Genomic DNA, 57,671 nt, shown 5'->3' on the forward strand with positions numbered 1-57,671 from the left:
GCCGCACACTGCGCACGGCTCACCCTCGCGCAGCTCGGCGGCAAGGTGCTGTGCGAGACGGCCCAGCTCCTCGGCGCGGAGCTCGTGGCGCAGTTGCTCCTCCTCGGCAGCCAGTGCCGACATATCGGCGGTGATCTCTGCCTCCAGCGTCAGCAATGCCTCAATGCCTTCAGCCGCCTGTGCAGCTAGGGCAGAACGCCGCGACTCCGTCTCCTGCGTCTCCTGCTCCGTTAACTTTAAACGTTCGTCAGCTTGCGCAAGCCGTTTCTCCTGAGCGGCGTACTCCTGTTCAGCTTCACGCAATTGCTCATTCGCGATCTCCAACTGTTGCAGTCGTTGCACAGCCTCTTGCAGCATACGCCGCTCATCTGCCCGCACTTCATTTTGCTTTAGCTCCTGTTGAAGCTCCTGCTGACGCTTCAAACCTCGCGTCTGTAGCTCTTGTTCCTTTGCGAGTCCTTCGGCATGTTCAGCAAGGGTTTGTTCGCTATGCACAAGCTCGGCCGCCAGACGTTCCCGTTCGGTACGCAACGCTTCCGTATCACGCTCCAGTTGAAGCGCCTGCTCTAGTTGGTCGATCCGAAGCAATAGCTTCGGTTCTTCGGCACTGAGTGCTTGCCGGGCCTGCTCATCTGCTTGCGCAGACACAAGCGCCGCCTCCTGCGCGGAGGCGGCCAGAACTGCCACTTCTTCGGCAGTCTTTTGCCGTTTTTCCGCTTCAGCAACGGCTTCCTTCCAATCCGTCAGTGCAGGCAGCAATGCCTCGGCTGCAGATGCTTGTCGCAGCTTACGCTCCAGCAAAGCAATACCTGGCTCTTGTGCTGCCATCTCCTCCAGCTCGTTCGCTCTTCGGCTAAGCTCGATGACCAGCTCACGTGTTTTGTTCAGAGCCTCCGATTCACGTGAAACACGCTCTAGCTCGCGGCGCGAAGCCTCTGCATTGGCAAACGCCTCTTTGAGACGCAGCTCTACAAGTTTAAGCGCTTCAGCACTCGCATCCCCCAGCCCTTGCTGCTCCGCTTCCAATGCTTTCAGTGCGATGTCATTGTCCTTCACACGGCGGCTCAGCTTCTGTGCAAGTTGATCTCCGTACTTCTCCAGATGGAATAAACGCTGTAGCATCTGTCTGCGTTCGCTGCCCTTTAAGGACAAAAATTCCGCAAACTTTCCTTGCGGCAATACAACAGCGCGTGTAAAATCGTCCATTTTCAGGCCGATATACTCCTCCACACAGCGCGTCACATCCTGCACCTTGTCGGCAAGCACTTCCTCGCCGTCCTCTGTATACGCAATAAAGCGGCTAAGCGTATTATTAACCGATACGCCTCCAGCGCGTTTAAAACGTCGTTCTACACGATAACGGCGAGGTCCTTGAGCTGACATTAATTCAAACGTAAATGCAACAGACAACGTATCCTCGGCATGATTCATAATGCCTTGAGTACCATTCACCGCCCGCTCCACTTTACCGTACATAGCCAACGTAATGGCATCCAGCAACGTTGATTTGCCACTACCGGTTGGGCCAAAAATTCCAAACAGTCCCGTTTCGGTCAAATCGTCAAAACGAATTTCCTGCGACTCCCGGTAGCTTTGCAACCCCGCCAGTTTCAGAAGGATCGGTTTCATACATCATCCTCCTCAGCGTGGTCCCTTGCATCATCCTGTTCCACCAGTTCCAGAAACAACTGCACTAATCCGTCATCCGGTTGTGCTCCGCCTGTCTGCCGCTGATAGAATGCCCGGAACAGCTCATGAACCGGCAGTTCTGATCGTTGGTGCTCCAACTGTGCGGCAGCCATTTCTGGATACATGGGGCGAATATGAATGATGCCTTCACGGCTTTTGCGCAGCCGCTGAATATCTCCCATCGACATCGCTTCATCCAGCGTAATTTCCAGATCAATAAAGGCATCGGCATCCAGTCCTTCGTCCAGCCAGCGATATACTTCCTCCAGACCTCCCCGTGCGCGCCACCTCACTAATGGGCGTCCACTGGTAATATACAATTCCTCGACCTGTGCAGGCTTGCCTGCAACCACGTCAATTAACGTAACCGATTTGGCTTGTCCGGCTTCAGAAAAGCTATAAGCCAGCGGAGAGCCACTATAACGCATCAGCCCGTCTCCCTTCACATATTGGGGACGATGCAAATGTCCCAGAGCCGTATACTGCGCCCCAATGCTCAGAGCAGACGGATCTACGGTATAAGCTCCCCCGACCTGAATCGGGCGTTCCGAGTCCGACTCCAGCCCGCCGAGCACATAAATATGGCTCATCGACAAATTAACGGTGTCGGGCCGAAACGCTGTACCCAGCTGTGACATCAGCATACCTACACGGCGGCTATAGGCCTCGCGTAATACTGTTTCATCTCCGTCTTCAGACAATAGCTCGTTCAGACGAGACTCGGAGGGATATGGCAAGGCTGCAATGCAAGCCATTTCGCCCGTTCGCGGTGTATGAACACGTACCGCTTCGCCACTGGGCAGTCCCAGCAATGTTATTCCACGCCCGCTCACCAGCGGCGTGACCGAGGATACCCTTTCCGGCTGATCATGATTGCCCGCAATGACGACCAACGGTCTTCCTCCAGCCGTAAGACGGGCAGATGTTTCATAAAACAATTGCTCGGCGGCGGCCGAAGGATTGACTGAGTCGTACACGTCTCCAGCCATCATAATCAAATCGGCCTGCTGATCGTCAGCCATTTTCGCCAATTCTTCCAAAAACGCCTCCTGTTCCTTCAAACGGCTGCGTCCTTCCAACGTGCGACCCAAATGCCAATCACCTGTATGCAAAATCCGCATGCTATTCCTCCTCTCCCTATCTATATAACTACAGCCGTACACTCTCTCCAGCCTCTAAAAAATACAGCCACTTCTCAGCAACCTTTTTGCCTGTAATCTCTTCGATCACACGGGCATACAGCTCCAATTGAAAACGATATTGGTCCGTTAAATGTGACAGCGTACGATATTCGGATATCTGATCTGTTTTATAATCCAGCAGCACGAGTCCTTCGGGAGTTTCAAACAGACAGTCAATAATCCCGTTCATCAGCACTTTATCGTCGTCCTGCACACCTTCCGTATCTGTCTCTTGTCCTGGCAGCACCGATGGTAAGCTGTGGTTCCAGTAATCGGTTGCCCGCATGGTATAAGTAAACGGAAGCTCACGTTGAACATGGGATGCCCCCAGCATTCTGCCACCCAGCTCACTAGTGAAAAAACGTAATATTTTATCCGTATCCAGCGCCTTTGCATGAACATCCAGTAACATGCGCTGATTCAGCAAACGAGCCTTTGTTTCCTCAATAACCTCAGCGCTCATCACCCCATCTAGCGGTAAATGCAGCAGCAACGTATGATAGACCGTTCCTCGTTCCGTTGGAGTCAGTCTCTGATTTCCCATAAACTTAGGTCTGCGCAAGTGTAATTGACTGCCCCCAGTATGAGAATCTTCCCTATCCTCCGGTAACTCTGCTAGTAAGGAGGTAGAGAGATTCAGCCAATCGTCCGATCCAATCTCCTGCATTTCCAGCCATCTTTTCATCTCGGTAACTGACGTATTGGCTGCCGTCTTGCCGGCCCGTTCATACGGGTAGGTCCAGGAAAGAGCAGCAGCAATATCCGTTTCACTCCCTACGGTCATGCCTTTAGGCTGATCCAATATAGACTCGGATTCCTCACCAAAAAATACATTCTCTACAGTAGCTCCACTAACGGTTTCCACATCTGACTTGTCTCCGGTCATTTCTTCAAATGAATTTGAACCAGACGAAGTCCATCTTCTGTTGATTGGCTCCGCATTTCTCAGTGCTTCTGTCTTCTGTTGGCGCTCTTCGCCCGACACCTCTTCCTCATGATCTGAGTTCACACGAGAGCCGGAAAGTGTTTCCGAAGCTACGATTTTAAATAACCAGTCTGTCCCCGGCATGTGTACCAGCCTGTGATAGTACCCATCCTGACTACCTGCCGCTTCCCTCAACGCAATAGCAGAAGGATGCCGAATCAAAGCGGGACCTATCCAGTCCAGATAGCTGCGGCCTGCCGCCAGCATATAGTCTGGTAAGACAGTTTCCGTATGTTCTTTGGCACGTGCCCAACCCGCTGCGCGCGAAGCGAGATCCTTCACCGTTCCGGTCATAATAAGCTTTTCACGCGGACGCGTAAGCGCCACATATAACACCCGCATTTCCTCAGCCAACAGCTCCAGCTGTGAGCGTCGGCGGATCGCTAAATTAGGCAGCGTAGGGTAGCTGACACGGTTTTGTTCCTCTACATATTTGGGGCCAAAACCCAACTCCTTGTGCATAAGAAACGGCGCGTTCAAATCCTGCTGATTGAACATTTTTGCCGTCCCAGCAATAAACACGACAGGGAATTCAAGTCCTTTACTTTTATGAATTGTCATAATGCGGACAGCCTGATCGGGTTCAGTCCCCCCGCTAATTGATCCTAAATCACCGCCTCGCTCCCGCAAACGGGAAATGAAGGTCAGAAATCGGAACAATCCTCGGTTTGACGTAGAAGTCTCATACTGTCTCGCTCGGTCATATAACGCCCGCAAATTGCTTTGACGCTGTGAGCCGCCAGGCAGTCCGCCCACCCAATCCAGATACCCCGTTTCCTCCAGCACATTCCAAATCAATGCACTTAAGCTACCTTGTCTGGCTTCCTGCCGCCATGCTTCCAAATTACGCAAAAATGAACGTAGTCGGGCAGACAACGTATTCCCGTCATTTCTATTGCCAAAGCCAGATGAAGATAACGAGTCCTCAGTGAAAAGGTCCAGCTCCATGATGTCAGCAGAGGTCCCTTTTTCGCTCTCCTCCAGCTGGTCAGCCTCTGCTGCCGCCAGCAAAGCGCCATAAAACAATCCATCCGGCTTCTCCAACCGGATTTGTGCCAGTTCATCTTCGGTCAAGCCTACAATCGGCGAACGAAGCACGGATGCAAGCGGGATGTCCTGCTGTGGATTATCAATAATGTGTAATAGAGACAACATCACCTCTACTTCCGTTGCTTTAAAAAAGCCTGTCGTCTGCTCCCCGGAGGCCGGAATACCCTCAAGACGCAGTTCTTCCACAATTAGGGGGGCCCACACGCTTGCCGAACGAAGCAAAATGACAATATCGCCGTAGACTGCCGGACGCATCGCTTTTAATCCTTTGTCGTAAATCAACAGTGGTTGTCCAGTATCTCCAGTCAGCTCCTTAATCCGTTGCGCGATCGCACGAGCCTCTAACTGTGCCGTTTCCAACTCCGCAAGCTCGGCCAGCTCACTTTCCTGCAAAGCAGATTCTTCTCCCGTTTCGGATAGCTCCGAAGCCTCGGAAAGACCACGCCCGCCTCTATCAACTAACAGCAGTTCAGGTGCGTATGCAGATGCAGCGTCTTTCTCCATCTGCTCGGGATAGGATGCGCCGTGTACCAACCACGCTCGTTCATCGTACTCAATTTCCGCCACATCCACACTCATAATCTGGCGGAACACCAAATTGACCGCATCGACAACTTCCTCCCGACTGCGGAAATTACGCGCCAGATCAATCAAAAACCCATCTTCCTGCTCCTGCATACCGTACCGTTGATACTTATTTAAAAACAGACCCGGCTCTGCCAGCCGAAACCGATAAATACTCTGCTTCACGTCTCCTACCATAAAACGGTTACCCGGTTCCTCGCGTGATACTAGCCTAACAATATCCTCCTGTACGGTATTCGTATCCTGATACTCATCCAGCAGCACCTCGTCGAATTGCGCCTTGTATTCGAGCGCAGCGTCGGAAGGTAGTAGCTTGTACGGCGTAGAGTCGGGATGTCGTAATATTTTCAGACAATAATGCTCCAAATCCCCGAAATCCACCAGCCCTTTTGACTGCTTATGCTGTTGAAATCGTTCCCCGAATACAATCACGGTTTCTACCAGTTCGTCCATCAAAGGAGCCGTCGCATGCAGTTCCTCCAAATAAGCTTCTGCTCTCCTACCGAACAGGGAAGCCTTCATATCTGTAATCATTTTTTTGGCTGCCTCGCGCAGCGTCTTAACCCGTTCCTGCAATGCAGGCTCGGTCTGATCTTTTTTGACCGGCTTGAGCTTACCGAAGGACGCTGCCTGAAAATGATCATACAGGGATGCCCACGGCTGTGTCTCCAACTCCTGCAGCAATCCCTTCACCATGGCCGCATCCTCTTGCAGCGTCACGGCATAAGGTGCGGGGCCGCTGGGCTGCATAGCTGTTTCATGTGCCTGTTCCAACAAGCTAGCTGCTCCACGTAGAGACAGTGCGGCATCCGCCAAAATGCTGCGAACCCAGGGAGTCTCTCCCAAAGCGGCTACATCCTGTACACGAAATGCTGCTGCCGTCTCCCGCAGCCAATGCTCGGGCCAAGGATGACTTTGAGAAAAATCATACAACCGCTGAACAAGCACGTACATTGCATCATCGGTGCGTTCTCCACTAAACCAGTCGACCAGTCTGCGGAATGTACTGCCTTCATCATGAGCCTCATATTTCTCCTCAAACAGTTCTTCCAGGAGCTCCTGGCGCAGCAATTCTGTCTCATGCTCATTCATAATCCGAAAACCGGGATCAAGGGGAATGTCCTGATAATGCCTGCGGATGACCTCCATACAAAATGAGTGAAGCGTCGTAATCGAGGCCCGATTCAGCAACGATAGCTGGCGGCGTACATGCTCACTTTCCGGTTCCTGTTCCAGCACACGTTCCAACGCTTCGCGTATCCGTTGACGCATTTCGGCGGCTGCAGCCTTCGTAAAGGTCGCTACCAGTAACCGATCCACACTGAAGCCGAGCTGGGGATCGACGATTTTACGAATAATACGCTCTACGAGCACCGCTGTTTTACCAGACCCTGCCGCTGCCGCGACCAGCATGTTGTTACCGGATTCCGAAATGGCACGCCACTGGTCATCACTCCACATACTGCCTTCCGGCTTCGGCATGCCTTTAGTGTTTGACGTGCCTATCATTGGTCCATTCCTCCTTTCCCTTCCTGTGTATGACCCAGCAGATTCCAGATCTGATCCTTACCCGGTTTACCCCATTGATTGTAGCCACTGCCCTCCAGACTGTCGTCAAATTGACAAACAGGCTTAAAAGAGCAGAAGGTACATGCCGTCTCTTGCTGGATACGATAAGGTTCAATGGCCACATCGCCCTCTGTCATCCGTGTTCCAATCGTTCGAATATTATCGCGCACCGAAGCTAGCAGACTATCCCACTGTTCCGGCGAAGCAACCGAAGCACTGCTATAAAAACTGCCGTCTGCTTTCACCGCAACAGGTAAAATAGAGGAGTATCCCTTGTCCAATGCTGTATCCATTTGTCCAACCACATCCCGATCCGCGAGCAATAACCCCTTCATCTTAAAACGTTTCAAAAGCTCCTGACGGGCCTGTTCTGCGCTAAGACCGTTAGGCGACTGCAACATCGGATTGTGGACGTGAAAATACAGTGTACCCGCTGGATAAGCAGTCTCGCCCAACCATTCCTCCGCCGCATTCAGCAGCACGTCCAGGTACGTGAGCATTTGCAGGGACAAGCCATAATACACCTCATGAAGTTTGAGATCCTTTTGGCTGGACTTGTAATCGATGACACGCAAAAGTAACCCCTTTTCTCCCTCTGCCACATCTACTCGGTCAATCCGTCCAACAATTTCCATTACAACGCCGTTATCTAACCGGAAGCTTAACGGAGGAAGCTGCTGACCCGGCCCAAAGTCCAACTCCAGCCCAATTGGCTCAAAGCTACCTCTCCGCGCATGTTCACCCAAAATCAACGAAGCACGGCTCACGATGTCTTTCAACTTGCGCAAAATGTAGCCATACCGCTTGGAGCTCATTAAAATCTCGCCTTGCAGACGAGGAGCCAGACGCTCCACTGTACTTTCCGCCTCTTGGCGGCATTCCTCGGTGCTGAGACTACCCCAGCTGACGTTGCGTTTACGCAAATTGATTGCCATCTCTCCAAGCGCTGCATGGAATAATTGTCCGATATCCGGCGCCTTCAGGCGATACATTTGACGTTCTTTCAAACGAAGACCGTGAGAGGCAAAGTGCGAAAACGGACATGCTACAAAACGCTCCATACGAGATACGCTGGTACGCAGCTTGCTGCCGTACAGACGGCGGCTCGTTTCCTTCTGCATTTCGGCATGGTTTTCGTAAAAAAGTGAGGTCAACAGCTGGCGAAGCTTGTCCTTCTCACGCCCTTGCTGGCTGGCATACCAGTTATATACCTCCCACCAGGGGGATAAAATGTCACCGCCACGCCGCCAATGCCGTAATTGCGCAATGAGCTGCGGCAAAGCCTCGGACGGATGGGAAGCATACTCCCATTGCGTCGTCCAAGCGTCCCCAGGCAAAGGGTATCCAGCCAGCGGACGTTCGTCCAGACCAGGAAACAGTTGCCGCACATGTCGTACTAACTCTGACGGCAGCAACGACTTCCCTTCTTCATCGGTCACTGCATAGCTCATCCACAGGCTTTTACCGGCTGAGGTAAGGGCCGTATAAGCGAGAAAACGTTCGTCCAACAGTCGTCTCGTCATGTCCGGCGCCAGCTCTACACCTCGCTCGTTTAATGCCGTACGCTCCTGCTCATTCAGAACACCGTCCTCGTGGAACACAGCCGGCATCACACCTTCGTTCATACCTAGCACAAAGGCATGTTGAATACCAGCTACACGCGTACGGTCCGTGTTTCCGACCAGAACCTGATCCAGAGCTGGTGGAACAAGTCCCATACGGAACTCAGCCAATCCCGTTTCCAGCACACCCGCAAACAAAGAAGTATCCAGTCTCTCGTCACCCATCATTTCGACGATTTGATCCAGTAGTTCAAGCACCGCATCCCATACCTGACGATGCTCCTTCGCCTGCTCAGGATTTCCTGCTCCCTCAGCCTGATGAATGAAGGCGTCCAGCTTGTGGCCGATTTCTGCATCCTCCAGCAACAGATACACCGCTTCACACTTCTCAAGCGCAGTTCGTGCCTTACCCATACGTTTCTCAAACGCACGTAAAGGCGTCACGATCACATCCCGGCACAGCTCCATCAAATCCAACGTTTCATCCCGTTGACGATTCCGTTCCTGCTCCCCCAGCTCCAGCGACAAGCTGGGCACAGCCTGCCAAGGCCGACCGTCTGTCCAACGGCTGCCTTGTATTCCGCACGCCAGTACATAGTTTTCCAGACGGTCCATCTCCTCGCGGCTCACCCGACCATCCAGCGGCAGTAGAAGGTCTGTTTTGACCGCACGAAATACATCCTCATATCGCCAACGCCGCTGCACGATATCCAGCGAAGCCCGAATCAATTCTACCAAGGGATGATGCAATACACTTCTCCGCTGATCCAAAAATACCGGAACATCATATTGCTTGAATATCGGTTCCACCCAAGGCTCATAATCTTCAATATGACGCACAAACAGGGCCATCTCCCGATAACGCGCGCCCTCATCTCGGGCCAGACGACGCATTTCGCGTACAGCCCCTTCCAACTCAGCGCGGCGATTCGCCGCAGCATACAGTTTTATGCCTTCCGGCTGTTCTTCTGTCCACTGCTCTCGTAGCTGCTGCAGCCGCATCCGTTGTTCCTGATTTCGCAGCCCTGTACGATATTCGAAGTTAGCCTCCAAATACGCCAACGCCGGACGTTCCTTAAATCTCGGCAGCGGATCAGGGCGCAGTAATTGTGTCTGCGTCTCTATCATCAGCTCGTCTGCCATTCCTTTGAGCTTTACATACGTAGCCGCTGAGGGATGAAACAAATCCAGCTCATGCGGAAGCTGTCCGCTCTCGTAGCTGCGGCTGCAAGTCAGCGCCACCGTCAACGAAGAAGCGTGCAGCATAAGCTGCTCCACCACCTTGTATTCATGCGGTGTAAACCTGCGGTAGCCATCCATCCAAATATCTGCTCCGCGCACAAGGGAAGACTCGGCAATCTGTTCTGCCAGCATGCGCAGCGTATCTTCACCGTCAATATATCTAAGCGTCAGCTCTCGTTCAAAATCTTCATAGATTAGACTGATATCTTTGAGCTTGCCGCGCAAAATCGGAGTTGACTCCCCCGCAGCATTCATTCGCTCCAGTTGCTCCGGTACTGACCGAGTATCATTTCCGTACTGCTTTAGCTCCGTAAACAACGTATTCAACCGATCTACAAAGCCGAGCTGGTCTCCCGAATCCTTAAACAAACTCAGTTCATCCTTGCGACGACGAATAATTTTATATAAAAGCATCTTCTTGCCTTCTTCCGTTACAGGCACCAGTGCTGAACCCCCGGTTTCTTGCATGACTAAATAGGCAAGACGATGAAATCCCATCACTTGGGCGCGCACCGACCCCTGAATACCGTTTCCGGCTTCTGTAAGCAACGCATGTTCAGAAGCAAATGACGATTGCTCCGGTACAAGTAACAGCATAGGCTTACCTAGCGGCTCCTCGCGTAACATAGACGTCATTTCATTGCGGATTAACGTACTTTTACCACTACCAGAGCGGCCAATCAACAAGCGGACCGACATGATGCGGCCTCCTTTCCAACGAACAACATTCTATTAAACAGTATAGCATATCAGGCAAGGGAGAAAAGAACGTACGTTTGCCATGTTGTAGCAATTGATCCCCCCTCTAAAAAACAAACAGTCCCGCAGGTTGGCTTGGTGCATGCCTTCTCTACAGGACTGATTTATACCTAAAACGAGTTTATTTTACCTATTTCACCTATTTAACCACCAAAAAGGTGGTTGACTTTGGCTTTGTTTGAAACCTACAGCTGTGTCCGGCTGCGCACCTCAAAGATGGCGAATTTCAAATAATGGCCTTCCTCCACACCCAAAATTTGAGGATGGTCCTTACCAGCCGCTCTCCAATCTACCAGGCGGAGGATTTTGCCAGCATCTGCCGCCGCTTCCTTAATCGTGTCCAAAAACAGCTCCGGCCGCATATGGAACGAGCAGCTTGCCGTCACCAAATAGCCGCCCTCATTGACGAGCTTCATCCCGTGCAGGTTGATATCTTTATATCCCCGTGTAGCTCCTTTGACAGCATTCTTCGTTTTAGCAAAAGCTGGCGGATCAAGAATGACCACATCAAAGGTGCGTCCGCCACCTGCTGTCAGTGGCTTGGATGTATCTCCTTTGCCCCCGGCTCGCGCGTTGCGTTCCTCTACACCTTTAACCTGATTGCGCAAATATTGAAAAGCATCGTCGACGACAAACTCGACGCGTTCCTCAAAACCGTTCAGCTTGACATTATCCCGCGCACTTTCAATCGCATGCTCAGAAATATCAAGACAAGTTACTTTTTTAGCACCGTATTTACAAGCATTGAGCGTAAAGCTTCCCGTATGTGAAAAACACTCCAGTACGGTTGCTCCGTCCCAGAACGGGAATTCAACAACCTTACCACTTTTATTCACAGGCTTCATGACCGTTGTGCCAGCATCCTCTGGGTCTGCCGCTACTTCTTGTAGCGTAATTCCGCTACGTGCTCCCCAACCTGTCATTAACGGCGCAATTGCTGCACGATTTTCACGCTGGTCAAAGAAATAACCAGTCTTCTGGCCCTCTACGATGTCGACCTTGATTTGCAAGCCATTTTCCGTCACCACCACATGCCGCGGGCAATCACCGTACAAAGGCCCCTTCGTCTGTTCCAATCCTTCCAGCTCGCGGATGGACACATCACTGCGTTCATATATACCAACAGGACCAACTACCTCAACGAGCGCATCCCTGATTTCTTCCCTGCGCCGATCCATGCCAAGCGTTAACAGCTGCACGACCAACACATCACCAAAACGGTCTACAATCAGTCCAGGCAAAAAATCAGCCTCGCCGTACACCAACCGATAAGCGTCTCCCCCGGTCACAAAACGTTCGCGGTGCTCCAGACAATTCCGGAAGCGTTTGGCAAAAAAGCTTTGGTCCATCGCTTCCAGCGGCTCATAGGACATCACACGCACTGTAATTTGTGAAGCCGGATTATAGTAACCTGTCGCCAAATAACGCCCCTGATGGTTAACGATGCTGACCAAATCGCCTGCCTCTGGATCACCCTCAATCTTGGCTATTTCGTTTTTAAACACCCAAGGGTGTGCGTGCTCCAGCCTTTTTTTACGGCTGCGTTCTAATATTACTGAAGGCAAATCCTTCACTCCCATTCTTGGATTACTCAAAGTCCTTAAAAGTGTGGTGTTCGATGGGGCGCAGCCCCGCGTTTCATTTGATCTTACGATCGCTGCTGCAACGGGATTTTTGAGATTAGGTAAAACATTTAAAGGTAAGAATCCCCCTAGGTTTATACTTCCGAAGCAGCTTTCCTTTGGAAAGCTTTCAGGCGAACGCTACCGCTTCTCCAGGTTCAAATGAACCACTGCGCTACTACCCGTCTTAATATCAACATCACACTTGTAAAACTTGTGAAGATACTACAACAATTATCGTTTCCATAAAAACGGCTCGGCCATGCTTGTCATGGCTGTCCTCTACAGATCATAGGCTGTTACATAAGCGTTTTAACGGTACTGTGGAGAAGCGATATGCTTCGGTCGTCGCTTAAAAGTCGCTGGTAAAGATATAGTGATTTCAAGGAAGTATCAAAGCACTCTAGGTTCACTACACTTACGTAGCATCTGAATTCAAACACTTTTCACCTAGAAAGGGGGATAAGCCCGTGTTTATACACGTTATTTTGCCGCTGTGCGGTGGGCTGCTTATTTTTTTGGGCGGGATGAAGCTGATGGAAGCAGCTCTCCGGCATTTGGCTGGCCCCTTCCTCACCCGCTGGCTGAACCGGGCCACCGTTTCCCCTTGGCGGGGTATGCTGTTCAGCTCAGGCATTACCGCTCTGCTGCAAAGCAGCACCGCCGTAACGGTGCTGACGATCGGACTGGTCAACGCCGGGCTGCTGACCTACGGCCGCACGCTCGGTATTATTCTTGGCACCAATATTGGCACCTGTCTAACCACTGAGCTGATGGGGCTCCAGCTCGGCAAGCTGGCTGTTCCGCTGCTATGCGGCTCACTGCTCTGCTGGAGCACCGCCGTCCTGTGGGGGGAAGCTGTCCCCGGCCGCCAGTATGCGTCTGACGGAGCTTCACCCGGCTCCAATGGGCTTAGCCGCCCACAGGCTGTACAATATATCAGCCTCGTCTTTGCCGGATTTTCGTTGATTCTGGCGGGTATCCGCGTGATGCAAACGGTCGGCCCCTGGATTGAACAGGCCGGACTATTCCGCTGGTTTCTTGATCACGCTGCGGCCAACATGTGGTGGGCCTTCGCTGCTGGAGCCTGCCTGACCGCACTGGTTCACAGTAGCGCAGCCGTCATTGGCATGGCGATCAGCCTTGCCGCTGCGGGCGCCTTGCCAGCTGATGTGGGGATCGCCATCGTCATCGGCTCCAATGTAGGCACCTGCGTAACCGCCCTGATTGCCGCTGTTGGCGGCAGCGTGTCCGGCAAATTTGTGGCCTGGTCCCACGTGCTGCTGAACGTAGGCGGAGCATTGCTCTTTATGCCGTTGATCCCTGGGCTGGAAATGGCGGCTGCCTGGATATCTACCGAGTCCGGAGCCAAGGTAGCCCATGCCCAAACCCTGTTTAACGTCATCAGCTCTCTGCTGGTCTTGCCCCTCTGCTATCTACCTGTATGGACACGTTTAGAGCATCGTATATCTCCCCACAGATTCAAACGTTAATTCCTAGCATGGACAGCGCCTTGCTCAAAATGACATCATTGTTGTCATATCCGCCCTGGCGCTGGAGACGCCATGCTTCCTCAGGCGTATGCCACGCAACTCCTTTAATTTCTTCGATCTGTGCCTGTAAATCCCCATCCAGTGCCTCTACGAGATAATAGTGGACTTCCTTATCCACTTCCCCAAATTCAGGATGCTGATACGTATAAGCAATCATATCTACATGCTGGATAATCCGCCCGTTCAACCCTGTTTCCTCGCGAATTTCACGTAAAGCCGTCTGTTCAATTGTTTCTCCCAACTCCATTTTTCCTTTAGCCAAGGATACCTTGCCATATCGGTCGGTAATGAGTTGAATTTCAAGCTGCTCCCCCTGTTTGCGAAACACAACGCCGCCTGCTGAAATTTCCTTTTTTGCTGCCATTCTGTAATCTCCTTTCCTTGCGCAACAAGGATTCCGTCCTCTCTGAAAGGAAAGGCGAAATCCTTGTTTGCCATCTCTATTGCCTGTTCAGGCTTTTTTTATTCTTACAGAGCTGTTTGCAGCCCGTTCTCCAGTACGCGGACCAATTGACCTTCACTTTCATTAACGCCCGCCTTCGTCAGTTTCACGCGGCACACCTTGCCCACCAGATCCTCAGTACCTTCAAACACCAGTTGAATGTAATTGTCACTGTAACCGTGAAGCATGCCGCTATCTTCGGTCCCTTTCGGCGCAACTTCCGGAATGACCTCCAGCACCTGACCGACAAACTTCTCAGCATACGCCAGTTGCATTTGCTCTGACAGTTCAATCAGCTCATGCACACGTGCATTTTTCACGTCTTCGTCCACCTGATCCTCCATACGCGCCGCAGGCGTTCCACTGCGCTTGGAGTACGGGAACACGTGCATTTCCGAAAAACCGATTTTTTTCATCAGCTCATAGCCATTGCGGAACATTTCATCCGTCTCCCCAGGGAAGCCGACAATCACGTCCGTTGTAATCGCTACATCTGGCATTGCTTTGCGAATCATAAGCATTTTGTTATAAAACTCTTCTGTGGTGTACTTGCGACGCATCCGTTTCAACACGGTGTCGTCTCCCGCCTGAAGCGGTATGTGAAAATGACGAACCAGCTTGGTGGAACGGTTCAGCACATCAAGCATTTTTTCATCAATCTGGCTGGCTTCAATCGAGCTGATACGAATACGCTCCAGCCCTTCCACCTTCTCCAAATCCCAAAGCAGATCAGACAGGTCATAGTTTTCCATGTCGTCACCATAACCGCCTGTATGGATACCTGTGAGCACAATTTCCTTGTAGCCCGCGTGCACCAATTGACGCGCCTGTGCAATAATGCTGGCGGCGTCACGACTGCGGGATAGACCCCGCGACCACGGAATGATGCAGAAGGTACAGAAGTTATTGCAACCATCCTGAATTTTCAAAAACGCCCGAGTATGATTAGCAAAATCAGGCACATCCATTTCCTCAAATACACGTGTTTTCATAATATTGCGCACGGCGTTAACCGGTTGACGTGTTTCTTGAATTTCCTGCACGAACGGAATGATTTTGTCCCGATCCTGAGTCCCGATAACGAGATCAACGCCAGGAATATCCATAATTTCGGCAGGAGAAGTTTGGGCGTAACAGCCCGTCACTGCCACTATGGCATCTGGATTCCGCCGAATCGCACGGCGAATGATCTGACGACTCTTTTTATCGCCGGTATTCGTAACGGTACATGTATTAATAAGGTAGACGTCAGCAGTCTGCTCATCAAAGTCCACCTGCTCATAACCTTCATTTTTAAACAGCTGCCAGATCGCTTCTGTATCATAAAAGTTTACCTTACAGCCCAATGTGTAAAATGCCACTGACGGCATACTAAACCCCTCCCATTTCTCCTGTCTCATATAAAATGCATGCCAATGCAGCCATACCTGCGGTCTCAGCACGTAAAATACGTCTTCCCAGTCCTGTAGACTGTGCCCCGGCCTGCTCGGCCTCCAGGCTTTCCGCTTCAGTAAAGCCGCCTTCCGGGCCTACCACCAGCAGAACACGCGGCTTGTTCGTCGACGCCCATTGTCCTGCCAAAGGCTGGATTACATCCCGTAGCTGCCGACCCTGCTCTTTTTCATAACAATAACATATCAAATCATACCCAGCAAAAGAAGCCAGAAGTTCTTTCCACGTCATGGGCGCGCTAATTTCCGGAATCCGGTTACGGTGGCTTTGCTCAGCCGCTTCCTTCACAATCTTGCGCCAACGCTCCAGTCGCTTGCCTTCTTTTTTGGCATCATACTGTACGACCGTACGCTCGGACAAAAACGGTACAAACCCGGTTGCTCCGATCTCTGTACATTTTTGCATCACCGTCTCCATCTTGTCTCCTTTAGGAAGACTCTGAGCGATGGTGACCTGCACATGTGGTTCAGAGGTCATCTCCAGCGGCTCAATGATCGTCGCCGTAACATGGTTCTGCTCAATCGTATCCAATGCAGCCAGCGCTTCCCTAGATACTCCGTCACTGACTATAATTTTGTCACCACTACGGCCCCGCATGACTTTGGCGATATGCCGCGCGTCCTCACCCGCAACAATCACGTGATCTTCCAGAAATTGCTCTGCTGGAATAAAATAACGCTGCATTCTCTCTCACACCTATTCCTGGATTTTGCAAAATTCGATTCCAGTCGCTCCAAAGTGCAATATCTAGACGAACTAGACCATTTCGATCTATATCTTGTTCATTGGAAGTCGCTTATTGGATTTTTGCAAAATCCTCATTCTAAAAATAACTGTTATCCACTGACGTTCCGTACAAAATCCGAATAAATCACCAAGCAACATCATATCATCTTTTGCGCCTGTATGACCAGTCTGTTCCCTCTTCCATTCAGGTTATACCTACCTATTCTCGTAAAAAAGGAGCCCTTAGGCTCCGAATAATCCAGTGATATAAAAAGAGAACTGCAAAAACTGTATATAAATCATCTGGGCCAGCGTGTAAAGAGGTTCAATCGTTACAGCTCGAACCTGCGGAATGACCAGTATAAGCAGAAAAATAAAGATCGACCACTGTTCAAATTGCTGAAGTTTACGGCGTACAGGAGTGGGGGCCACATCTTCCACAATCCGGTATCCATCCAGTGGAGGCAATGGGATCAAATTAAAGATAAACAAAAACAAATTTAAATTGATCAGTGCATTGATAAACAAATAGATTGCCTGAGCCACCCGCTGGTTCTCCATCCCCGGCAATACTTGAAAATGAAGGAGCACGGCATAGATCAGAGTAGTAACAAATGCAAGCAGCAGATTGCTCAGCGGACCAGCAGCCGATACGATAATGCCCATGAGGCGCGGACGGCTAAAATTGTCACGATTAACCGGAACCGGCTTGGCCCAGCCAAAGCCCCCGATCAACAGCAACAGCGTACCCAGCAGGTCAATATGCACTGCCGGATTTAAAGTCACGCGCCCAAGCAGCTTGGCTGTAGGATCGCCAAATTTATTGGCATAATACGCATGTGCAAACTCATGTACCGTAAACGATATGATCACAGCCAGCAAGTAAAATGGAAGAACATTTAAATTCACACGAAAAATATTTTGTAAAAAATCCATGCTTACCTCTTTCTCGCCACAAACGCCAGCCAATCTTCATCCCGGCTTATTTCAGCAATCTCAAAGCCAGCTGCTTTCAACGCGCTTTCGACAACCTCTTCTTTGTTCTTCCAAATCCCAGAAGCAATATAAATACCACCTGGTTCCAGGGCTTTATATACATCATCAATGAACAGCAAAATAATCTCGGCCAAAATATTAGCAACCACCAGCTTGACCGGCAACTGAATACCAAGCGTTGGATCGCTTGCATTGAGCACGGATAGCAAATCGCTTTCTTTAATGGTGATGCGTTCCTCCAGTCCGTTCAGACGCGTATTTTCCCGCGCACTGGATACCGCCACCGGGTCCAGATCCAAGGCAAGCACATGCTTCGCTCCCAGCTTTACTGCTCCAATGGCCAAGATACCGGAGCCCGTGCCGACATCAATGATTTCTTCTCCACCCTTAATCACAGATTCCAGCGTTCTCAGACAAAGTGATGTCGTAGGATGCGTTCCGGTGCCAAAAGCCATACCAGGGTCCAGCTCAATGATTTTTTCATCTTCACTCGCAGGCTCATAGTCTTCCCAAGTCGGTTTAATCGTTAGACGGTCCGACACACGCAAAGGCTTGAAATATTGCTTCCAGGCATTTGCCCAATCATCCTCATCAACTGTTTTCAGCTCATACTGAACCTCACCAGGGTCAATATCGAATGTTCTCAATTCTTCGACGCGCGGCTCAATTTGCGAACGGATACTGTCCATATCCACTTCTTCGGCAAAATAGCCTTTGATGATCGCTTGTCCTTCAGGAATGTCGTTCAAGGGGCGATCGTACCACTGTCCATAAGACGTATCCCGCGGTTTGTTGAGCGAACCGGATTCTTCAATGGAAACTCCTCCTGCACCTGCTTCATGCAGAAAATTCGAAATCATTTCGACGGCTTCCTCGCTTGTATGTATTGTAATTTCATTCCACAACATGGTTTACATTTCCTCCTCATTTCACATGCATACATTACATTGTACTATATACAAGCATATGAGTTCAAAAAAGGTAGTATCATCGGAGCAAACGATGTCTTTGCAGAACTTATGCATGTTGTCCACAGTTTTAGTCCAAGCACCCTTAACTCTACTACGTACCATATATTATATTCGAACAAAGGAGCGATTTAGTTATGGCAAAAACAGTTTTGGATTATAATGCTAGTGTTATCACACCTATTACCAATGGTATAAACCTTCCTGTTCCGATTTCACCAGCCGGACTTGGAATTGCTACGACGTCTGTATTTATTGATCCTGCTGTTCCTGGAGCCCTCAACAACCGGGTAGAGTTAAAAGCATCCATAGGCTTGCGTTTTGTTGGTGCGGGCAACATTAGAGTACTTGTACGGATATGGAGAGCTGGACAAGAAATTTATTACGGACTGGAGTCCAATATCTTTGACAACAACATTATTCTTAATGTCGAAACGGTAGATGTTGCGCCTCTGGGCGTGCAAAACTATCAACTGATTATTGAAAATCAAACGCCTGCGACTACTGCTTTCGTCTCCGGTCCTCTAGTTTTTAGCGCAACTGCATATAGCGGATAATTAATAGAAAGAGGAAAGAACACAAATAAGACGGGCTATCCCACAAATCAACCTTATTGATGGGGATACCCGTCTTATTGCATTCTACTCGCTGTCGTTTATAATACGCTGCTGACGACGGTCAGCTACTTCGCTACGCCGGATCGCTTCCAGATCCTCAGCATCTGCCTGCTCTGCCGAAAATTCAACATCCTCGTTTTTGACAGATTGCGCGCGTTTGATTTTCTCAGTTTTGGTCAGCACTTTATCAAACCGTTTGTTTTGAGACATCGGTCACTGCTCCTTCCAAACTTATCACAGCATTCCACCCGCTTGTTCCACGATGGACATCGCCTGATGATGAATGGATTCGTCCACCACAGCAGTCAACAAAATATCGCGGCCCGTCGGTCCGCCCTGTCCTCCATCACTCATGCCACTGGCAGCCGGATCAGCCGCAGCCAGTATTGCTGGAGTTGCATCTGTAAAGTCCACTCCCTGTGTTAGTGAGGACAAGCTGCTAATCTGTCCCGAAAATACAGGCAGTCCGGCGTTGCCGGTAGACTGTCGCGGATACCGGCTAAATCGGTCTATTGACACATCCGCTACCCGGAGAGCTTCCAGTTTTCTAGCGGCTCCCTGTGCTTCCTCAGGACTTTTGAAATACGCCAAAATATTTTTTTCGCCCATCCCAAAATCCCCCTGTGTAATATTGAGCGCAACTCCTGTTCAAGAACATATATCGTTACGCTTTGTTATATCCTGCTCATTGGCACGACTTTATATTCCCCACGAAGGTTAAACGGATGCAGGCGGTATCGAGAACAGCAGACCAAGACGGTGAACCATAGTTTGTGAAGAATATAACTTTTACGGGTGTAAAGTAGCAGCCGGAGCTTCACCCGACTTGGCTACCCCTGTCTCCCATGCAGCACGAATAACAGCATCCCGTACTTTTTGAACCACCTTCGAATTAAAAACATTCGGTATGATGTAAGTTTCACTTAGCTCCTCAGGACAAATCGCATCAGCGATGGCAAGTCCGGCAGCCAGTTTCATTTCCTCATTAATCGTCGTAGCATGGCAATCCAGAGCGCCCCGGAAAATTCCCGGGAAGCACAGCACATTGTTAATCTGATTTGGAAAATCGGAGCGGCCGGTAGCAAGTACACGTACATAAGGTGCGGCTACAGCCGGATCAATTTCCGGCTTCGGATTCGCCATAGCGAACACAATAGGATCAGTTGCCATGCTCTGTATATCCTCCACACTCAGTATATTCGGGCCTGACACACCGATGAACACATCAGCTCCCACAATCACATCGGATAAACTTCCGCTTAAATTATGCGGATTAGTCATGTTCGCATACTCTGTCCAATGCGGGTTACTGTATTCCACATCACGATGAATGGCTCCCTGCCGATCAACGCCAATCAGATTGCGTACGCCTGCCTTGAGCAGCATACGGGAGCAGGCCATACCCGCCGCACCGATACCTGCAAATACGACTTTGACATCCTCCATTTTTTTGCCGCATACCTTCAATGCATTGACCAGACCCGCTAATACAACGACTGCCGTACCATGCTGATCATCATGAAATACTGGAATGTCGAGTTCCTCTTTCAACCGTCTCTCGATCTCAAAACAGCGTGGCGAAGATATATCTTCCAAATTAATGCCGCCAAAGGCAGGAGCGATCATTTTGACAATTTGAACAATCTCATCAGCGTCCTTCGTATTGAGACAGATTGGGAATGCATCGACACCTGCAAATTGTTTGAACAACACCGCTTTACCCTCCATCACAGGCATAGCAGCCTCCGGTCCGATATCTCCTAATCCAAGTACCGCTGTTCCATCTGATACGACCGCTACTGTATTTTTTTTGATCGTTAATTGGTACGCTTTGGCTGGATCATTCGCAATTTCCATGCAAATTTCAGCCACACCCGGCGTATAAACTTTGGACAACCCCTCCATCGTTTCAATTCGCTTCTTCGGTAAGGTCTCCATTTTGCCACCCTCGTGTAATTCTCTGATTTCATCTATTAAACTGCTCATATTTTTCTCCGTCCTTTCATGTCTGTATTTAGCTATAAATTTCAGTCCTGTGTATAAAACTCATCAGCTCCATAATTGGAGTAACAATGTTGCTAAAATGACCGTGCCTGCCCCGCCAATACGTGTTGCAATTTGCGCAAAAGGCATCAGCTCCATCCGATTGGATGCAGACAGAATTGCTACATCTCCCGTGCCCCCTAGTCCGCCGCGACAACTGGTCACCAAAGCAGCTTCTACGGGATACATGTGAATCCATTTACCTGTGAAGTATCCGGTAACAATCAATGCAACCACAACAGATGCGCAGGTGATGGCATAAGGAACCGTCAAAATCCCAACGACACTATCTAAAGGTACATACAAAATACCCAATCCCACCATCAAGGGCCACGTCAGACTTGCCGTTATACATTTGTACAAATGAAAAGCTCCCTGCTCCAATTGGTTCGGCATGATCTGAATGCACTTAATTAAAGCCGCCGCCAGAATCATGAGGATCGGACCTGGAATATGGAGATACGGTTCCAGCAGCTTACCCACAATAAAGAAAGTACAGGCCAACAGCAGACCTCCCCCCATCAATGGAAAAGAAACCGATTGTTCCAAGTTTGCCGGAGCTAACTTGCCTTCATCTTTTTCCAGTTTCAATAACCTCCCGTTACCTGAAGTTATTGGTTTTTTCTCCGCTAATCTCTTCAGAACACCCGCACCTATGATTGCAACAATGTTACCGATAATTGCAGCCGGGATAAACTGGGATACGAATAGCGCGGAATCCTTGCCCAGCACCAATCCATACGAAATGGACAACGGTAAAATGCCTTCCCCAATTCCACCGGAGATAATCGGAATGATGATGAAAAAAAATGTATGATAGGCGCTATAGCCAAAAGCCATGCCCACCACCATCCCTACGGCAACAGCTGCAATAGATCCTATGATAATGGGAGCAAAAATTTTGACAATTCCGTTCATCAGCATTTTGCGATCCATACCAAGAATACTCCCAGTTACTAGACAAGCGATGTAGAAATAAAGAAAATTCGAGGTTTTCATAAGCGTGTGTACAGCCCCCATCGCCGATGGACTGAACATATTCCAAAATACCATTAACGATGGAACCATAAGTGACAGAATGGCCGGCCCGCCAATATGCTTGAGCAACGGAAGTTTGGCCCCTAGATCACTGAGCAGTATACCTAAAATCATGATGACGGCAAACCCGCCCAACAGATCGTTCGGAAGTCTTTCTGTAATTGCAGCTGCATAAACAATCAACGCAATCACGACATAGAGCGGAAGAGGAATAACTCCCACCTTTACCCTGCCCAGCATCCTAATGCCATCTACAGAATTTTTACTCCATCTCTGCCCTTTTTGAATAACAGGCTGGTTCGTAGCATTTTCCATAAATCTCCCTCCATAAAGTGAAGAATGATGATCATGTTTCCATTCTACACCTTCGAAAACGCTTTATTTGGTTTTAAAACTAATCATTCACTTTTGTAATTAAAGTAATCGGAAGGAGGGTTTAAATATAACTATTCATGATTCCTTCTGCCTGTGGCAATATTCGGTATTGGTAAACAGGACGCCCTATGGTACCGTATATGGTTTCCATGGAAAGCACCTCAATCTCAGTCATAAAAGCCAGGTACTTGCGCATAGACACCCTGGATATCCCTGCGCTCTCCGCAATATCCTCGGTGGAAAATAGCACCTTATTATGCCGCTGGATACAATTCCATATCATAGCCAGCGTGGATTTAGTTATGCCTTTGGGCAACCGTGCCAAGTCTTTAGTCAAGCTTTTATGATAAATCAGTCGGTCCAGCTCCTCCTGCGAAAGTAGGCTGCGCTCACGCACAATGCTAATGTGCTCTCGGTAACCCGTAAGGGCCTCTAGAAAACGGTTAAAGTGGAACGGTTTAATCAAATAATCCACCGCGCCGAAGTTCATCGCTTTTTTGACACTGTTCATGTCACTTGCAGCCGAGATGACAATGACATCCACATTTATTCCCGCTTCCCGTATGAATGACAGTAAATCGAGGCCATTACTTTCCTGCATATACACATCTAGCAATATCAGATCAATGGCTTGTTCAGCTATATATTTCTTAGCCTCTTCCACAGAAGAAGCCCAACCCCCACATTGAAAACCCTCTACCTGCTCCATATATTTGCGGTTAAATTCCGCAACCATCGGATCATCTTCTACAATCAGGACATTTATCATATTCATCATTCCCCGCTATAATGTATGGAAGCGTAATCTGAAAACAGCACCCTTGCTCGGCTGGAATCAGCTTTACACTTCCTTTTAATCTTTTCACGCTTTGCGTCACCAGATAAAGCCCCATCCCTCGTGACTCTCCCTTGGTCGAAAAACCTTTTTCAAATATCGCCTCTACAAGTCCTTCCGGTATACCCGGTCCATTGTCGCACATTATGCAGGTCAGACAGCCGTTCTTCTGGTTTTCCTCATAATAAAGTGAAAGGGTAATCCGCTTGTGCTCCAGAGATTCCATCGCCTCCACCGCATTATCAAACAGATTACCAAGAATAGTAATCAGTTCATGAGTCGTTTGAGTTTGACTGGATTCGGGCAGGTGACTACCCGGAGTCAGTTCGAAGCTCACTCCTACTTCTCTGGCCCGGCTTAATTTTCCCAACACAAACCCCGCCATAACCGGGTCCCTAATCTGCCGGGTAATGGAGCCAATCTCCACTTGATGATGCTCAACGGCATCCATAATGTAGTGTTCCAGTTTATCGTACATTCGTAAGTGTACCATCCCCATAATGACATGCAGCTTGTTCATAAATTCATGAGCCTGCGCGCGTAGTGCTTCCGTGTACAGGGACACTCCTGTCAAACGTTCCGCAAGCTGGTTCATCTCCGTTTTATCCCGAAAGGTTACAATCGCTCCCACAATTTCTCCTTTGACCCGTATCGGAACACTGGTGGTCAGCAAGGTTATCCCACCCAGCTCCATTTCCTCATCCATCTGTGGAGTACTTACTTCCAAGACCTCTTGCAATCGAAAAGCGGATAAATAAACGGTAATTTCCTGTCCGGAGAATGAGAAATCTTCAATCCCCGCTTGCCTAAGTAGACGAATCGCTTCTGCATTCATCAGCATGACACGACCGAATTCATCCACCGCAATGACTCCTTCCTTGATGGATTGCAACATAGCGCTGCGTTCCTCCAACAAGCGTGCGATTTCCGGCGGCTCCAGACCGACCAGCATATTTTTGATTTTACGAGCCAGCACAACAGCTCCTCCTGTGCCAATCAACATTCCGATCCCAATGGCGATAGCAATAAGACGGTAGTTGCCTTCCTGAGCCCTCTGTACATCTTGCATGGATATACCAACAACAATCGCCCCTACCTGCTTTCCCGTTAAACTGAACACGGGGGAAAAGGCGCGCATGGACAAACCCAATGTCCCCTTCGCAACGGACACGCTCTCATGACCATGAAGTGCAGTATACTCGTCTCCGCCGACAAAGGCTTTGCCGATCATCCTAGCATCCGGGTGCGTTTTACGAATTCCCTTCATATCCATAACCACGACAAACTGGATGTGATTCGCCGCTGAAACCCTCTTCACATACTCCTGCATGGAAGGAGACGAACCTGTCTGTTGCAATTGCTCGACAATAAGCGGCGTATGGGCGAGTGTACGCGCGATGGACATTGCCCTTTCCTCGAGCCCCTTCTCAGTTTCATGCTCAACTCTCTCCGCAAATAACAGGGTTACTGGCAGAAGCACAAGTGCCATAACTAGACATACTAGCAGCGTAATCAGACCTCTGAGCTTTAATAGCGGTTTACCCCGACGCAGCTTGGGCTGTACATTTTCGATGGAACTCACCCCTTTCTACTTGATATTAAGCCTCAATAGCTCAACATGCCTATACAAAAATGGTTATGTATGTGTTTACGTGAATATAAAAAAGAAACTATTCCGCAATTGCGGAATAGTTCCCTCTGATTCATGGTTGAAGCTCCGCGATTCCTACTTTGGCTTAGTCGCCTCGGAAGGCGCGCTTCACACGGTCAAAAAAGGACTGCTCATTCTCATGTGTCTGCTCTCCGCTAAGCGAAGAGAACTGACGCAGCAAATCCTTCTGTTCCTCACTCAGCTTGCTAGGCGTTACCACAACTACCTTAATATGCTGGTCACCCTGACCTACGCCGCGCAGTTTGGGTACACCTTTTCCTTTAAGACGGAAATAAGTACCTGTTTGCGTACCTGCTGGAACTTTCAGCTTCACTTTCTCGGTCAACGTCGGGATCTCGACTTCATCTCCCAATGCTGCCTGTGAGAACGTCAGCGGAATTTCACAGTAGATATCGTCTCCCTCACGCTCAAAGAAGTCGTGCGACTTCACACGGAACACGACATACAAGTCACCTGCCGGTCCTCCGTTGACACCGCCTTCGCCCTCACCGTTGATACGCATTTGAGCGCCGTCATCCACACCCGCCGGAATGCGGATATGAATTTTACGTTGCTTGCGTACACGACCCGAACCGCTACAAGTCGTACATTTTTCTTTGATAATTTTACCGGAACCGCCGCAATTGGAGCAGGCGCGTCGATTAACCATACGACCAAACGGTGTATTCTGCACCACTTCTTCCTGTCCGCTGCCGTGGCAGACGGAGCATGTTTGTGGTTTAGTACCCGCTTTGGCTCCCGTACCGTGACACGTATCACATGTTTCCGTACGTTCAATATTAATGTCGGTTTCTTTACCGAACACCGCTTCCTTGAATTCAATCGTCATCGTATATTGAAGATCGTTCCCACGCTGCGGTGCATTCGGATCACGTCGACCGTTGCCGCCGCCACCAAAGAACATATCAAAAATATCGCCAAACCCGCCACCGAAGTCGGCACCACCACCAAAGCCGCCTCCCATGCCTTGGTTCGGGTCTACATGACCGTACTGGTCGTATCTTGCCCGCTTCTGACCATCGCTGAGAACATCGTAAGCTTCTTTTACTTCTTTAAATTTAGCTTCCGCGTCCGCAGCCTTGTTCACGTCCGGATGATACTGACGCGCAAGCTTACGGTAAGCCTTTTTGACTTCTTCATCCGAAGCGCCCTTCGCGACGCCCAGCACCTCATAATAATCACGCTTATCAGCCAATGTTCCACCCCCATGCCTACAACGTGTCTGCACTACATATAAAAGGAAAGCCAAAGGCACGGGATGACCCGGCTTTGACCTTCCCACATTTCAAGGCAGTACAACCCGTAATATGCTAATTTATCTTGGAAACAACTGTCACCCTTCGGCTAATCGTTATTTATCAAGGCAGCTACGCTGCTAATTACTATTCAGTATATCATAACGCATCGGTGTACCATAAAGCTACCACTACCCGATCCGTAGCTTAGTCCTTCTTCTGGTCTTCGTCAACGACTTCATAGTCCGCGTCAACCACATTGTCACGGCCTTTGCTGTCTGCTGCGCCGTCTTGAGCTTGTTGAGCCTGTGCTTCTTGAGCAGCTTGCTCATACAACTTCACAGACAATTGCTGAACGATTTCAGTCAGTTCTTCAGTAGCTTTTTTGATGTCTTCCAGGTTGTCGGTTTCCAGCGTTTTTTGCAGATTTTCTTTAGCTGCATTTGCCTTTTCGACTTCACCTGCTTCAGCTTTTTCGCCCAGATCTTTAATCGTTTTGTCTACAGAGTAGATCAGTTGGTCCGCAGCGTTTTTCGCTTCTACCAAATCTTTGCGTTTTTTATCTTCTTCCGCATGCAACTCGGCATCCTTCATCATACGTTCTACTTCTTCGTCGCTCAAGCCGCTTGAAGATGTGATCGTAATTTTTTGGCTTTTGCCTGTACCTTTATCTGTAGCGGATACGTTCACGATACCGTTCGCATCCAGATCAAAGGTAACTTCGATTTGCGGTACACCACGTGGTGCTGGAGGGATATCTCCCAATTGGAAACGGCCCAGCGTTTTGTTGCCTGCTGCCATTTCGCGTTCACCTTGCAACACGTGAATTTCCACGCTAGGCTGATTGTCGGCATACGTCGAGAATACCTGCGATTTGCTCGTAGGGATCGTCGTGTTACGATCAATCATTTTAGTGAATACGCCACCTGCAGTTTCAATACCGAGGGACAGTGGAGTTACGTCGAGGAGAACGACGTCTTTCACATCACCTGTCAATACACCCGCTTGTACTGCCGCGCCCAGAGCTACCACTTCATCAGGGTTTACCCCTTTGTGAGGCTCTTTACCTGTCAGCTTTTTGATTGCTTCTTGTACAGCCGGAATACGTGTGGAACCACCGACCAGAACGATTTTGTCGATGTCGCTAGCGCTCATGCCTGCATCTTTCATCGCTTGACGAGTAGGTCCCAAAGTACGTTCTACCAGACCTTCAGACAATTCTTCAAATTTCGCACGAGTCAGGTTCAACTCCAAATGCTGTGGAACGCCGTCAGCTACCGTAATGAACGGCAGAGAAATCGTCGTTGTCAGTACGCCGGACAGCTCTTTTTTCGCTTTTTCTGCTGCATCTTTCAGACGTTGTACAGCTGCTTTATCTTTGCTCAGGTCGATGCCCTGATCTTTTTTGAACTCATTTACGAGGTAATCAATAATCACTTGGTCAAAGTCATCGCCACCCAGCTTGTTATCGCCGCTTGTTGCTTTAACTTCGAAGAAACCGTCGCCCAGTTCCAGAATGGATACGTCGAATGTACCGCCACCCAGGTCATACACGAGGATCGTTTGGTCTTCGGATTTTTCCATACCGTATGCCAATGCAGCTGCTGTTGGCTCATTGACAATCCGCAGAACTTCCAGACCGGCAATTTTACCTGCATCCTTGGTTGCTTGACGTTGACCATCATTGAAGTAAGCTGGAACAGTGATAACAGCTTGAGAAACCGTTTGGCCCAGGTAAGCTTCGGCATCGGATTTCAGCTTTTGCAAAATCATAGCGGAAATTTCCTGTGCGGAATATTCCTTGCCGTCAATGCTTTCTTTATGATTTGTACCCATGTGGCGCTTGATGGACATGATTGTACGATCCGGGTTCGTAATTGCTTGGCGTTTTGCCGTTTCCCCTACAGTACGTTCTCCATCTTTTTTGAAACCAACAACGGAAGGGGTTGTGCGCGCGCCTTCCGGATTTGGAATAACGACAGCTTCGCCGCCCTCCATAACAGCCACACAAGAGTTGGTTGTACCTAAGTCAATACCGATTACTTTGCTCATCGGACAATTCCTCCTTCTGTATATACGAGGCCCGCAGGCCAGAATGGTTGAATCAAAATGATGTATTTCTAATGTATATTGAAAAAGCTACATGCTCACTTTTACCATCGCTGGACGAAGCACCTTGTCCTTCAGCATGTATCCTTTTTGTACCTCTTCAACAACGATGCCTTCCTCATGCTCTTCGCTCTCCACCTGCATAATGGCTTGATGGAAATCAGGATTAAACGGTTGTCCCACCGAATTCATGGCCGTGACTCCTTCTGCCTGAAGCACACTCTCAAACTGGCGGAAAATCATCTCCACGCCTTTGGTGAATGACTCAGAGTCCGCTCCTTGCGGTGCTGTTGCCAGCGCACGCTCGAAGTTATCCAGAACAGGCACCAACTCGGTAACCAGCTTCATAGATGCATATTTGGCAAGGTCTTCTTTTTCTTTCAGCGTACGACGGCGAAAATTATCAAAATCCGCTTGAGCGCGTAAAAACCGTTGCTGATGCTCTTCCGCCTGAGCGCGAAGCTTAGTCAGCTCTATTTCGCTCTCTTGGTCTTCCAGTGCCGCCGCTTCATTAACCGACTCTTCCTGCTGGCTCGTTTCGGCGGCTTCCTCTGTGCTTACATTTTGTTGTTTTTCTTCTTGGAACGCTTGTTCTTCCTTCAAAATGTTTCACCTCCTTCAAGTCATAACTACCCTTACAAAAACACGCAACAATGCACCTGCGCAGGATACAAACCGTATCCCGACGCGGAACATGTAGAACCGCAACCTGTGCGGTATTGTTCTATTTAAACCGCTGCGTTAGCATTGCGGTCAAATCCTTAGACAGGATACCCAAAATATTAATAACTCTCGCATATTCCATCCGTGTCGGACCCAGTATGCCTATAGTCCCCAACGCTTCCCCGTCTACCGCATATGTAGCAGTAATCAGGCTGCAATTGGCAAACGCCTCATGATCATTTTCCGTGCCGATGCGGACTTGAATTTCAGGTGCTCCAGCAACAGGTGTCATTAGTTTAAGCAGCGTTGGTGTTTCCTCCAGCAGATCGAGAATATGTTTAACCTTTTCTACATCTTTAAATTCAGGTTGATTGAGCATGTTCGTCGCACCGCTCAAATACAAGCGTTGATCCGATTCATTATCCAGTGCTTTATCCAGCACTTTCATAGCGTCCTCAAAATGAGACACATGCTTCTCCATTTCCTGACCAAGTGCGGTGTAAAGGCGTGATTTAAGCTGATAAATCGGCACACCGACGAGCTTGCTGTTCAGTAAATTGACAACCTTCTCCATCTCGGAAATCGAAATTCCCGGTGGAATATCCACCGTTTTATTCTCCACCTGACCGGTATTGGTCACAATAATAGCCACAGCCGTCGTTTCGTTGAGCGGCAGCAGCTGAAAATGACGCAATGAAGTATGAAAAACCTCCGGCCCAAGCAGGATGGAAGTATAATTGGTCATATGCGACAAAATGCCTGACGCATGCTGGATCACTTGCTCCATTACATTCAGCTTTTCGGCGTAAAAGGCTTTCAGTTCCCGCATTTCCATAGGCTTCAGTGTATTCAGTGGCACCAGATGGTCCACATAATAGCGGTAGCCTTTATGAGACGGGATGCGTCCCGCAGAAGTATGGGGTTGCTCCAGATAGCCCTGTTCCTCCAAATCCGACATTTCATTACGGATCGTGGCCGGGCTGAATCCGACATCCTGCCTTTTGGATATGCTACGGGAACCCACTGGCTCAGCCGAACGAATGTAGTCATCAATAATCGCATTCAGAATGAGTCTCTGACGTTCGGTTAACAAGCGAATCCCCCCTTGTTGTTTATCCATAATAGCATGATTGTTAAATGGAATCATTAGCACTCGTTCGCGATGAGTGCTAACCGATAATACAAAAATACCAAACCGACCTGATCATTGTCAAGTCAGATCAGTATTTTCAATAAACGAGATTTATTACAACGGTTTAATTTACTGCAATGAATACACTTTTTCACGGAAAACCTCATTATTCAACGTATCAAAACCGTATTTATATATAGAGATTCAGAAAAACTAGAAAAATTTGAGACTTGTCTACATACTGTTATAACTCCATTGTCCTTGAGGAGGAATTGAATTTGAGAACCACTCGCCGCAACCATTTATACGCATTGATCGCACTTTTACCTACAATTTGTATGTTTCACATTTTAAACGAGTTGTTTCCGTATACAGGACTAGGAAGAATAGTTGCTTTGCCATTGGTTTTCATCCTGAATGCAGCCCTTATTATTTTAGTCATCCATTTAATTCGTAAATTAAGACCCCCTGTGTTATGCCTTGATCTTGTTTCCTACAATACTATTAAGCATATGGAATACCATTTTATTTTACCCGCAAGAATTCAGTCCAAGTATTCCCAAGCAAATAAAATACAGTGTTTCGGCTATAAAACATTACGATGATTTAACACTTGCCGATTGGGAAGGATACACGTTGCTCAAAACATTTGAGAAATGAACAGGATTAAACAATGTAGACTGTATAACATACGCACGATTACGTCCTGATAGAAAAAACGAACTGACCTCATTATTGACAGGTCAGTTCAGTACTTTCAACACTGCGATCTCATCACAATTGTTTTGTTTACTACAGTGAATGCAGTCGGTCCATACCTTTTCAGGGAAAATCTCTTTGCTTACTACATCAAAACCGTTTTTTATAAAAAAGGAGACCTCGTAGGTCAATGCCATAATTTTAGGAATACGTTGCCGCCGTGCTTCTATAATAAGACCCTCCACGAGCTTGGAGCCAATCCCCATTCCTTTATGTCCCTCAGAGATGCCAAGAGAGCGAATCTCTACCAAATCAGCGCCCAATTTGCATAAAGAACCACAACCAACGACTTCACCGTCCACCTCTGCAACAATAAATAGCTCCAGTTGGCGCGTAAGCACTTCCCTTGAACGTGGCAGCATAATCCCCCGCTCTGCATAGCCGCTAATCATTTGATATAAAGGCTCCACATCCTCAGGAACCGCACTTCTGCACAATACATCTTTACACACTGAAGCCATCTTGCTCTCCTCCTGCCGCTTGCCGCATATAATGAATAAATATACAACATTACGCATAGAATCGCAATACTCCATTTACCCTGCTGTGACAGAATGGTGTTATAAAATGATTGCCTAGCTTACGAAGTTGAAACGTGCTGTATCGAAGCCTACAACTTATGAATTTACCGAAATGGAACCGATGAACTCTGCAAATACATCATTTCCGAATAAAATGCCGCGTTCACTCAAACGATAACCGTCCTCGACCGATTCGATTAACCCCGCATTCAGCATTTTTCCGAGAGGGGCTGTAAACGTATCCTCCAACGCCTGACCGAATTGAGCTTCAAAGCGGGACTTGGAAACGCCCTCCAGCATTCTCAAACCGACCATGAGAAAATCCTCCATGGCTTCCGCCGCTGGCACCTCAAAGCTATCCAGACGCGGCAGACCGTTACGAGTAGCCTCCACATAAGGGTTAATGCCCTTAATGTTCATATGACGCTCTCTGCCAACATATCCATGTGCCCCAGCGCCGAGACCGTAATAGTCCTCATTACGCCAATAGGTCATATTGTGCTTACTCCCCAAACCTGGTTTGGCAAAATTGCTAATCTCATACTGCTCATAACCGGCTTCTTTCATGCGACGCATGAGAAGCAAGTACATTTCCAGTTCATCGTCCTCGTGTGGAAGCGGTAGCTGATTTTTCTGGTACAGCGTGTGGAAGAGTGTGTTTTCTTCAACCTTCAAGCTGTAGATAGAGTAATGAGGAAGCTCCAGCTCTAGCGCTCTACTGACGCTTTCATGCAGCATCTCCACCGTTTGATTCGGCAAACCGAACATCAGGTCAATCGACAGATTGTCCAATCCGACCTTACGTGCGTTTTCCAAACTACGATATACGTCATCTGTACTATGAATACGACCTATGTCTGTAAGTAGCTCATTCTGAAAAGCCTGCACACCAAAGCTGAGTCGGTTGACGCCGCCTTCTTTCATTACAGAGAGTTTTTCAAAATCAGTTGTGCCCGGATTGGCTTCCATGGAAAACTCAATATCTTCCGCCCAGTGTGGGAAATAGGTTCGGACGCTCTTCAGGAAATATTCCATTTCTTTCGGGTTTAGGGTAGTTGGTGTTCCGCCCCCGACAAAAATGGTTTTAATCTCTCCTGGCGGGCGAAGCTTGACCGTATGTTCCATCTCCCGTTCCAGTGCATACAAATATTCCATAACAGGTTGATCCTTGAGCACGTAAGAGTTGAAGTCACAGTAAAAGCATTTATTCGTGCAAAAAGGTATATGCAGATAAACCGCTTGAGGCGCGGATGAATGTTCATGTTTTTGTATGGATGCGGTCATACCGATCCTCCTTGTCAATTCAGGGTGTGGTGATTGAAAAAAATGGCGAAGAGGGGGGAGAACGCTCCGTGGATGGATCATTCTTCCGATCGCTGTTACCCCCGGATTTTTTCTTTGTAAATAAACTTAATAGGGTAAAATCCCGGGATAAAGGCGAACGCTAACGCTTCTTCAGAACGATTCCATCCACTCCGCTGCTGCCCACCACCATCGGTCATTTTTTTTGTGGTGTAGGTGTTGCAGTAAGAGTAAAGCATCTTTAGAAATACGCTAAAGATGCTGTTGTTATACTATTTTTGCAACTGAGATAACAAACACTCCATCTCTGGATAGCTTGCTCAAATAAATAACGTCCATTCTCCATGCACGGCAAATGCCCCATGAAAGAATGGACGAATACCGCTTGGAATCAAGCGGATCGTAATACCTTAGGGTACTCACAGAGTGTGTGGACCTAAGTTAATACGGAATCATGCTGTTATTACCTATTTGTAATCAATTCATACACATTTGTGATGTACCGAATTTAATACGATGCTGCTGATTCAAGCAGCTTTACTCATCAATTTTCAGTACCGCCATAAATGCTTCCTGTGGTACTTCTACGTTACCGACCTGCTTCATACGCTTCTTGCCCTCTTTTTGCTTTTCAAGCAGCTTCCGTTTACGAGAAATATCGCCGCCGTAGCATTTGGCCAAGACGTTTTTACGCATCGCCTTAACGGTTTCACGCGCCACAACCTTTGTTCCCACAGATGCCTGGATTGGCACCTCGAACATTTGACGCGGGATTAGCTCGCGCAGCTTCTCACAGATGATACGTCCGCGATGATAAGCCCGATCTCTATGCACGATGAACGACAGCGCATCGACCTGCTCGCCATTCAACAGAATATCCATTTTCACCAGGTTGGACTGGCGATAGCCTGAAATCTCATAATCAAAGGAGGCATAGCCTTTGGTGCTTGATTTAAGCTGATCGAAGAAATCATATACGATTTCAGACAGCGGAATCTGATACGTAATGGTTACCCGCGTCGTATCCAGGTATTCCATATTTACGTACTCCCCACGCTTGGTTTGACAAAGCTCCATCACCGTACCTACGTAATCATTAGGCACGATAATGCCCGCTTTTACATAAGGCTCTTCCACATGTTCAATCCGTCCGATTTCCGGATAATTCGATGGGTTGTCGATCTGGATCGTTTCCCCATTCGTCAACTTAATGCGATAAATAACGCTCGGTGCCGTCGTAATCAGCGGAATGTTAAATTCACGTTCAATCCGTTCCTGAATAACGTCCATATGAAGCAGACCAAGGAATCCGCAACGGAAGCCAAAACCCAACGCGCTTGATGTTTCCGGCTCAAAGCTGAGCGAAGCATCGTTCAGTTGCAGCTTTTCGAGCGCCTCACGCAAATCGTTATACTCGGATGTTTCGATCGGATACAGTCCGCAATATACCATCGGATTTATTTTCCGATAGCCTGGCATCGGTTCTAGTGTTGGATTTTTGGCATCCGTCACCGTATCCCCGACACGCGTATCACCTACATGCTTAATTCCGGCAACGATAAAGCCAACATCACCGATATTCAGCTCGTCCACGATGTTCATACGCGGCATGAAAGCACCAACTTCAATAACCTCAAACGTTTTGTCAGTCGCCATCATTTTAATTTTCGAACCCGCTCGGATACTACCATCCACAACGCGAACATATACGATAACGCCTTTATAAGGATCATAGTGCGAATCGAAAATGAGTGCCTTGAGCGGATTATCCGGATTTCCTTGAGGTGCAGGCACACTTCTGACTACCTGTTCCAAAATTTCCTTGATACCGATTCCAGCTTTGGCTGAAGCATGTACGGTCTCGCTCGTATCCAAGCCGATAACATCCTCGATTTCCTGCTTCACCCGTTCAGGATCAGCACTTGGCAAATCAATCTTGTTAAGCACCGGCAAAATCTCCAGATTGTTGTCCAACGCCAAATATACGTTAGCCAACGTCTGTGCCTCAATTCCCTGTGCCGCGTCTACAACTAGCAAGGCCCCTTCGCAGGCCGCCAAGCTTCGGGAAACCTCATACGTAAAATCGACGTGTCCCGGTGTATCAATCAGATTCAAAATGTACTCTTCGCCGTCATCGGCCTTATAAGTGAGTCGCACTGCCTGGAGCTTGATCGTAATCCCGCGCTCCCGTTCCAGATCCATCTGATCAAGCACTTGCTCCTGCATTTCACGGGATGTGAGTGCACCGGTGTATTCCAAAATCCGGTCAGCCAGCGTGGATTTACCGTGGTCTATATGTGCAATGATACTAAAGTTCCGAATTTTACGTTGTCTTGCCAAAATGTCAGTCATGCCTTACCCCCACACAATGCCTAGTGTCAATCAGCTTATTATAGCAGTTGTAAGGGGGGTCAGCAATATTTCTATTCTGTTACCCCGTCAAATACAGATACGACCCATCGAATGCCCTGTCTCGACAGGTTTTGAAGCAGCCCAGCCGTTTTGTCCGCCATGGTATCCACCGAAGGTTGCTGTTCCTTGGCGGCTAGCAGTTCACGAGGCGTCTCCAAGCCCTGAGAATTGACATGCTGCGCAGTCGTCGAATACCATTTGGATGTCCCGAGCTCGGGTCTCTCCTCATTTTCCTCCCTTCTATTAGCTTCCTTTGTACCCGCTCCCGTTCCCGGCCCAACCTCAACATTTCCACTTGTGCTATACGTACCGCTATATGCACGAGCATTGACTGCGGGTGTATCCTCAATAACCGTCTGCTCATACTCGACTTTCTGTTGATTTACCGATTGAATCGTATCCCCGCTCCATTCCGGTCCATAGACTGAACGCAAGCCAGAGCCAGCCAGTTGCATACCGAGTAGAATGCCGGCGCCCATGAGCAGTACAAATCCAAGTGCTTTCTTACGAAAATGTCCAGACATTACATTTCCCCCTTTGCGGCTACCTCATTTAATTGCCGCTGTTGCTCTTTTTTGTATCCGATACGTTAGTGCCCGCTTTCTGTGCCTTCTGATCCTCCCAATACACTTCACCGATCATGTCCGCCAAAACGTCCGAGGTGCGTTTTAACTCCTCCTCGGTATTATCAATCCCTCCGATTTCGATCAAAATGCTATGGGAAGACAAGCTTTGATTGTATTCGCCGTTGTTGCCTTTACCGCCATCTTTCCCCCATACACCACGCGATACGCCGTGATACGATCTTTCCAGCTTTTCATGAATACGAGCGGCAAAAGCTTCATTTTCCCGCCAATTTTTGTTGTCATGTCCGATAATAAAATACACCTTGGCATAAGAAAGTCCATTAATGGTTGCTGTTGTTTTTCCGTGACGTTGGGAATCTCGATGGATATCAAGCAGATAAGTTAAACCTTTATTTCCAGCCAAAGCTTCCTTGACTGTTTCGCGTGAATATTTATAGGAGTAGTTCCAATTGTAATTTTGGACTGTGGTGGCATAATCCTTGTTTACGTGCAGTGTGGATATCCCCTGCTTTTCTAGTCTCTTCTTTACAAAGTCCCCTACCCTTGACACATTGGCTGATTTAGAACCTGAATTAGGATTGGAGCTGGTTTTGCTGAGTAGTGGGTTATATGCTTCTCTGGGATGAGAATGGTAGATTAATATACGCTTGTCCCCTTTGGCCGCATCACTTGGATTATCCTCACGTGCAGGATCCGTTTCTGGTGTTGTCGGAAGATCTGGGGTAGTAGAACCATGAATCGGCGGGTTCTCAGATGCATCTGAGCCACCAGGGGCATCCGTCGTTCCCTGATCGGGCTGATAATCCGTAGGAGCCTCTACCTTGTTGTTCCCCGAGCCCTTGCGTAGCAAGACGGGCGCACCCGCAGACATACCAGGAATTTCACGAGAAATAAGACTTTTGGGATCTTGCGGATTAATACCTGTAAGCATTTGAAAAACAAAAGGCGACCATTGTTCACCCGACAACGAAGATTGTTGCTTCTTTTGTGCCAAATGAGGTACCTCCATTCCCAGCATATCCGCGAAAAAACCGCTGGACACCGAACCTGCCAATCCTTTCATGGAAGAAACAGGAGATGTTTGCAAACGATTTTCTGCCAATCCTCCTAACCCCAAAACGACAAATAAAAGCGCCGAGCCCATAATAAGCAGCACAAGCGTATGTCCCATCGCCAAAATTTCGATACCTTTTCTTCTCCATCTTCCGACGTTCCAGGTCTGAATTTTTTTCATGTGAGCCTTGTCCTCCTTCGTCCCGTCGAAACCCGCTTTACATTCGGAACATAGGGTTCCTATCTGTTGCGGAAATCTCTTATACTTCAACTCTATGAACGGAGAACAATTGCTAGAACACAAAAATCTCTACCCACAGGTAAATCTTATCCCTTTTTGAAAGAGATAAGATACCTGTTAAATAGAGACTTTTGTGTATAGAAATACGATTTTACCAACTCTTCATTAATGCGTATATGCGGCGACATTGCCAGGATCAACGGCTTCATGCAGAGCAGCGTTCAATCCAGTAGCAATGATATTCGCAATATCTTCAATAAATTCATCAATTTCTTTAGGAGTCACAATCAGATCATGCCCCAGCGGTTGAAGTACCTCTCTCACCAGCCCAAGTCTCTCAGGTTCTGAAATATCGTCCAACATCCCCAGAATCATTTTCGTAGAAGCCTTCTCTTTGGTAAAATGTGTTTTCATCAGTTCAATTACGTTATTGACGATGGTAGAAGCGTAGCATACCGTTGGAACACCGATAGCGATACACGGAACACCCATAATATCCTTGGTTATACCGCGCCGCTTGTTGCCAATACCTGAACCTGGATGGATCCCGATGTCGGCCACCTGAATGGTCGTATTGACACGCTCCAGTGAACGTGACGCCAGAGCGTCAATGGCAATAATCAGTTCTGGCTTTGTGCGATCCACGATGCCTTGAACAATTTCACTCGACTCGATCCCTGTAATGCCAAGCACTCCCGGTGCAATCGCGCTCACATCCCGATAACCCGGGTTGATTTGATCAGGTGTCAGTTCAAAAAAATGACGAGTCACCATCAAATTTTCAACAACAAGCGGACCCAGCGAATCAGGAGTGACGTTCCAGTTACCCAGACCTACAACCAGTACCCGTGCCGTATTAGAGATCCCTATTTTTTGTATAAATTGCTCCATCTCTTTTGCAAATGCAATAGCTACACGTTGCTGAAGCCCAGTGTCGCCTTCACGCAAGCCGGGTACTTCGAGCGTGACGTAATGCCCTTGTACCCGCCCAATACGGTTGGCGCCTTCTTCATTCAGTACATCTAGACGCGTAATTTTAATACCGTTATCTTCCTCCACGTTCTCACTTATGCCCGCCAGTGGTACAGGCTGATCCCGTTCGGCCAGCTCTCTTGCTTCTAATGCCAAATCCGTGCGTACCGCATACTTTTGCAAATCCAGATCCATCTTTTAAGCCTCCTTGTATACCATCTCTGGCTATAGTGTGCGAGACACCCAACAGGTTTATGCACATCCATTTTCATCCTGTAATTGCAGTGCCTCAGAATGTTTTCTTATTGCAATTTGAGGTGTGGCATGCTAAAATATTTTAAGTTGTGAAACGTTTGTGTTCATAAGTAATGCCTTTACAGGAGGTGAATGTAATGCCAAACATCAAATCCGCTATCAAACGCGTTAAAACTAGCGACAAACGCCGTGCGTTGAACGCTTCCCAAAAATCTGCGCTTCGTACAGCAGTAAAAGCTGCTGATACAGCGTTGGTAGGTAACGAAGCTGAAACTGCTGCTGCTGCTTTCAAAGTAGCTTCCCAAAAGCTGGACAAGGCTGTAACTAAAGGTCTGATCCACAAAAATGCAGCTGCTCGCAAGAAATCCCGCTTGGCGAAAAAACTTAACGCTCTTACAGCTCAAGCGTAAGCAAGAGCTACTTTCATACGTTAATGAAAAAATCCTGACCAGCCTTGGCTGATCAGGATTTTTTAGTTAATAACTTTTTAGTTTATAGCGTCAGAGTTCTACGCTACGTTAGCTGCCTCTTATAAAACTGATCGGCACACGGGTGGGATTAGACTGAAGCCCCCGCACCCATTTTCATCAAAAACAATTCCAGTCCCAGTACCTTGTCAACGACACCTGTTTTCATGTGATAATCCAGCTCTCCCAATTCGTAGAGAAGCTGCCGTAGCTGCTCAGGACGGAACCTCCGAGCCTGGTCCCCCGCAACTTTCACCCCATAAGGATGCAGACTAAGCTGACTCGCAATTTGTTGCTGGGAATAGCTTTGACCTGCCAGCTCTTTAACCTGCAACATAATACGGAACTGTCGCGTGATCAAAGCTGCAATCTTGATCGGTTCCTCTTTTTGCTTAAGCAACTCATAAAAAATACTAAGCGCCTTATCCAGCCGCAAATTAGCCAGATCCTCAACCATCGCAAATACGTTTTGTTCCGTATTACGCGGCACAAGGGATTCGATATCAGCGGATGAGATCGTTCCCTGTGCTCCTGCGTACAAGCACAGCTTATCTATCTCGGCAGCCAAGGATTGTAGCCCGGTACCTGTGAATTGAATGAGGCTTTCAGCAGCTCCTGCAGCCAATTGCACTTTTCTTTCTCCTGCACGCTTATGGATCCAATCCACAAGATCATCTCCACCCATTGGGGCGAAAGCAATAACCGAAGCATCACTTTTCAGTTTTTTGACGATCTTTTTCCGTTCATCTAGCTTTTCAGCCTGAACCGTAAAAACAATGACGCTATAGTCAGTCGGGTTATCCATATAAGTCAACAGTGTCTCAATACGGTGTTCTATCTTACCGCTATCTTTGCCTGCTGCAAATACACTCGTATCCCGTACAATAATCAGCTTCTTCGGCACCAGAAAAGGCGCTGTTTCCGCCTCCTCCACAACCACCTCAATTGGCGTCTCGGTTAAATCATAGGGAATGATGGCGAAGTCACGATGCTCCTCTTCCACCACTTTCTCTTTAAGCATCTCAACAAACTGCTTCATTTGATATTTTTCACTGCCGTATAGCAAGTACACTGGCGAAATGTCGCCTTTGCGAATAGCCTTAGAGGCTGTTTTTACATCCATATTCCGTTCCCCCCACCCACTGATCGTACCCGACATCCGACCGGAAGGCAAGTCATGATACAAACGAAGGGATTCTGCCTATAGGCAGAATCCCTTCACCACCATCTATATCAACACGGCAGCAGAAAGCTCTAGAAACTTTCGACCGTCGGGATACGACGTCGGTTCATATAGTTTATTCTCTGTTTTTAAATGTGTGTCAACTTATGGAAACTATTTTCCGGTGCTGCGCGGGACGGTGTACGTATATTTACTTGCGGTCCCATCCTGCTCCGTCTCATATATAAAGGTCTGGCTGTCTTCCGACCAGCTTCCTTTGACCCAGGCACCCTTCAAAGTACGGACTTCCAGTGTTGTTCGGTCTACACCGTTATCGGAAAGCTTATACACTTTTAGCTTTTTACCCTCAATAACCACCGCATAGCTACCATCAGGCGAATTGAGCTGATCTGTGGACGCAGACTGGGCACCATAGCTGGAAGCACTATTGCTGTCCGGAGAAACCAGTGAATTAGATGCAAAGCCTTCTTTGCGAACCGAATCTTGTGACACGGATGATTGCTGATCATTAAAAGCTTCATTGCTGCTATCCGCTCCCAAGGCATTCCCCGAATCATTGGTGTCACTTTTCGAAGTCGTGTCTGTCCACGTTTCATCTGATGCAATTCGATTCTGTAGCTTCAAATCCTGACTAAGCGACGAAGATGAATCATTCGTACTCGTGTTATCGCTATTATCGTCCTGAGCGGTACCCATGTTCGCTAGGGGTGATTTTTCCATTTTCGGCTCCAACTGTTCATCAGGAGTCATCGTGGGTTGATCCGATTTTTCCTGATTTAACTGTTTGTCATCGGATTTAGGAGCATCTGCAGACGGATTTTCCTTTGTCGCCTGACGATCCGCGTGTGGCTGTCCCTGCTTTTCATCCTGACGGGGAGGATGTCCAGCTGGTGCAGACTTCGTTGAATCTTCCTCCCCAGCTCGCTGATCATCACGCTTCCCGGCATCCTGTTTGGAAGGGTTCTTTTCATCATCTGCACTGTTTGCGCCTTGTTTGCTCAGGCCAGGTTCTTCATCCGCAGATGGCTGAGACACTTCCGTTCCTTGCCCTTGCTCTGACGGCTGCTTGGTTGAATCCGATCCAATGGCTGCATCACGTCCTCCACTCCCATTGGTCGTACCTGGAATTTCCGTCTGATTCTGCTGATGTGTCACTTCGGGCGACTGGGATGTAAGTACGCCTTCCGCATCCTGCACTGTTTTAGGCTCGAAGTTGAATACTACGATCCCCAGTACAACAGCAGCGGCAGCCACGCCCATGGCAGCGCGCCCACCCATTCGGTTCCACCAAGGCGTAGGCTGGGTACGTTGTCTAGGCCCGGGTCCAGGCTCAACAGCCACAGGCTGCATTTCCTGAAGCGCGCTTCCCTGCTCTTCACGTGCGCGGTCAATGGCATCAAGCTGAGGCATGATGGAATCCACCAGGCTGAACGCCGGGGAAACCGCAGGCAATTCCTCCAGCTCGCGAGAGAGTGTCTGAAGAATATGAAATTTTTCCGCACAGTCCGGGCAAGTCGCAATATGGTTCATTAATTGGGACGTCTCTTCTTCGCCCAGCTCATGATCCACATAACGCTGCATCCAATCCATCACCTCTTCCCCACACTTCATCCTGATACACCACCTTTCTGATATTCCTGAAGTAGCCCTTGCAATTGCTGTCTTGCACGATACAAGTATGACTTGACCGTATTTAGCGGCAAATCCAGAGAATCGGCAATCTCGTTATAGGAGAAATCCTGCAAATATCTCAAGACAATTACCGTCCGGTGGTGCTCCGGAAGCTGTTGTATAGCCTCACGAACATCCTGTGCCATGTAAGAGGTCAACACCTCGACCTCCACGTTTTGGGGATCGTTGAATATCATGTCATGCTCGTCAATGGAAACCGAGGGCTTCGTTCTTCTGAATTTGTCGATGCATATGTTCGTTACAATGCGTTGGACCCAGGTTTTAAACTGCGCTTTTTCCTCATAAGAGTTAATTTTGGAATAGATCCGTATGAGGGCTTCTTGTGAAGCATCCATGGCGTCCTGCTCATTGTTTAGAATGTAATATGCCGTACGGTACACATGCTGTTCTATCTCTCTTAATAGGGTAATGAGAGCGTCGCGATCGCCCGATTGAGCGGCTCGAATGAGTCCCTGCTCTACCACAAAGGATCCCCCTCTCCCTGCAATATTACAGACGTATCCCTTTTGTAAATTGTTGCAGGATAGACGTCTGACACTAATTTTATTTTTTTAATAAAAAAAATCATACCAAAAAGCCCAGAATCCCCATTGTATCCTCCCTTAGAATAACAGAAAAAGGGAAGGTAGTCACCTTCCCTTAGCCCTTACATACATCTAAATGCTAGACCTATCGAACTGCATCAGCATATGGTTACTTCTTGGAAACCAAAAAATCCGATATGAGTTCTAATTGATAAGTCAGCGCAATCGGATCTTGAAAATAAAAATCGTCGATTGAGTACTGATATACTTTACCTGATTTAACGGCAGAAAGGGTGTTCCACACACTTTTCGACTCAATATCTTTTCCCTGGTCTACTCCATCGCCTCTAATACCCAACATCAGATAATCGGCATCGCCTAGCATCTCCGGTAAAGCCTCCATTGAAATGCTGGCCCAGCCCTTCTCGAACGCTGCCTTTTCTACCTTCTCCGGAGCATGAAGTCCCAGCGCATCATAAAGTATGGCTCCCCCACGTCCATAGGATTTTCCATATAAATATAATTCTTTTCCTGTAATCTCAAAAATAGCGATTTTTTTACCTGAATCCATGACATCGGACAAAGCCTGTTTCTTCTCAGCAATCTTGGCCGCAAAATCAGCCAAGCAATTCTTCGCTTCCTGCTCCTTATTTAACACTTTACCCAGCTCCAAAACAAGCCGATACTCGAATTTTTGAATAGTTCACAACAGTCCTACAATTAATAATGATTCTCATTTTCATCGCTTATGTGATTCTATCAAAACTTACAGCTGATGTCCATGCCAATTGGATTCAAAGCACAAAGCCCACTCCTAAGAGTGAGCACCAGTTTTAGTGTGTTGCTGTATTATGAAAAAAGGACCGCAAAACTATTTTGTATCTGTCTTGTATCATTTGCGTTGGTGCCGCACACTCAGTTTTCCTTGCTGCGCACGAATCTGTACCTCTCCCATTGTATCTGTTCGATATATGGCAGAATCAACTGCCGATATACGTTCCAATACCGCTTCATTCGGATGTCCATAAGTATTGCTTGCGCCGACTGAAATGACGGATACTTTCGGGCGCCAGTAGGATAACCACTCTTCCGAGGTGGAATACTTGCTGCCGTGATGTGCTATTTTCATGACGTCTACAGCTTTCCCTACAGCCCCCGTTACTCCCTGATCTTTTGCACGGGATGAAGAATGGGTTAATTCAGAAAGTAACATCGATTCTGCTGCATCATCCATATCCCCTGTGAACAAAAAAGAGGCTCCTTCCATCTCCAATATCATGGCAACGGAATAATGATTCTGTTCCTTCATAACAGGCAACTGATCAGATTCGTTCTCCCGCAGCGTAAACGGATAGAGAAAGCGGATTTTCGTAGCCTGATCCGGTTCCCACTCCATACTATGATGAGCACCGTACAGCTTGACCCGCTTGTCTACAGCCGTTTTCAACAGCTTTCGGAATGGTGCTTTGTCTGTCAGGGTACCATTAAAAAACAAGGTGGATACGGGAATCTGGTCAAGCACGGCCTGTAGTCCTCCGGCATGATCATGATCTCCGTGCGTTAAAATGACTGCGTCCAGCCGGTGCACACCACGTTGCTTTAGCAAGGGTACAATCGTATCTTCACCTACCTCGTAGGGATCTGCACGCTTGCGCCAAGCATTTTTCCCTGTTGCAAAGTCCATTGTCCCCCCACCATCCACCAAAATATGTTTCCCGCCCGGTGTTGTAATTAAAATGCTGTCACCTTGGCCCACATCCAGATATTGAACCATCCCCGTATTCCCCCCACCCGGAGATTGGTAACCTGTATACAGTATGCCAAGCCAGGCAATACCACTTAAAGCCAGTGCCAAATGACGATAACCATTCCACTGTCGACGCGCATATTTCCCTGCACCCTCAGGTTCATGAGCCGTTTGCAAAATAGCCGCCCACTCCGCAGAAGCCGCTAATCCTGTATATACGGGTGATGAAATGGAAGTAGAGTTCAAAACGGTAATATCGTCCGTTTGCCTTCGGGATGCGAGCCACGTTTTGAGCCAGTAGAGAACAATGTACAGAGCTGCATAATACGCCATGACCCACAGAATGGAGGAAGAGGGCCAAATACTCACATAAGCATCATCCATATTCAACCATTTCACAAGTAAAAAGGTTAGATCGTTCAATTGCTCTGCCGGCCACGCTAGAATACGAGCCCCACCCCCCCATAAAAAGGCAATCCCCATCGCCACCGTACCCAGTGGAAGCACGATATATGTAATAAGTGGTACAAGCACAAAATTAGCCGCAAATGATAACAGGGAAAATTGATTAAAGTAGAATACCGTCATTGGAAACGAAACAAGCTGTGCCGTAATTGTAATCGCAACTTCACCGCCGATCAGGAGAGGCCATTTGGCGAAAAACGGCTTCATAAGCGGCATATAAATGAGCAACCCACCTGTCACCAAAAAGGAAAGCTGAAAGCTGACGCTAAGCAGGTAATATGGATTCCAAAGCAGCATGAGCAACGCAGATATACTTAAAATATTAAGTCCGTCTTTGAGCATACCCCGTCTGGCTGCAAACAAACCGATCATCGCCATAATTCCCGCCCTTACAACAGAGGGAGAAGCACCTGTCAGCAGGACATAAGCCGGAATGAGCACCATCACGACCGTAAGGGATGTCTCGCGGCTAACTCGTAACAGCTTGAGTAAATATAATAGTGTAGCTGCATATACCGCCACATGCATGCCCGATATAGCTAAAATATGCGTTAAACCAAGCTGCGTAAACTCGTTATACGTTGCTGGGTCCAGTTCATCTGTAACCCCAAGTACCAGTCCTTTCATATATCCTGCGTGATTAAGTGATATAAATGCCAATTCCATTCTCTGCCCTAGCTGCTCCCTAAGCTGATCATTCCATCTGAACAACGTGTAGCGGTTCCATAGTGAAGCTTCCTGCTTCTGTAACGAGGCTGCTCCATCCCCTTTGAAAAGCCAGTGGATTTCCTGTGTGTGCAGGTATTCACTGTAATCAAAGCTACCAAAGTTCCCCGCTTTTGCAGGAGCCTTTAAGCTGCCACGCAGTAGGATTGCATCCCCACGCTGCCATGCTGCCGCAAGTTGCTGTTCCTGCTTGGCAGCCAACTTGATATGAACAATGACCTGTTCAGAAATAGATGTACGATTCTCGTTCTTTTTCGAATGACTTCCGAAGTTATTGATTGAAGTGACCCTCATCTCAAACTGCGCTCGATCACCATCTACCTGTACTTCAGAGGCGATAAGCCCTGCTGCTTGAACGGGCATGTCTTCCACAATGGAAGACGATACATGAAGAGCATCGGGAATATTGCTCACATTATGCGTATCATGCCAAAACCAATGAAATCCACCACCGCTGAATGCAAGCCATAGCAATACCATATGCCGGATGGGAATTTTCATCAATAAAGCTATAAGCGGGAAGATCAGGGTGACCCCCGCCCAGAGCAACAAAAGCATCCGTCCGGAATACAGACATGCTCCCGCACTTCCTGTAATCCAACAAACAGTAAGGGTCAATATAGGCCTAGTTAACACAAGTTTAGCTTGAATACAATCACCTTCCGATAGTAAATATTGATTTCTGTCCAAAACGCAAAACAAAAAAGAACCCCTGACAAAATAGCATTCGTCAGAGGTTCTTCCTCGTTTACTTTTTAATTCATAACATCCATCAGCGTTTCCTTCGGTGGATGATAAGTCTCCAGCATGCGAAAGGCGATTCCCTTTTCCTCCATCATAGCACGAACCTTGTCGGCATCTTTTGGATAAGGTCGGTGATATACAATTTCCACAATACCGCTATTCGCCAACATATTGGCACACGTCCAGCACGGCTGGTCGGTGACATATACTGAGGAGCCTTCACGATCAATTCGGTCGGTAAACAGCAGCAGGTTCTGCTCCGCATGAATAGTGCGAATACAACGCTGCTTTTTAACCATTTCCTCCCGCCCATCACGGTGAACGACCTCATATTCCTCTGAGATCATACAGCCCGCCTCAGAACAGTCAGGTACCCCGGATGGTGCACCATTATAGGCCGTCCCCAAAAGCTTTTTACCTTGTACAAGTACGGCTCCAACATGACGCCGCGCGCAGCGCGAACGGGTGGATACCATATAAGCGATATCCATGAAATAGGTGTCCCAGTCCTTGCGTACATCTGCACTCATTTCCATCTCTCCCGTATAAACAAGTTAAAACGTAAAACATATCCGCTACAGCCCTTCTCAGGGCCTGCACACAGTAATCTTATATAAGTTACAAGCTGACATACGGCTTCATTTTCGACAACATTTTAGCTCCGATTCCCTTTACCTGATCCAAATCGTTCACACGTTTGAACGGTCCGTGCTGATTACGGTAGTTCAAAATTGCTTCGGCCTTTTTAGCCCCAACCCCCGGCAGTTCCATTAACTCGGCAGCAGTCGCCGTGTTGATGTTTACCTTTTTTTCGCCGGAAATGGGTGTAGTAACCGAATCACTCACCGTATTTGTCCTACTCGTCGTTGCACCATTCGAACTGGCAATACCTGTGTGTGAGCTCGAAGCCACAACACCTGACTGCTTTACGGTACTTGAATTTCCCGCAATGGAGTGTTCGCTCACAGCAGCAGATACACCAGTAGAACTCTGCACAGTATCACGCTTCACATTGTCAGCGGCTTCGGCATTCGTACTGCGTTCAGCTTTGTCTGTAGTCTCTTTTACAGCACGCTTTCCTTGGGCAGAGTCACTGTTGCGCTGCGACTCATTTGGCTCTGACTCCATCGCCAAAACCTGCTCCACCTTATGGTTAAGCAAAGTCCACTCTTCTTGCGGCTCAGAGCGCTGCCCTCCGGCAAACAGAATAAGACCACTCCCGATCACAGCAAGCGTTATCGCTGTTCCTGTCCATACGCGTTTCATTTCCGTATCGTCCCCTACTCCACATGGATTTCGGGAAATTGAGTCGACTAAAAACACCGTCTCCATCAAACAGAGCAAGTCTGTCCAATTCCCGTTAAACCGGAGGGTGTAAACAACCTCCATACGGTCTCGCTGTGAGCATTTTTACAAAGAAGTGGTACAACCCCAAACACGATCTAACATGCTCAGACATTAAATTCGTCATGTCGGCCAAGACCAGGTGCATACACTAAGAAGAATGACAGCACAGCGTCTATACCGCAAAGTATGAAAGGAGGACGTTGAACAATGAAAGTTGGATTTATCGGGACTGGCAGCATGGGAAGTCTGCTAATTGAATCTTTTATTAATTCCAACGCACTCAAGCCGCAGCAAATATTAGCAAGCAACCGAACGTATTCCAAGGTAGCCGAGCTAGCCCGTCGTTATCCAGGTTTGCATGCAACCCAAAACAACCGTGAGACGGCAGCAGAAAGCGATATCCTGTTTATCTGCGTAAAGCCGCTGGAATCAAAAGCCGTAACGGATGAAATACGCAACGTCATTACAGAAGAGCAAATCGTCGTTTCTATCACAAGTCCAGTGCAGATACGTATTTTGGAGCATGCGCTGAAAGCCAAAGTGTCCAAAATTATTCCGAGTATCACCCACCAGGTCGGAAGTGGAGCCTCACTATGCATCCATGGAAGCCGGATTACAGAGGAGGACCGCTCCCTTCTGGAAGAGCTTATGTCCCACATCAGCAGGCCGATTCGGGTTAAAGAGTCTTATACGCGGATCACGTCGGATTTTTCCAGTTGCGGCCCTGCTTTCTTGGCCTTTTTTATGGACCAGTGGATTCAAGCCGCAGTTCAAGCTACGGGTATAGACCGTACGGAGCTATGCGCCCTGGCCGGTGAAATGATCATCGGCACTGGAAAGCTGCTCACGGAAGGCGGAATGACACCAGCCGAGTTACAGGCAAGAGTAGCGGTTCCCGGAGGTATAACTGCCGAAGCTCTCGCACTGTTGGACATCAGCCTGCATAGTGTCTTTCCCGAGCTGATACGGGCCACGCACAACAAGTATGAAGAGGACATGCAAAAGGTAGATGTCTCCTTCGGCTTAAAGCCGATTAACCGGCAACAATATTAACCAGCTTACCTGGAACAGCAATTACCTTGCGGATCGTTTTGCCAGCCAGCGCCTGCTGAACATTGTCCAACGACACAGCGAATGCCTCCATCGCTTTAGCATCAAGGTCCTTCGCAATCGTTGCACGCTGCACGATTTTACCATTCACCTGCACCACAATTTCCACTTCGGCGTCCACCGTCCATGCTTCATCATAAGCAGGCCAAGCCGCGTAGGTAATGCTATCGTTGTGCCCCAGCAGCTGCCACAATTCCTCGGCCAGATGGGGTGCAAGCGGCGACAGCATTTGCACGAAGTTTTCCATTGCTGCACGCGGCAGACGGTCTGCTTTGTATGCATCGTTGGTGAAGATCATCAGCTGGCTGATCGCCGTATTGAAGCGCAGTGCATCCAGATCTTCGGTTACTTTTTTCAGCGTTTTATGCCAAGTACGATTGAACTCATCGCTGCCACCGTCATTTGTAATTTTATCGTTCAGGCTACCCTCCTCTGAAACAAACAGGCGCCATACGCGGGACAGAAAACGATGTGCACCCTCAACCCCATTCTCATTCCATGGCTTGGTCGCTTCCAGTGGCCCCATAAACATCTCATAAATACGCAGCGTATCGGCGCCAAACGTATTCACAATATCGTCAGGATTGATGACATTACCACGTGATTTACTCATTTTTTCATTGTTGTTGCCCAAAATCATGCCCTGGTTGACCAGCTTATAGAAAGGCTCTTTCGTTTCCACTACGCCGATATCATACAGTACCTTGTGCCAGAAACGGGCATACAGCAAGTGAAGAACCGCATGTTCCGCTCCGCCAATATACAAATCAACAGGCATCCATTCGCGCTGTTTCTCTTTGGATACAAGCTCTTTGTCATTTTTCGGATCAATAAAGCGCAGGTAGTACCAGCAACTTCCTGCCCATTGCGGCATCGTATTCGTCTCGCGGCGTGCTTTCATACCTGTCTCAGGATCAATCGTTTCCACCCAATCTGTCGCGTTCGCCAGCGGGGATTCACCTGTACCTGAAGGCTTGATATTGTCCATCTCCGGCAATACGAGCGGCAGTTGGTCCTCAGGAACCGTTTTGATCGTTCCATCTTCCAGATGAATTACCGGAATCGGCTCGCCCCAATAGCGTTGACGGCTGAACAGCCAGTCACGCAGGCGGTAGGTGACTTTGCCATGTCCTTTACCCTCGGCTTCCAGCCATTCAATCATCTTCGGAATCGCTTCCTCGTTGGTAAGTCCATTCAGCGGACCAGAATTGACATGCGGTCCATCCTCTGTATATGGCTCATTAGCCACGTCTCCACCTTGGACAACCTCAATGATATTCAATCCGAATTGCTTGGCAAATTCCCAGTCACGCGTATCGTGAGCAGGCACAGCCATAATCGCGCCTGTTCCGTAGCCTGCCAGTACATAGTCAGCAATCCAGATCGGCAGCTTTTCGCCGTTCACCGGGTTCACTGCATAAGCTCCTGTGAATACGCCTGTTTTGTCCTTGGCCAAATCCGTACGCTCCAGATCGCTTTTACGAGCAGCTTGTTCACGGTACTGTTGTACAGCATCCTTCTGCTCAGGTGTAGTGATAATGTCCACCAATTCCTGCTCTGGAGCCAGCACACAATAGCTTGCGCCGAACAGTGTATCCGGACGAGTTGTAAATACTGTGAGTTGCTCGTCATAGCCTTCAATTGGAAAACGAACCTCTGCCCCGGTAGACTTACCGATCCAGTTCCGCTGCATATCCTTAATACTCTCGGACCAGTCCAGTTCCTCCAGGTCATCTAGCAGACGATCCGCGTATTCCGTAATTTTCAGCATCCATTGACGCATTGGTTTACGGACGACTGGATGACCGCCACGCTCACTCTTACCGTCAATAACTTCTTCATTTGCCAGCACCGTTCCCAGTGCTGGACACCAGTTCACGGGTACTTCAGCTACATAAGCAAGGCCGCGCTTGTACAGCTGGATGAAGATCCACTGTGTCCATTTGTAATAATCAGGATCAGTCGTGCTGATTTCACGATCCCAGTCGTATGAGAAGCCGAGCGATTTGATTTGACGGCGGAAGTTATTTACGTTTTTCACCGTAATTTCGCGTGGGTGCTCACCTGTATCCAGCGCATGCTGCTCGGCAGGTAGACCGAAGGCGTCCCAACCCATCGGATGCAGTACGTTGTAGCCGCGCATTCTTTTATATCGTGAAACAATATCCGTAGCTGTGTAACCCTCCGGGTGGCCTACATGCAGACCGGCTCCAGACGGGTACGGAAACATATCCAAAGCATAAAACTTCGGTTTGCCCGGCTCTTCCCCGGTACGGAACGTCTTGTTCTCATCCCAATATTTCTGCCATTTTGGTTCAATACTTTGCGGTTGATAGCCGTGCTTCGGCTGTGTGTCTGTCATTATTTTTTCCTCCTCAAACGGTATGCAACAAAAAAACCTCTGCATCCCGTAGCGTGTCAGCGCTAGGGACGAGAGGTTATATTCCCGTGGTACCACCCTAGTTAGCAGAAAGCGTTCTTCGCGTTCTACTCCCTTTGCACCTGATAACGGAGGTGATCCGATGCGGGTTAATAACAGGATACAAACACCTGTAAAGGCGTTCCTGCGTTGGACGCATATCTCCGAGGCGAGTTCACTTTGCGCTGTCAACCGGCTTGCACCACCCGCCGGCTCTCTACATGTCCAGACAAAGCTACTATTCCTCATCAGCGATTGTTTAACCGTTAATAATGGCACTATTATATTGAAAACCGCGAAAAAAGTCAAATAAGGACTACATTTGGTGCTAAACACCATCTTCATGCTAATTGCCCATGACATATGAATACGAATGTTTTATACTAACTCCGAGTTAAATTGATTCAAGTTGAGATGAGTTGAGATAAGAAAGGTGAGTTGAGACATGGCACAGATTAAAATTTACGGAATAAAAGAAACTCTAAATCCGATCAAAAAGCAACTTTCAGAGGTGATTCATTCCGCTGTGGTGGATGCGTTCAAATATCCTCCAGACAAGAGGTTTCATCGTTTTTTTCCTATGAGTCAGGAAGACTTTATATATGCCGACGGTCGCTCCGAGGCGTACACCGTTATTGAAATCAGTATCTTTGAAGGCAGAACTACAGAAGCCAAGAAGCAGCTCATCCAGCTGTTATTCCAAAGAATTACGAATCATTTTGGCATTGCTCCAGAGGATCTTGAGATTACTATATTTGAAACGCCGAAACAGAATTGGGGCATTCGGGGTATACCGGGTGATGAACTTCAGCTGAACTATAAAGTGAACATATAAATCTCTAAAGTTAATTAGGCAAAAGCTGAGTCTTCGAGGAATCTCAGGGGCTTTTTTCAAATACGAGCATCAGCCACTCCTGAGTGCAAAAAGACGCCCTTCATGTCATCATGAAAAGCGTCTTTCTTTTTTGCATATTCGCTCAATGAAGCCTTGCTATTTTACAGCAACATAAAACAGTCTCGCTGCGTCATTTTCTGCTTCTATCCATTCAAAATCCGCATATACCTTCACATCACGAAAACCCGCTTTGGACAATTCTGACTTCATCCAGTCCGGGTCATAGGCACGCTGTACATGAATTTCCTCGAAACGCTGATACAGATCGCGTCCTTCATGTTCTGCTTTCGCAAAGATACTGAGATGATGCTCAATTTCACAACGGGGGGTGTCCAGCGCACACGTCCAGATATACGAGATAGAGCGTTCATCCAGTACGAAAGGCTGCTCTTCATCATAACGCAAAAACGTCTGGGGATGATGTACATCGAACAAGAAAGTCCCGCCGGGCTTTAGACCAGCATACGTTCTGCGAAAAGTAGCAATTATATCTTCTTCCTCCAGCAAGTAATTCAGACAATCGCAAAAAGAAATTACAGAATCCACAGGCTCGGGTAAAATCCACTCACGCATATCCTGCTGTATCCAGCGGACGCTTCCCTCACGAAACAATCGTTGCCCCTGTGGAGTGGTTTCCATTTTACGACGGGCAACTGCCAGCATGTCAGAGGATAAGTCGATGCCAGCCACCTCGAAGCCCGAGTTGACCAATGGAATCGTAATCGAGCCCGTTCCGCAGCCCAACTCGGCCACCGTATGCGGCATACCGTACTGATCCCAAGCCTGCCGTGCAAAGCGCAACCAGTCCGGGTACGGCATGTCCTGCATCAGCTCATCATACACATAGGCAAACTTCCGGTAAGAAGCCATTTTTTATTCCCCATTCCCGTCCTTCGGTTTAGGCATATTCTCCACCAGGTAGGTCCAGTTTTCCTTTTGTGTAACCAGTCCTTCCTTCATCAGCTTGCCCATTGCACGCTTGAAGGCGGATTTACTGATACCGAACCGTTGCTTGATAATATCCGGTGGCGTTGCGTCGGAATAAGGCATGCCGCCGCCCGGACGCTCTTTCAGAAAAGCAATCAGCCGATCTGCATCCTCATCACGGCCTACTTCCTTGCGTGGCGACATCGCCAGATTGACCCGACCGTCTTCGCGAACAAGCGTGACCCGTACCTTGACCTCTTCACCCAAGCGAAGCATCCGGTTACGCTCCGAGGAATGAATCATCCCAATCGCGCCAAAACCAAGCACACCTCCGTCCACCAGGACGAACGTGCCCATCTGAAGCGGCTTGTACACAGTCGCCTGCACCCACGTATTTAGCCACGAATCAGGGGCGTGGAAGCACAACGGAGCCAGCTCCTGCTCCCCTGCCAACTTAGCTCGCAGTCTGCCTTGCTTGTCATGCTCCATAATGGCATACACGTAGTCACCCACCCGAGGATGCAAATCCCGGTTTTCTGGCAGCTCACGAATCGGCAGCAAAAGCTGACGACCCAATCCCATCTCCAGGAAACACCCCAAACGCGGATGCACATCGGCCACCTCAAGCTTTGCCATTTCACCCAGCGACAAGAAAGGTTTTTTCATGGTTGCGGCCAAACGGTCCTCTGTATCGTGGAAAATGAATACCTCCAACCGTTCACCAACCTCGACTTCACGTGTCAGCTCTGTATAATGCAGCAGCACATCCTGCTCACCGACGGTGAGAAAATAGCCGAAAGGAGATACCTCACGATCCACCATAATGGTGACATAAGTACCGGCGATCAAACTCATACCTTCTCCACAACCTTAGCATCCGACCAGAGTCGTTCAATATTGTAGTATTCACGCTCGTCGCGATGGAAGACATGCACTACGACATCCCCCAAATCCATTAGAACCCAACGAGCGGAGTCCATTCCTTCGATTCCCTTGATTATTACACCTTCATCATGAGCGCGTTTGCGAATTTCTGTCACAATCGCCTGAACCTGTGTATCCGAATTACCGTGGCAGATTACAAAATAATCCGCTACTAGTGATACTCCCCGTAAATCCAGTGCGACAATATTCATTGCCTTTTTATCATTAGCGGCATCTACCGCAGTTTGCATTAATTGCTCATTAGTTAGGGTCATTCATGAACCTCCGTTTTTCTTTGTTTTAGTTGTTGAATCAAGTCATTACGCGACAAGACCGTCAGCGGAAAAATAACCTTTTGCTTCTCCAGCAACAATGAAATCGTGGAGTCAAATCCAGCGATAAGGCCCTGCTCCAAACTTTTCTTTGCCTGTTTACGGATATGTTCAACCCCGGGAAAATCCCGTCCCGGTTCGATGTAATCAGCGAGACACACGACTTTGTCCAGCAGGCTCATACCTACGCGTCCTGACGTATGCCAGCGGATCGCATTCCTTATTTCTGGATCATCCACTCCGTAATCTCTTGCGGCAACGCAGTATCCTACCTCTGAATGCCAGAGCTGCTTGTCATGCTCCAAAAGCTCCTGATCACATTCGGGATGACTGCGAATCACCTCTTCCATCTGCTGAACAGGCCAATATTTCGCTACATCATGCAAAATAGCCGCCAGTTCGGCCTTATCCGGGTCTGCCCCATAGCGCTTTGCAAGCTCCACTGAGGTATGCATAACGCCCAGTGTGTGCTTCCAGCGTTTTTCAGGCATCTGACCAGATACGGCTTCCATTAATTGCTCACGGCTGTACTTCATACAAACCGCCCCTTGTAATATAGTCATGCACACGATCAGGCACAAGATAACGAATGGTGCGCCCTTCCGCAGCACGTTCCCGAATATCCGTCGAAGAAATGTCCACCACTGGCATATCCGCCAGCAGTACCTTGTCCTGCAAATAATGTGGCAACTCATCCAACGCAAGCTGGAACCCAGGGCGCCGAACCCCAATAAAACAAATCCGCTGCGCCAGTTCCTCAATTCCCTGCCAATGAGGCAAGTAGTTCACCATATCCGCGCCAATAATAAAATAAAAATCCACAGCAGGATGCAGCTCCTGAAGCTCCTTGATCGTGTCAATGGTATAGGATACCCCCCCGCGAAGCACTTCAATATCCAGCACTTCAAAAGCAGGATGACCCGCCACCGCTTCACTCGTCATCTCCAGGCGCTCCGTGCCGCTCGCCCCCGCCTGATGCTTATGCGGAGGAATATGAGAAGGCATAAACCATACTTGATCCAGCCCATAGGCATCTCTTGCCGCTTCTCCAGCCAGCAGATGTCCAATATGAATCGGGTCAAATGTACCACCCATAATACCGATTTTCATAGTTTTCTCCCCGCGTGTTATCCTCTAGGCAACTCAATTTGCTTGTTATCACGGGATTCTTTATACAAAATAATGGTACTCCCGATGATCTGCACAAGCTCGGAATCTGTCTCCGCAGCCAGTTCTTCCGCAATTTCATGCTTGTCGTCCAAACAGTTGTTCAAAATTTGCACTTTCATTAGCTCACGCTTTTCAATCGCATCGTTGATGTGACGCATAAGATGCTCATTCGTACCGTTTTTGCCTACTTGAAAAACCGGGTCCAAATGGTGTGCCATTGAGCGCAGATATCTTTTTTGTTTACCTGTTAACATGTATATTTAACCCCTTCGTCGCCACATATGCAATGCGGCATTTCCATAATTTTAATGTAATCCGACTTACGACAGGCTTCTCAGCACAGCCGCTCTCATTTGCTCTACTGCAGGGGCAACCCCCGTAAAATACTCAAAAGCCACAGCCCCCTGGTACACGAACATGCCCAAGCCTCCATGTATAGTGCAGCCGCGCTGTTCACGGCTTTCGCGTAAAAGTTTCGTTTCCAGCGGGTTATAGATCAAATCACTCACAATGATTCCTTCCGGAATCAGGCTCGTTTCCAGTGGAAGCTCATCCGATAAAGGAGACATTCCCACCGAGGTTGTATTAATTAACACATCCACTGTTGTGAGCACACTCTTGGCATCCTCGTTGGAATAGCCAGCTACTGGGATCGCTTCCGTCGTCCACTCCAATGCCAGCTGCTCAGCTTTGTCACGTGTTCGATTTAGAATAATGACCGACTCCGGCTGCTCCTCCAACAGGGCATGAATCACGCCACGAGCAGCCCCTCCAGCTCCAAGAACGGCAATTCTTGCGCCTTTCAACTTAACAGAAGTCTCTTCTTTAAGGGAACGCACGTAGCCAATTCCGTCCGTGTTATAGCCCTTGAGCCATCCATTGTCATTCACTATCGTATTGACAGCACCGATGAGTCTAGCCCCTTCATCAATCTCATCCAGATATTTCATAACCTCGACTTTATGGGGAATCGTCACATTGACTCCACGGAAATGCAAAGCGCGAATCCCCTTCATGGCATCTTCCAGTTGATTCGGTTTGACATGAAGAGGTACAAAATCTCCTTCAATCCCCGCTGCCTGTAAAGCTATTTTATGCATAAGAGGCGATTTGGAGTGCTTGATCGGATCACCCAATACGCCCAATAGTACAAGACCTTGTTCGGTCGCTCCAGACTCCCCGCTGTTCATCGTTGCTCTCCCCCATATTGCAAAATATTAGGCCGCACAAATACATGAATGGCGGCAGGAACTATTGCATGTTCCTTGCCGCCCTATAACATGGTTACAGCATCGTTAAATCAACGCAGGCCGCAAAAGCACACGGACTCCCCGAGGAGCATGAACCGCTACCAGAGCTCCGTTCTCGCTATTCACCCTGATCCATCCCAAACCGGAAATATAGATGTCCGATGGAGATTTGCGTGGAACACGGAACTCATGTCTTGTCCATTCCGGCATCTCTGCCAATTGATCGCGTGTTGGCGGAGATAATAATTCCCCGGCATGATCAGCGAACAACTGATCAGCCCGTTCCAGCTTCGTGCGATGTATTTTAAGACCACCGTTAATGTAGCAGGTAAAGGATTGGTGCTGACCGTCAACAAAATCAAATCGGGCCATACCGCCGAAAAACAATGTTTGTCCGGCATCAAGCTGATATGCAGCAGGCTTCAGCGGCTTGTCCGGCATAATAGCGCTCAAATCCTGACGGGAGACGATCTCACTGAATCGCCAAGGGTACACAATACCCGGAGTATCAATAATGTGCTTGCCGTCGTCAAGCGGAATATTCACCATATCGAGTGTAGTTCCCGGGTAACGGGACGTTGTGAGTTCCTGCTCCATATCGCTATAATCATGAATCAAGCGGTTAATGAGCGTGGATTTGCCCACATTCGTCGCACCAACCACATATACATCGCGATTACCACGGAGCTCAGATACCACATCCAGCAGACGGTCAAAGCCCTGATTTTTTTTAGCCGAGCACAATACAATATCTGCCGTGCGTAGTCCTTGCTCCTTTGCTTGCTTTTGTACCCAATTAAGCACCTTGTTCCAGTTCGTTACCTTAGGCAACAAATCGGTCTTGTTCACAGCCAGTATAACCGGATTCGAACCTACAAAACGTTGTAGACCGGAAATCAAGCTGCCTTCAAAGTCAAAAATATCTACTATGTGGATGACGAGTGCATCCTTGTCCCCAATTTGGCTGAGCAGCTTCAAGAACTCATCTTGATCCACTGTCACCGAAGACGTTTCATTATAGTTTTTGATCCGGAAGCAGCGCTGACAGATGACAGGTTCACGAGTAAGCAATTTTTCAGGAATATATCCCGGAACCTCCGGGCTAGTGGTCTGCATGGTGATACCGCAACCACTACATTTGACGGCAGTTCCGCCGTCAGGTCTTTCAGTCATTCTTCTTTTCCTCCTCAAGCCATAAGCCTTTCTTACGTAACCTTGTGAGCGCGATTCGCTCCAACCGCCGATTAAATCGGGTCATGACTCCTTCATCATGAATGGATATCGGTAGCACCAACACCGTATACAATCCCAGTCGGTTACCTCCCAATACGTCCGTCAACATTTGGTCCCCGACCATAATAGTCTCTTCCGAAGTAAGCCCCATCATACGGATGGCTCTACGAAAGGACGAGTTGGAGGGCTTCCGTGCGGCATGTATAAATTCAATGTCCAAAGGCGTAGCAAACACGGATACACGGTCCATATTGTTATTAGACACGATGACAAGCTTAAAACCCGCCTGTTTGACCTTCTCAAACCAGGCCACC

At 48.3% G+C, this 57,671-nt stretch carries 49 protein-coding genes and 1 other annotated feature (1 of these 50 running past the window's edge); of the genes, 5 read left to right on the forward strand and 44 right to left on the reverse strand.

Going from position 1 to position 57,671, the window contains the following annotated elements; translation table 11 throughout:
* From AC6EJC_RS18225 to AC6EJC_RS18245, 5 genes are all read right to left on the reverse strand, one after another.
* Positions 1-1,629, reverse strand: a 1,629-nt coding sequence (locus AC6EJC_RS18225) for an AAA family ATPase (protein WP_444955179.1), incomplete at its 3' end; no start/stop codon positions are given.
* Complete coding sequence (locus AC6EJC_RS18230) at positions 1,626-2,810, reverse strand: exonuclease SbcCD subunit D (protein WP_444955180.1); 1,185 nt, start codon at positions 2,808-2,810, stop codon at positions 1,626-1,628. The genes AC6EJC_RS18225 and AC6EJC_RS18230, both read right to left, overlap by 4 nt.
* Positions 2,811-2,838: 28 nt before the next feature.
* Entirely contained in the window at positions 2,839-6,999 is a 4,161-nt protein-coding gene (gene addA / locus AC6EJC_RS18235) for a helicase-exonuclease AddAB subunit AddA (protein ID WP_444955181.1), read from the reverse strand.
* Positions 6,996-10,562: a helicase-exonuclease AddAB subunit AddB gene (addB, locus tag AC6EJC_RS18240; protein ID WP_444955182.1), complete on the reverse strand. Its 3,567-nt coding sequence runs from the start codon at positions 10,560-10,562 to the stop codon at positions 6,996-6,998. The genes addA and addB overlap by 4 nt, the downstream gene beginning before the upstream one ends.
* 245 nt (positions 10,563-10,807) lie before the next feature.
* Complete coding sequence (locus AC6EJC_RS18245) at positions 10,808-12,187, reverse strand: class I SAM-dependent rRNA methyltransferase (protein WP_444955183.1); 1,380 nt, start codon at positions 12,185-12,187, stop codon at positions 10,808-10,810.
* A 527-nt stretch (positions 12,188-12,714) separates the two neighbouring features.
* Here AC6EJC_RS18245 and AC6EJC_RS18250 point away from each other — a divergent pair.
* Positions 12,715-13,737, forward strand: coding sequence for a Na/Pi cotransporter family protein (locus AC6EJC_RS18250; RefSeq protein WP_444955184.1), 1,023 nt, complete (start codon positions 12,715-12,717; stop codon positions 13,735-13,737).
* Here AC6EJC_RS18250 and AC6EJC_RS18255 read toward each other — a convergent pair.
* The 5 genes from AC6EJC_RS18255 to prmA form a co-directional block, all read right to left on the reverse strand.
* Complete coding sequence (locus AC6EJC_RS18255) at positions 13,727-14,161, reverse strand: NUDIX hydrolase (RefSeq protein WP_013311157.1); 435 nt, start codon at positions 14,159-14,161, stop codon at positions 13,727-13,729. The genes AC6EJC_RS18250 and AC6EJC_RS18255 overlap by 11 nt on opposite strands.
* A 104-nt stretch (positions 14,162-14,265) precedes the next feature.
* Positions 14,266-15,609 (reverse strand): tRNA (N(6)-L-threonylcarbamoyladenosine(37)-C(2))-methylthiotransferase MtaB, encoded by a 1,344-nt coding sequence (mtaB, locus tag AC6EJC_RS18260; protein WP_444955185.1) that lies wholly within the window; start codon positions 15,607-15,609, stop codon positions 14,266-14,268.
* 1 nt (position 15,610) lies between these two features.
* The gene (locus AC6EJC_RS18265) at positions 15,611-16,375 is read right to left on the reverse strand and encodes a 16S rRNA (uracil(1498)-N(3))-methyltransferase (RefSeq protein WP_444955186.1); all 765 of its coding nucleotides are present in this window, start codon (positions 16,373-16,375) and stop codon (positions 15,611-15,613) included.
* A 285-nt stretch (positions 16,376-16,660) separates the two neighbouring features.
* Positions 16,661-17,353, reverse strand: coding sequence for a site-2 protease family protein (locus AC6EJC_RS18270; protein ID WP_023989504.1), 693 nt, complete (start codon positions 17,351-17,353; stop codon positions 16,661-16,663).
* A gap of 2 nt (positions 17,354-17,355) precedes the next feature.
* Positions 17,356-18,321, reverse strand: coding sequence for a 50S ribosomal protein L11 methyltransferase (gene prmA / locus AC6EJC_RS18275; RefSeq protein ID WP_444955187.1), 966 nt, complete (start codon positions 18,319-18,321; stop codon positions 17,356-17,358).
* A gap of 197 nt (positions 18,322-18,518) precedes the next feature.
* Between prmA and AC6EJC_RS18280 the strand changes: the two genes are divergently transcribed.
* On the forward strand, positions 18,519-18,938 hold the full coding sequence (locus tag AC6EJC_RS18280) for a hypothetical protein (RefSeq protein ID WP_444955188.1): 420 nt from the start codon (positions 18,519-18,521) through the stop codon (positions 18,936-18,938).
* Positions 18,939-19,022: 84 nt separating this feature from the next.
* Here the strand turns inward: AC6EJC_RS18280 and AC6EJC_RS18285 are convergent, their stop codons facing one another.
* From AC6EJC_RS18285 to gpr, 16 genes are all read right to left on the reverse strand, one after another.
* A complete protein-coding gene (locus AC6EJC_RS18285) occupies positions 19,023-19,208 on the reverse strand; it encodes a YfhD family protein (protein ID WP_444955189.1) in 186 nt (61 codons plus the stop codon).
* A gap of 24 nt (positions 19,209-19,232) precedes the next feature.
* Entirely contained in the window at positions 19,233-19,607 is a 375-nt protein-coding gene (locus AC6EJC_RS18290) for a hypothetical protein (RefSeq protein ID WP_444955190.1), read from the reverse strand.
* A 180-nt stretch (positions 19,608-19,787) separates the two neighbouring features.
* A complete protein-coding gene (locus AC6EJC_RS18295) occupies positions 19,788-20,984 on the reverse strand; it encodes an NAD(P)-dependent malic enzyme (protein WP_444955191.1) in 1,197 nt (398 codons plus the stop codon).
* A 63-nt stretch (positions 20,985-21,047) separates the two neighbouring features.
* On the reverse strand, positions 21,048-22,394 hold the full coding sequence (locus tag AC6EJC_RS18300; protein ID WP_444955192.1) for a 2-hydroxycarboxylate transporter family protein: 1,347 nt from the start codon (positions 22,392-22,394) through the stop codon (positions 21,048-21,050).
* A gap of 121 nt (positions 22,395-22,515) precedes the next feature.
* Positions 22,516-23,223: a two-component system response regulator DcuR gene (gene dcuR / locus AC6EJC_RS18305; RefSeq protein WP_444955193.1), complete on the reverse strand. Its 708-nt coding sequence runs from the start codon at positions 23,221-23,223 to the stop codon at positions 22,516-22,518.
* Positions 23,195-24,871 carry a DcuS/MalK family sensor histidine kinase gene (dcuS, locus tag AC6EJC_RS18310; RefSeq protein ID WP_444955194.1) on the reverse strand — a complete coding sequence of 559 codons (1,677 nt, stop codon included), beginning with the start codon at positions 24,869-24,871 and terminating at the stop codon, positions 23,195-23,197. The genes dcuR and dcuS overlap by 29 nt, the downstream gene beginning before the upstream one ends.
* A 154-nt stretch (positions 24,872-25,025) precedes the next feature.
* Positions 25,026-26,156 carry a molecular chaperone DnaJ gene (gene dnaJ, locus AC6EJC_RS18315; RefSeq protein ID WP_444955195.1) on the reverse strand — a complete coding sequence of 377 codons (1,131 nt, stop codon included), beginning with the start codon at positions 26,154-26,156 and terminating at the stop codon, positions 25,026-25,028.
* A gap of 247 nt (positions 26,157-26,403) precedes the next feature.
* On the reverse strand, positions 26,404-28,248 hold the full coding sequence (gene dnaK, locus AC6EJC_RS18320) for a molecular chaperone DnaK (RefSeq protein ID WP_444955196.1): 1,845 nt from the start codon (positions 28,246-28,248) through the stop codon (positions 26,404-26,406).
* A gap of 87 nt (positions 28,249-28,335) precedes the next feature.
* The gene (gene grpE, locus AC6EJC_RS18325) at positions 28,336-28,908 is read right to left on the reverse strand and encodes a nucleotide exchange factor GrpE (protein ID WP_444955197.1); all 573 of its coding nucleotides are present in this window, start codon (positions 28,906-28,908) and stop codon (positions 28,336-28,338) included.
* A gap of 121 nt (positions 28,909-29,029) precedes the next feature.
* Positions 29,030-30,061 (reverse strand): heat-inducible transcriptional repressor HrcA, encoded by a 1,032-nt coding sequence (hrcA, locus tag AC6EJC_RS18330; protein ID WP_013372178.1) that lies wholly within the window; start codon positions 30,059-30,061, stop codon positions 29,030-29,032.
* 782 nt (positions 30,062-30,843) lie between these two features.
* Positions 30,844-31,320 (reverse strand): N-acetyltransferase, encoded by a 477-nt coding sequence (locus AC6EJC_RS18335; protein WP_013311174.1) that lies wholly within the window; start codon positions 31,318-31,320, stop codon positions 30,844-30,846.
* 156 nt (positions 31,321-31,476) lie between these two features.
* A complete protein-coding gene (hemW, locus tag AC6EJC_RS18340; RefSeq protein ID WP_444955198.1) occupies positions 31,477-32,664 on the reverse strand; it encodes a radical SAM family heme chaperone HemW in 1,188 nt (395 codons plus the stop codon).
* A 555-nt stretch (positions 32,665-33,219) separates the two neighbouring features.
* On the reverse strand, positions 33,220-35,034 hold the full coding sequence (lepA, locus tag AC6EJC_RS18345; protein WP_444955199.1) for a translation elongation factor 4: 1,815 nt from the start codon (positions 35,032-35,034) through the stop codon (positions 33,220-33,222).
* 71 nt (positions 35,035-35,105) lie between these two features.
* The gene (locus AC6EJC_RS18350; RefSeq protein ID WP_444955200.1) at positions 35,106-35,618 is read right to left on the reverse strand and encodes a hypothetical protein; all 513 of its coding nucleotides are present in this window, start codon (positions 35,616-35,618) and stop codon (positions 35,106-35,108) included.
* Between the two features lie 28 nt (positions 35,619-35,646).
* On the reverse strand, positions 35,647-36,915 hold the full coding sequence (locus tag AC6EJC_RS18355; RefSeq protein WP_444955201.1) for a stage II sporulation protein P: 1,269 nt from the start codon (positions 36,913-36,915) through the stop codon (positions 35,647-35,649).
* A gap of 225 nt (positions 36,916-37,140) precedes the next feature.
* Positions 37,141-38,142 carry a GPR endopeptidase gene (gpr, locus tag AC6EJC_RS18360; protein WP_444955202.1) on the reverse strand — a complete coding sequence of 334 codons (1,002 nt, stop codon included), beginning with the start codon at positions 38,140-38,142 and terminating at the stop codon, positions 37,141-37,143.
* A gap of 197 nt (positions 38,143-38,339) precedes the next feature.
* Here gpr and rpsT point away from each other — a divergent pair, with 197 nt between their 5' ends.
* The gene (gene rpsT / locus AC6EJC_RS18365) at positions 38,340-38,612 is read left to right on the forward strand and encodes a 30S ribosomal protein S20 (protein ID WP_013311181.1); all 273 of its coding nucleotides are present in this window, start codon (positions 38,340-38,342) and stop codon (positions 38,610-38,612) included.
* 148 nt (positions 38,613-38,760) lie between these two features.
* On the opposite strand, the gene holA is transcribed toward rpsT, so the two are convergent.
* From holA to AC6EJC_RS18405, 8 genes are all read right to left on the reverse strand, one after another.
* Complete coding sequence (gene holA / locus AC6EJC_RS18370; protein ID WP_444955203.1) at positions 38,761-39,792, reverse strand: DNA polymerase III subunit delta; 1,032 nt, start codon at positions 39,790-39,792, stop codon at positions 38,761-38,763.
* Positions 39,793-40,005: 213 nt separating this feature from the next.
* Positions 40,006-41,463: an anti-sigma factor family protein gene (locus AC6EJC_RS18375; protein ID WP_444955204.1), complete on the reverse strand. Its 1,458-nt coding sequence runs from the start codon at positions 41,461-41,463 to the stop codon at positions 40,006-40,008.
* Positions 41,460-42,008, reverse strand: a complete 549-nt coding sequence (locus tag AC6EJC_RS18380) for an RNA polymerase sigma factor (RefSeq protein WP_013311184.1) — start codon at positions 42,006-42,008, stop codon at positions 41,460-41,462. Before AC6EJC_RS18380 ends, AC6EJC_RS18375 begins: the two co-directional genes overlap by 4 nt.
* A gap of 229 nt (positions 42,009-42,237) precedes the next feature.
* Positions 42,238-42,741: an ABC transporter substrate-binding protein gene (locus tag AC6EJC_RS18385; RefSeq protein ID WP_444955205.1), complete on the reverse strand. Its 504-nt coding sequence runs from the start codon at positions 42,739-42,741 to the stop codon at positions 42,238-42,240.
* 219 nt (positions 42,742-42,960) lie between these two features.
* Positions 42,961-45,501 (reverse strand): ComEC/Rec2 family competence protein, encoded by a 2,541-nt coding sequence (locus AC6EJC_RS18390; protein WP_444955284.1) that lies wholly within the window; start codon positions 45,499-45,501, stop codon positions 42,961-42,963.
* Positions 45,431-45,583 (reverse strand): hypothetical protein, encoded by a 153-nt coding sequence (locus AC6EJC_RS18395; protein ID WP_444955292.1) that lies wholly within the window; start codon positions 45,581-45,583, stop codon positions 45,431-45,433. The genes AC6EJC_RS18390 and AC6EJC_RS18395 overlap by 71 nt, the downstream gene beginning before the upstream one ends.
* 178 nt (positions 45,584-45,761) lie before the next feature.
* A complete protein-coding gene (locus AC6EJC_RS18400) occupies positions 45,762-46,280 on the reverse strand; it encodes a deoxycytidylate deaminase (RefSeq protein ID WP_444955206.1) in 519 nt (172 codons plus the stop codon).
* Positions 46,281-46,368: 88 nt separating this feature from the next.
* The gene (locus AC6EJC_RS18405) at positions 46,369-47,016 is read right to left on the reverse strand and encodes a ComEA family DNA-binding protein (RefSeq protein ID WP_444955207.1); all 648 of its coding nucleotides are present in this window, start codon (positions 47,014-47,016) and stop codon (positions 46,369-46,371) included.
* A 288-nt stretch (positions 47,017-47,304) separates the two neighbouring features.
* Here AC6EJC_RS18405 and comER point away from each other — a divergent pair, with 288 nt between their 5' ends.
* Positions 47,305-48,150, forward strand: coding sequence for a late competence protein ComER (gene comER / locus AC6EJC_RS18410; protein ID WP_444955208.1), 846 nt, complete (start codon positions 47,305-47,307; stop codon positions 48,148-48,150).
* Here the strand turns inward: comER and leuS are convergent.
* The gene (gene leuS / locus AC6EJC_RS18415) at positions 48,131-50,569 is read right to left on the reverse strand and encodes a leucine--tRNA ligase (RefSeq protein ID WP_444955209.1); all 2,439 of its coding nucleotides are present in this window, start codon (positions 50,567-50,569) and stop codon (positions 48,131-48,133) included. The genes comER and leuS overlap by 20 nt on opposite strands.
* Before the next feature lie 61 nt (positions 50,570-50,630).
* Positions 50,631-50,887, reverse strand: a binding site (T-box leader).
* Between the two features lie 184 nt (positions 50,888-51,071).
* Here leuS and AC6EJC_RS18420 point away from each other — a divergent pair.
* Positions 51,072-51,461 carry a tautomerase family protein gene (locus tag AC6EJC_RS18420; RefSeq protein WP_444955210.1) on the forward strand — a complete coding sequence of 130 codons (390 nt, stop codon included), beginning with the start codon at positions 51,072-51,074 and terminating at the stop codon, positions 51,459-51,461.
* A gap of 156 nt (positions 51,462-51,617) precedes the next feature.
* Here the strand turns inward: AC6EJC_RS18420 and AC6EJC_RS18425 are convergent, their stop codons facing one another.
* From AC6EJC_RS18425 to AC6EJC_RS18465, 9 genes are all read right to left on the reverse strand, one after another.
* Complete coding sequence (locus AC6EJC_RS18425; protein ID WP_444955211.1) at positions 51,618-52,391, reverse strand: class I SAM-dependent DNA methyltransferase; 774 nt, start codon at positions 52,389-52,391, stop codon at positions 51,618-51,620.
* Between the two features lie 3 nt (positions 52,392-52,394).
* Complete coding sequence (locus AC6EJC_RS18430) at positions 52,395-53,303, reverse strand: CvfB family protein (RefSeq protein WP_444955212.1); 909 nt, start codon at positions 53,301-53,303, stop codon at positions 52,395-52,397.
* Positions 53,300-53,647, reverse strand: coding sequence for a ribosome silencing factor (rsfS, locus tag AC6EJC_RS18435; RefSeq protein ID WP_444955213.1), 348 nt, complete (start codon positions 53,645-53,647; stop codon positions 53,300-53,302). The genes AC6EJC_RS18430 and rsfS overlap by 4 nt, the downstream gene beginning before the upstream one ends.
* Positions 53,644-54,240 carry a bis(5'-nucleosyl)-tetraphosphatase (symmetrical) YqeK gene (yqeK, locus tag AC6EJC_RS18440; RefSeq protein ID WP_444955214.1) on the reverse strand — a complete coding sequence of 199 codons (597 nt, stop codon included), beginning with the start codon at positions 54,238-54,240 and terminating at the stop codon, positions 53,644-53,646. The genes rsfS and yqeK overlap by 4 nt, the downstream gene beginning before the upstream one ends.
* Complete coding sequence (nadD, locus tag AC6EJC_RS18445) at positions 54,224-54,814, reverse strand: nicotinate-nucleotide adenylyltransferase (protein WP_444955215.1); 591 nt, start codon at positions 54,812-54,814, stop codon at positions 54,224-54,226. The genes yqeK and nadD overlap by 17 nt, the downstream gene beginning before the upstream one ends.
* Positions 54,815-54,831: 17 nt before the next feature.
* Positions 54,832-55,128 carry a ribosome assembly RNA-binding protein YhbY gene (gene yhbY, locus AC6EJC_RS18450; RefSeq protein ID WP_444955216.1) on the reverse strand — a complete coding sequence of 99 codons (297 nt, stop codon included), beginning with the start codon at positions 55,126-55,128 and terminating at the stop codon, positions 54,832-54,834.
* Positions 55,129-55,194: 66 nt separating this feature from the next.
* Positions 55,195-56,064: a shikimate dehydrogenase gene (gene aroE, locus AC6EJC_RS18455; RefSeq protein ID WP_444955217.1), complete on the reverse strand. Its 870-nt coding sequence runs from the start codon at positions 56,062-56,064 to the stop codon at positions 55,195-55,197.
* A 105-nt stretch (positions 56,065-56,169) separates the two neighbouring features.
* Positions 56,170-57,297, reverse strand: a complete 1,128-nt coding sequence (yqeH, locus tag AC6EJC_RS18460; protein ID WP_444955218.1) for a ribosome biogenesis GTPase YqeH — start codon at positions 57,295-57,297, stop codon at positions 56,170-56,172.
* Positions 57,290-57,671 carry the 3' portion of a YqeG family HAD IIIA-type phosphatase gene (locus tag AC6EJC_RS18465; protein WP_444955219.1) on the reverse strand. 149 nt of this gene lie beyond the right edge of the window, so only the last 382 of its 531 coding nucleotides appear in the window; its start codon lies off the right edge, out of view — the gene reads right to left on this strand; it ends in the stop codon at positions 57,290-57,292. Before AC6EJC_RS18465 ends, yqeH begins: the two co-directional genes overlap by 8 nt.

This window comes from Paenibacillus sp. TY11, assembly GCF_059772165.1.

Coding starts and splice junctions, on each gene's coding strand:
- AC6EJC_RS18295 (WP_444955191.1), bottom strand. CDS start 20,984: ATGAGCAGTTTAATAGATGAAATCAGAGAATTACACGAGGGTGGCAAA.
- gpr (WP_444955202.1), bottom strand. CDS start 38,142: ATGGATCTGGATTTGCAAAAGTATGCGGTACGCACGGATTTGGCATTA.
- addA (WP_444955181.1), bottom strand. CDS start 6,999: ATGATAGGCACGTCAAACACTAAAGGCATGCCGAAGCCGGAAGGCAGT.
- AC6EJC_RS18355 (WP_444955201.1), bottom strand. CDS start 36,915: ATGAAAAAAATTCAGACCTGGAACGTCGGAAGATGGAGAAGAAAAGGT.
- AC6EJC_RS18425 (WP_444955211.1), bottom strand. CDS start 52,391: ATGGCTTCTTACCGGAAGTTTGCCTATGTGTATGATGAGCTGATGCAG.
- AC6EJC_RS18285 (WP_444955189.1), bottom strand. CDS start 19,208: ATGTCTCAAAACAAACGGTTTGATAAAGTGCTGACCAAAACTGAGAAA.
- yhbY (WP_444955216.1), bottom strand. CDS start 55,128: ATGTTAACAGGTAAACAAAAAAGATATCTGCGCTCAATGGCACACCAT.
- dnaK (WP_444955196.1), bottom strand. CDS start 28,248: ATGAGCAAAGTAATCGGTATTGACTTAGGTACAACCAACTCTTGTGTG.
- dcuR (WP_444955193.1), bottom strand. CDS start 23,223: ATGATAAATGTCCTGATTGTAGAAGATGATCCGATGGTTGCGGAATTT.
- yqeK (WP_444955214.1), bottom strand. CDS start 54,240: ATGAAGTACAGCCGTGAGCAATTAATGGAAGCCGTATCTGGTCAGATG.
- AC6EJC_RS18400 (WP_444955206.1), bottom strand. CDS start 46,280: ATGAGTGCAGATGTACGCAAGGACTGGGACACCTATTTCATGGATATC.
- mtaB (WP_444955185.1), bottom strand. CDS start 15,609: ATGCCGTCAGTGGCATTTTACACATTGGGCTGTAAGGTAAACTTTTAT.
- rsfS (WP_444955213.1), bottom strand. CDS start 53,647: ATGACCCTAACTAATGAGCAATTAATGCAAACTGCGGTAGATGCCGCT.
- AC6EJC_RS18280 (WP_444955188.1), top strand. CDS start 18,519: ATGGCAAAAACAGTTTTGGATTATAATGCTAGTGTTATCACACCTATT.
- lepA (WP_444955199.1), bottom strand. CDS start 35,034: ATGACTGACATTTTGGCAAGACAACGTAAAATTCGGAACTTTAGTATC.
- leuS (WP_444955209.1), bottom strand. CDS start 50,569: ATGACAGACACACAGCCGAAGCACGGCTATCAACCGCAAAGTATTGAA.
- AC6EJC_RS18270 (WP_023989504.1), bottom strand. CDS start 17,353: ATGGATTTTTTACAAAATATTTTTCGTGTGAATTTAAATGTTCTTCCA.
- aroE (WP_444955217.1), bottom strand. CDS start 56,064: ATGAACAGCGGGGAGTCTGGAGCGACCGAACAAGGTCTTGTACTATTG.
- AC6EJC_RS18335 (WP_013311174.1), bottom strand. CDS start 31,320: ATGGCTTCAGTGTGTAAAGATGTATTGTGCAGAAGTGCGGTTCCTGAG.
- nadD (WP_444955215.1), bottom strand. CDS start 54,814: ATGAAAATCGGTATTATGGGTGGTACATTTGACCCGATTCATATTGGA.
- prmA (WP_444955187.1), bottom strand. CDS start 18,321: ATGTTGTGGAATGAAATTACAATACATACAAGCGAGGAAGCCGTCGAA.
- AC6EJC_RS18395 (WP_444955292.1), bottom strand. CDS start 45,583: ATGTCTGTATTCCGGACGGATGCTTTTGTTGCTCTGGGCGGGGGTCAC.
- hemW (WP_444955198.1), bottom strand. CDS start 32,664: ATGACCGCATCCATACAAAAACATGAACATTCATCCGCGCCTCAAGCG.
- AC6EJC_RS18420 (WP_444955210.1), top strand. CDS start 51,072: ATGGCACAGATTAAAATTTACGGAATAAAAGAAACTCTAAATCCGATC.
- holA (WP_444955203.1), bottom strand. CDS start 39,792: ATGGATGTAAAAACAGCCTCTAAGGCTATTCGCAAAGGCGACATTTCG.
- AC6EJC_RS18290 (WP_444955190.1), bottom strand. CDS start 19,607: ATGGGCGAAAAAAATATTTTGGCGTATTTCAAAAGTCCTGAGGAAGCA.
- AC6EJC_RS18405 (WP_444955207.1), bottom strand. CDS start 47,016: ATGAAACGCGTATGGACAGGAACAGCGATAACGCTTGCTGTGATCGGG.
- AC6EJC_RS18300 (WP_444955192.1), bottom strand. CDS start 22,394: ATGGAAAATGCTACGAACCAGCCTGTTATTCAAAAAGGGCAGAGATGG.
- AC6EJC_RS18375 (WP_444955204.1), bottom strand. CDS start 41,463: ATGAAGTGTGGGGAAGAGGTGATGGATTGGATGCAGCGTTATGTGGAT.
- AC6EJC_RS18430 (WP_444955212.1), bottom strand. CDS start 53,303: ATGAGTTTGATCGCCGGTACTTATGTCACCATTATGGTGGATCGTGAG.
- AC6EJC_RS18230 (WP_444955180.1), bottom strand. CDS start 2,810: ATGCGGATTTTGCATACAGGTGATTGGCATTTGGGTCGCACGTTGGAA.
- comER (WP_444955208.1), top strand. CDS start 47,305: ATGAAAGTTGGATTTATCGGGACTGGCAGCATGGGAAGTCTGCTAATT.
- AC6EJC_RS18350 (WP_444955200.1), bottom strand. CDS start 35,618: ATGTCTGGACATTTTCGTAAGAAAGCACTTGGATTTGTACTGCTCATG.
- AC6EJC_RS18255 (WP_013311157.1), bottom strand. CDS start 14,161: ATGGCAGCAAAAAAGGAAATTTCAGCAGGCGGCGTTGTGTTTCGCAAA.
- addB (WP_444955182.1), bottom strand. CDS start 10,562: ATGTCGGTCCGCTTGTTGATTGGCCGCTCTGGTAGTGGTAAAAGTACG.
- AC6EJC_RS18265 (WP_444955186.1), bottom strand. CDS start 16,375: ATGCAGCGTTATTTTATTCCAGCAGAGCAATTTCTGGAAGATCACGTG.
- rpsT (WP_013311181.1), top strand. CDS start 38,340: ATGCCAAACATCAAATCCGCTATCAAACGCGTTAAAACTAGCGACAAA.
- yqeH (WP_444955218.1), bottom strand. CDS start 57,297: ATGACTGAAAGACCTGACGGCGGAACTGCCGTCAAATGTAGTGGTTGC.